This window comes from Acidovorax sp. DW039 (assembly GCF_037101375.1).
Classification (GTDB): domain Bacteria; phylum Pseudomonadota; class Gammaproteobacteria; order Burkholderiales; family Burkholderiaceae_C; genus Acidovorax.
Genome location: NZ_AP029019.1, coordinates 2812337 through 2870007, shown reverse-complemented (window position 1 = coordinate 2870007; position 57671 = coordinate 2812337). Strand labels below are relative to the sequence as shown.

The window sequence follows — 57671 nt, the reverse complement described above, 5'->3', positions numbered from 1 at the left end:
CGCCCAGCGCAGCGAATACGACGACCTCACGGCCAAGCTGCGCGCCAGTGACGAGCGCCGCATGCAACTGGAGCGGGCGCTGGACCCCTTGCGCCAGCGCATCACTGAATTCCAGCTCAAGGAACAGGCCGCGCGCCTGGGCCTGGAGCAGTACACCACGCTGCTGACCGATGCGCAGGCCGACCTGGAGGCCGTGGCGCGCTCCATTACCGAGGGCAATGTGCGTGTGCAGGGGCTGCAGGGTGAAATTGACCGCCTCCACCGCGAGATTGCTGCGCTGGGCGCGGTCAACCTGGCCGCGCTCGACGAGCTGAACCTGGCGCGCGAGCGCAAGGTGTTCCTCGATGCGCAAATGGCTGACCTGACCGAGGCCATGAACACGCTGGAAGACGCCATCCGCAAGATCGATGGCGAAACGCGCCAGTTGCTGTCAGGCACCTTCGAGACGGTGAACAACCATTTTGGTCGCATGTTCCCCGAGTTGTTCGGGGGCGGGCAGGCCAAGCTCATCATCACTGGCGACGAAATCCTGGATTCGGGCGTGCAGGTGATGGCGCAGCCACCGGGCAAGAAGAACCAGACCATTCACCTGCTGTCGGGCGGCGAGAAAGCCCTGACGGCGATTGCGCTGGTGTTCGCCATCTTCCAGCTCAACCCCGCACCGTTTTGCTTGCTGGACGAGGTGGACGCGCCGCTGGACGACGCCAACACCGAGCGTTACGCCAAGCTGGTGGCCAGCATGAGCAAAGAAACCCAGTTCCTGTTCATCAGCCACAACAAGATCGCCATGGAAATGGCCGAACAACTCATTGGCGTGACCATGCAGGAACAAGGCGTCTCGCGCATCGTGGCGGTGGACATGGAGTCCGCGCTGTCGATGGCCGACGCTTGATTGGAACCCATCCACCATGAACTCATCCCTGTTACTGAGTCTGGCAATCACCGGGGGCCTGGTGCTTGCCGCCATCGTGGCCTACAACACCTGGACCCTGCGCCGCAACGAACCCAAGAAAGCTCAGCCGCCAGACCCTTCTGCACCGTCTGCCCCCTCCGCATTCGGCGCTGCAGGCATGGACCCGCTGCTGGACCCGATCCTGCGCCAGGAGCCATCGCTGGACGGTGACCTGGCTGGGTCGGCAGGGGCCTCGCCTTTGGAGGGACTGGACCGCGGCCAAGACCCCCACGACCACGCCATCGACCCCTCCGACGCGCTACGCATGCCTGCGCCCGCGCACATGGCAGAGCGCCGCCCTGGGCTGGACCCGCTGATTGATGTGATTGCCACGCTTACGATGGAAGGTGTGGTGTCGGGCGATGCGGCGCTGGCGGCGTTTCCGCCCACCCGCCGTGCGGGCAGCAAGCCCTTTGCCATTGAAGGGCTGAACGATGCCACCCTGACGTGGGAGACGCCCGCGCCCGGCCAGCGCTACCGCAGCTTTCAAGCCGGGGTGCAACTGGCCAACCGCATGGGCGCGCTCAACGAGATCGAGTTCTCTGAATTCGTGATGAAAACCCAGGCGTTTGCCGATGCCATCAATGCCGCCCCGGACTTTCCGGACATGCTGCAGGAAGTGGCCCGCGCCCGCGAGCTGGACCAGTTTGCGGGCGACCACGACGCGCAGCTCCTGTTCGTGCTGCGTGCCCGCCAGGCCGCCTGGAGCCCGGGCTACCTGCTGCAAAACGCCGCCCGCGTGGGCTTTGTGGCGGGTTCCATGCCCGGGCGGCTGGTGCTGCCCGCCAGCACGCCGGGCATGCCCCCGGTGCTGACGCTGGGCTACGACACCCAAGCTGCGCTGGCCGACGACCCCGAACAATCCGCCATCCGCGACATCAGCCTGAGCCTGGATGTGCCGCAGGTCCACCGCAGCGAGCAGGCCTTTGCCCGCCTGCGCGATGTGGGTGCCGCCCTGGCCCAGGCCATGGACGGCGTGCTGTGCGACCAGAACGGTCAGCCCCTGCCTGCCATGGCCATGGACCCGATTGCCGCTGATCTGGAACTGCTGTACGACCAGCTTGATGCGCGTGATCTGTCGGCGGGCTCGGTGCTGGCGCGGCGGCTGTTTAGTTGACCGGCAACTGCTTCTTTCAACGCATGAGGGTCTGAAGAATGCGCATGCGCTGGTGGCATATCTTTTCTCCACCTGTGGTCGAAACGGCCGAAGGGCTTTATCGTCCTGTGCCTCAGCGGCTGGCGTTGTGTGCTTATATCTTTGCGGTCGCAGCCATAACCGGCATTTACTGGTGGTCTGTTACGCGCGGAAAGCCTAGCTATTTAGCCCTTGGGTACGCAGCCTTCATGGCCATGCGAGGGCTTTATTTCTGGGTAGCCCATCGAAAACTCGGAGCATTAGGGCGCCCCTTGGTCAAAGTGGATGAGTCATCCATTTCGGTATCGTTCACCAACTTCTTATCCCAGCGATTGAAAGTTGTGCGCCTATCTGATGTGAAGACTGTAGTGGTGCACGGTAAGGCGCGAAGTCGATTGATTGCGTTTTATCGGCATGAGGGCTACCCCATTCAAGTACTGCTTCAACAGGGCCGCTTGGAAGAACGAATCGTCTATTTCTTGCAGCGGAATCTACCCGCATCCATCCCTATTCAAATAGAAGAACCTCTTCAACTTTCTGGTGTCCCTCTTGCTGACTGATCCGCAACTCCAAGCAGCCGCGCTGCGCCAACAGCTCAACGCCTGGGCGCACCAGTACTACGTGCTGGACGAACCCACGGTGCCCGATGCCGAATACGACCGCGTGTTCCGCGAGCTGCAGGCGCTCGAAGCCGCACACCCTGATCTGGTGACCCCTGATTCCCCCACGCAGCGCGTGATTGGCGCGGTGATGGAGGGGCTGGCACCCGTGCGCCACGTGGTGCCCATGCTCAGCATCCACACAGAAACCGACACCGAGGCCACCGGAGCCCAGGCGTTTGACGCCCGCGTGCGGCGCGAGCTGGGGCTCGGCGAGGCCGACCCTGCCATCGAATACGTGGCCGAGCCCAAGTTTGACGGCCTGGCCATGAGCCTGCGTTACGAAAACGGCCGCCTGGTTCAGGCCGCCACGCGCGGCGATGGCGAGGTGGGTGAGGACGTGACGCACAACATCCGAACCATCCGCCAGATACCTTTGAGCTTGCCCGAGGGGGTACCCCCGGTGCTGGAGGTGCGTGGCGAGGTCTACATGCGCCGTGCGGACTTCGATGCGCTGAACGAGCGCCAGCGCGAGCAGGGCGGCAAGACCTTTGTAAACCCGCGCAACGCAGCGGCTGGTGCCGTGCGCCAGCTCGATTCCAACATCACCGCCCAGCGGCCTTTGAGCTTTTTTGCCTACGGCCTGGGAGCCATCACGCCGCCTGCAGAAGGGGGGCCGGTCTTTCGCACGCATTACGACATGCTGCAGCAGCTCAAGGCCTGGGGTTTTCCGGTGGCAGCGCAGGTGCAGATTGCGCAGGGTGCTACGGAATTGGTAGCGTTTCACCAGCAGGTGGGCGCCAGCCGCGATGCGCTGCCGTACGACATTGATGGGGTGGTCTACAAAGTCAACTCGCTGCAGTTGCAGCGTGACCTGGGCTTCAAGACCCGCGAGCCGCGCTGGGCTGTGGCGCACAAGTACCCCGCACAGGAAATGGCCACCAAGGTGGAGGGCATTGATGTGCAGGTGGGCCGCACCGGCAAGCTCACGCCCGTGGCGCGGCTGGCCCCGGTGTTTGTGGGCGGGGTCACGGTGACCAATGCCACGTTGCACAACCTGTTTGAAATCCGCAAAAAAGGTGTGCGGGTGGGCGATCAGGTCATCGTGCGGCGTGCGGGCGATGTGATTCCTGAAGTGGTGGGCGTGATGGCGAGCGGGCCGCGTGCCGCCTATGTCCACAACTTCCGCATGCCCCGGCAGTGCCCCATCTGCGGCAGCGAGGTGGTGCGCGAAAAGGGCGAGGCCAACCACCGCTGCACGGGCGGCCTGTTCTGCGCCGCGCAGCGCAAGGAGGCCATCCTGCACTTTGCCGCACGCCGCGCCATGGATATCGAAGGCCTGGGCGACAAGCTGGTGGACCAGCTGGTGGATGCCAACGTGATCCGCACGCTGCCCGATCTGTATCGGCTGGGCCTGACGTCGCTGATCGCGCTGGAGCGTATGGCCGAAAAGTCGGCGCAGAACGTGCTGGCGGCGCTGGAAAAATCCAAGCAGACCACGCTGCCGCGCTTTCTGTTTGCGCTGGGCATCCGCCATGTGGGGGAGTCCACCGCCAAAGACCTGGCCCGCCACTTTGGGCTGCTCGATGCCATCATGGACGCGAGCGTGGAGCAGCTGCTGCAGGTGCCCGATGTAGGCCCGGTGGTGGCGCAAAGCCTTCACACCTTTTTTGCCCAGCCGCACAACCGCGAGGTGGTCGAGCAACTGCGGGCCTGTGGCGTGACCTGGCCCGAAGGCGCGCCCACCGAGCGTGCGCCGCAGGTGCTCAGCGGCATGACCATTGTGCTCACGGGCACCTTGCCCACCCTCAGCCGCGATGCGGCCAAGGAGATGCTGGAGGCCGCCGGAGCCAAGGTGTCGGGCTCGGTCAGCAAGAAAACCAGCTACGTGGTGGCCGGTGAAGAGGCGGGCAGCAAGCTCACCAAGGCGCAGGAACTGGGCGTGCCCGTGCTGGACGAAGCGGGCATGCTGGCCCTGCTGGCGGGCCAGGGGGCAGGGCAGGGCTCTGGCCAAGGCGGGGCAGCGTGACGGTGCGCGGCGTGCTGGCATCGCTCAAGGCGGCGGTGGTTGCCCTGGGGCGCGGCATTTTTCTGGCGCTGCACTGGCTGGGGCAAAGCGTTGCGTCCCTCGTATCGCTTGCAGCCCGCACTGCGGGTGGGGCTGCACGCAATACCTCCCGGCGCACCTGGCTCTGGCTGCTGGTGGCGGGCCCGGCGCTGCTGGTGCTGTACACGTTGCTGCTCATTCCGTTCACCCCCTCCATTGCCGACATCACCAAGGCCAAGACCGAGCGGCCCGCGCAGCTCTTGTCGGTGGATGGCAAGGTGCTGGCCGAATACCGCTGGGCCAACCGCGAGTGGGTGGCGCTCAACCGCATCTCGCCCCATGTCATCAACGCGCTGATTGCGACCGAAGACCATCGCTTTTACGAGCACTCGGGCATGGACTTCCGGCGCACCGCCTCGTCGGTGCTGCACACGCTGCGGGGCGCGCCTCAAGGGGGCTCCACCATCACCCAGCAACTGGCGCGCAATCTGTTTCCCGAAGAGATTGGCCGCTCTCGCACCGTCACGCGCAAACTCAAAGAGGCCATCACGGCCTTCAAGATCGAGTGGAGCTACTCCAAGGACGAGATTCTGGAGACGTACCTGAACACGGTGCCCTTCCTGTACAACGCCTACGGCATCGAAATGGCCGCGCGCACGTACTTTGACAAGTCGGCGGACAAGCTCAACCTGCTGGAGAGTGCCACGCTGATCGGCATGCTCAAGGGCACGGCCTACTACAACCCGGTGACGCAGCCCGAGCGCTCGCAGGCGCGGCGCAACATCGTGCTGGCGCAGATGGTCAAGCGCGGCAAGCTGGAGGAATCCAAACTGGCCGCTCTGCAAAAGCGCCCCTTGCGCATCGACTTTGAACGTCAGACCGAAGCCATGGGCCTGGCTCCGCACTTTGCGCAGCAACTGCGCAAGCAGCTTATTGCCTGGGCAGACGCCAATGGCTACAGCCTGCATGCCGATGGTCTGGTGGTGCGCACCACCATTGATTCACGCCTGCAGGCCATGGCCAACCAGGCGGTAGCGCGGCAGGGCCGCCAGTTGCAGGGCATTGCCGATACGGCCTGGTCTGCCCGCAACGGCTGGAACCCCAAGAACGAACTGGTGCATGCCCTGGTCCGCGAAACCGCCGAATACCGCAATGCCGTGGCAGAGGGCGCAACCGCTGACGAAGCCCTCAAAACCCTGCTGGCGGACACCCGTTTCATGAACACCCTGAAGCAGGAAAAGACCCGGGTGCAAGCCGGGTTCATGGCGATGGACCCGGTCAACGGCCATGTGCTGGCATGGGTGGGCAGCCGTGATTTTGCGGCGGACCCTTTTGACCACGTGCAGGCGGCGCGCCGCCAGCCTGGCTCCACCTTCAAGCCGTTTGTGTACGGTGCGGCCTTCATGCAGGGCGCATTGCCCACGGATGAGCTGATGGACGAAGCGGTGGAGATTCCCCTGGGGGGTAGTCAGGTGTGGCGGCCCACCGATGGAGGCCCGCCCAGCAATGCACCCATGACACTGGCCGATGGGCTGGCGTTCTCGAAGAACACCATCACCGCACAGGTCATGTACAAGGTGGGCCCCAAGCGCGTGGCCGACCTGGCCCGCGCCATGGGGGTGCGCGAGAGCAAGCTGGAAGAAGTGCCATCCCTTGCCCTGGGCACCAGCCCCGTCACCTTGCGCGAGATGGTGACTGCCTACAGCAGCATTGCCAATGCGGGCCGCTACATCGAGCCCATCCTGATCACCAGCATTGAAGACCGCAACGGCAAGGTCTTGCAAACCTTTGCCCCGCCCGCAGCGGAGCAGGCCATGCCCCTGCAGGCCGCGCAAACGCTGCGCAATGCCATGCGCGGCACCATTGACCGTGGCACAGGCGCCGCGTTGCGCAGTCGCTATGGCCTGCGGGCTGATCTGGCAGGCAAGACGGGCACGACCCAAGACAACACCGACGGCTGGTTCATCGCCCTGCACCCCCGCGTGGTGGCGGGTGCCTGGGTGGGTTTCAATGACGGGCGTATCACCCTGCGCAGCGACTACTGGGGCCAGGGCGCGCACAGTGCCTTGCCCATGGTGGGCGACTTCTTGCAACAGGCCTTCCGCAGCAACACGCTGGCGGCCAATGACCGGTTTGTGGACGAGGAAGAGCCCAGCCCCTTGGGCAATGCCATCGATGGCGTGCGCGGCTGGGTGCGCGACCTGTTTGGCCGCGATGTACCTCCCCCGCCGGAGGTAGGCAACGAGCCAGCACCCCAGCAGGTGCCCCCGCAGCCGCTTCCATCAACGCCACCACCCACGCAGTCCACGCTGCCACCGGTGTACAGGGATGGAGAAATGTCCTCGGCGCCACCGCCTGCAGCACCTGCTCCACCTGGAGCGGCTGTGATGGGACCCGTGCCTCTGACGCCCGCAGAGGCTGCGGCCAGCCCGGTACCTGGGGTCGTGGTGCCTTCAACCACCGACAGGCCTGCGCGCGATAGGGAGCAGTAGGGAGTTGAAGTCCGGGGGCGAATATCGTTGGATACCGCTCACTGGATATCGCTCAGTGGCCGGAGTATCGATGTGGTACCCCGAAGGATGTTCAAGCATGCTTGGCGGATCCCGCTACTGCACATCCCTTGCGGTGGTGACCTTCCAGGCAAAGCAGCTTGCGAGCGAAGAGGGAATGCCCGGTGCGTTTTTCCGGACCCATGCGCGAATGCTGGGCCCCTCGTCATCGGTGGCACTGCCAGCCCAGGCGGTGAGATAGGCTGCTGCCTGGTGGGGCGGCTGCGTGTAGAACAAAAAAGGTTCGTCGGAAACGTGGGTGTACACGTAGACGATATGCCACGGTCCCTTCCTGAAGACCTGCCGGACGTCTTGGGGCTTCGTCGTGATTTTCTGTTGTACCTCGGGGCCTAGCTGCTGGTTGAGGTGCTGCTCAATCGCCGCGGCATAGTCACGCCGCTGGGACGCAGAGAGTGATTGGTCTATGCCCGTGCAAGGGGTCGCAGCCTGGGCGAAGCAATGCAATGCCAAGCCACCCAACCACAAGGCCCGCTTCATCACTCAATATCAATGCAATGCAGCCCGAACGCCCCTGCCTTGCGGTCTGCAAAAAAAGCCTCCAGTGTTTCCTTCACGGTTCTGAAGGCGATTTCGTCCCAGGGCACCTCGTGCTCTTCAAACAGCCGGGCCTCGATGGTTTCAAAGCCGGGGTTGAATTCGTCGCTGAGCAGGGTGGCTAGGTAAAACAGGTGCACCTGCCCTACGCGGGGCACGTTCAGCACGCTGAACAGGGGGCCCATCTGGATGCGTGCCCCGGCTTCCTCATCGGTTTCCCGCGCCGCTCCTTGTGCGGTGGTCTCGTCCAGCTCCATGAAGCCTGCGGGCAATGTCCACTTGCCCCAGCGCGGCTCAATGTTGCGCTTGCACAGCAGCACCCGCCCATCGGGCATGCTGGGCACCGTGCCCACCACGTTCAACGGGTTTTCGTAGTGCACGGTATGGCATGCAGGGCACACGGCACGCAGCTTGGTGTCGCCGTCGTCCGGCAGGCGGTACACCACGGCGGTGCCGCAGTTGCGGCAGTGTTTGATGGGGCTGCGATAAGTCATGCCGGGATTTTGAATCAAATATGCCTGCAGCGCCCGTTAATCAAGCGCAGCAAGCTATGAAAATCATAGTGTCTTGCGCATGTGCCAAGGCGGTTTGGCCCGGCACATGCAGGGTGGAGTTTGCCCAGCGTAGCCTTACACCAGCTGCAGCTTGATGCTGCCCAGGCCTTCCACGCCGCCCTCCAGCACATCGCCGGTGACGACAGCGCCCACGCCCTCGGGCGTGCCTGTGTAGATCAGGTCGCCGGGTTGCAGCTCCCAGGCCTTCGAGAGGTGTTCAATGGTTTCGGCAATGTTCCAGATCAGCTGGGCGACGCTGCTGCGTTGCCGGTCTGCACCATTGACCTGCAGCCAGATGGCGGCTTTGGCCACGTCGCCAGCCTGCGCTGCAGGCGTGATGGGGCCGATGGGGGCGCTGTGGTCAAAGCCTTTGCCAATGCACCAGGGGCGGCCCTGCTTTTTCATGTCGTTTTGCAGGTCGCGCCGTGTCATGTCCAGGCCTACGGCGTAGCCATAGATGTGCTCCAGGGCCTGCGCTGCAGGGATGTTCTTGCCGCCTTTGCCAATGGCCACCACCAGCTCAATTTCGTGGTGCAGGTTGGCTGTGAGGCTGGGGTAGGGCAGGGGCGTGGTGCTGCCAGGGGCTGCGTAGACGATGGCGTCAGCCGGTTTCATGAAGAAGAAAGGGGGCTCGCGGCCGGTAAAACCCATTTCCTTGGCGTGCTCTTCGTAATTGCGCCCCACGCAGTAAATGCGGTGCGCTGGAAACTGTGCGCCGCTACCCAGTACCGGAACGCTCACGACCGGTGCGGGTTGAAACACGTAGCTCATGTCTGCCTTTCCTTGTTGTGTCTGAATTTCGAGCTGAGGGAAGCCGAGGCTCCGTATGGCAGTGTGCCATGACGGATACGTGCTTGCAGCGCAAGGCTACACTCGCGCCATGCCCAAGAGCTTCGATTTACACACTGCGCCGGGCCACTTGGTCAGGCGGGCGCACCAGCGTTCCGTGGCGCTGTTCATGGAAGAAGCTGCCGATTTTGATGTCACCCCAGTTCAGTTCGCCATCTTGCACGCGCTGCTGGAGCAGCCGGGTGAAGACCAGGTCACGCTGGCTGCCCGGGTCGCCTTCGATGCGGCCACTTCAGGGTCGGTGATTGGCAGGCTGGAGGCCCGAGGTTGGGTGAGGCGCGAGCCCGACACCCGTGACCGGCGGCGCAAGTTGCTGTGGATTACGCCGGAGGGTGAGGCGGCTGTGCTGAAGATGCGCCCGGCGGCGCAGCGTGTGCAGGAACGCCTTGTTGCGCCGCTGACACCCGAGGAGCAAGCCCAGCTCAACGCCTTGCTGACCAAGCTGGTATTCAGCAACCCGGATGCTGCCTTGCGCTGAATCCAGAACACTGCGCCCGCAGTGCATGCACTGCTTTCAGGGCCGATGCCCATCTTTCCTCTTCTCCGAACCATCCACCCATGAAGCTGTACAGCTACTTCCGTTCCTCCGCCTCATTCCGCGTGCGCATCGCCTTGCAGATCAAGGGCCTGCCCTACGACTATCAGGCCGTGCATCTGCTGCGGGGTGAACACCGCGATCCGGCCTATGCCAGCATGGTGGGCGATGCCTTGGTGCCTGCCCTGGTCACGGACGAAGGGGCGGTACTGCCGCAGTCCATGGCCATCATGGAGTATCTGGAGGAACTGCATCCCACCCCCGCCTTGCTGCCCGCTACACCGCTGGCGCGCGCACGGGTGCGTGGGCTGGCGCAGATGGTGGCGTGCGAGATTCACCCGTTGAACAACCCGCGTGTGCTCAAGTACCTGACGGGCACCCTGGGCGCGGATGAGGAGGCCAAGACCACCTGGTATCGCCATTGGGTGCGCCAGGGGCTGGAGGCCTTCGAGCGCCAACTGGTGCTGCTGGCCGCCGAGCGGCAGGCGGCGGGCGACAGTCCATCGGTGTACTGCTGGGGCGAGTCCCCCACCCTGGCGGACTGTTGCCTGGTGCCGCAAATCTTCAACGCCAGGCGATTTGAGGTACCGCTGGCGGGCCTGCCGCTGACCATGGCGGCCTTTGATGCCTGCATGGCGCTGCCCGCTTTTCAGCAGGCGCAGCCATCAGCCTGCCCTGACCATCAAATTTGAAGTGGTGCGGTGGTGCAACAAGCAAGCTTTCAAGACGTCCCACAGGGTCTGCCTGTTGGTTGGCTGATTCCGGACTGGCCAGCGATTGCCGGAGTGCACGCCCTGTGCACGGCACGTGACGAGGGCGTCAGCCAGGGCCCCTACGCCAGCATGAACTTGGGCTCCCATGTGGGAGATGCGCCGGACGCTGTGCAGGAAAACCGGGCACGTCTGCACGCCGTGGTGGGCCTGCAAACGACTGGAGCCCGCCCTGTTTTCCTGAGCCAGGTACACGGTACCAACGTCGTCGCGCTGGATGCCTGCAGCCCCGATGGCCTGGAGGCCGACGCGTGTCTGACCACTCAGCGCGGACCGGTGTGCACCATCATGGTGGCTGACTGCCTGCCCGTGCTGCTGGCCCACCGCAGCGGGGCTGTGGTGGCTGCCGCCCATGCGGGCTGGCGTGGTTTGGCGGGGCAGGGGGTTGCGGAGGGCGTGGCAGGTCGGGGCGTGCTGGAGTCTGTGGCGGACGCTATTTGCAGGCAAATATCGGCTCTAGCGCTGGCAGATCAAGCGCAAAGCGCTCTTGAAAATGTAGCAAACGAAGGGATTGCCGGGGATATACAGGCATGGCTCGGCCCGTGTATCGGCCCCCGCGCATTTGAGGTGGGGGCGGAGGTACGCGAGGCCTTTCTGGCCTGGTCTGCCCAGACATCGGTGTGCTTTGCTCCTGTGCCCGATAGCCCCGGCAAGTGGTTGGCAAATCTGCCCGCACTGGCCCGCCTTCGGCTGCAGGCGCTGGGCGTCACGCGCATCTACGGAAACGATGGCAGCGATGCCTGGTGCACGTACACGCAGGCATCAAGGTTCTTCTCGCATCGGCGCGACACCGCCTTGCTCGGCGGCAGCGGCAGGCTGGCTGCCTGCATCTGGCTCGGTTGAGGCAGGGGTGTGGCCCGACGCATCAGTGGGTGCAGCAGCGGCTTTACTGGCCGATGCCACCTGGGCCTGGGCAGCCTCGTAAGCCGCTTGTTCCTCTTGCTCGCGGGCTTTGATGGCCCGCTTGCGCGCGGGCGTTCCCAGGATGTAGCCAACGATGCCCATGGGCAGCAGCCCATACAGCACAAACGTCATGATGGCCCCCAGGATGCTTCCGTTGGGGCTGGCGGCTTCGGCCAGCGCCATCATCAGGGTGACGTACAGCCAGGCGATAAGGACGAGGTACATTGGTGTATGTGGGTGAAACGCTGAATGCGGGTTGCCATGCTCCATGCAGTGGGCAACAATGCCTTCAAAGCCCCGTGCGACTGACGAACCTTTGAGGAAGCAGCATGAATTCTGAAGCACTCTGGGCCCAAAGCGCCCAGCAATTCCAGCAGATATTTGGAGACAGCTGGGCCAAGGCACTGCAATCCTTTCAACAAATGGATCTGGGGGGGGCGGCTGGCAAAGCTCCTGTGGTGCAGCTTTCTCCTGCCAAGCTGCAGACCTTGCAAGAGCAGTATCTGAAAGAGGCGCAGGCGTTATGGTCGGCTGGCCTGGAGGGCACGCCTGAAGTCAAAGACCGCCGCTTCAGCGGTGAGGGCTGGGCGGCGAACCCAGTCGCTGCATTCTCTGCCGCGGCCTATTTGCTCAATGCGCGTACCCTGATGGGTTTGGCGGACGCCGTGGAAGGCGACGAAAAAACCCGCGCCCGCATCCGCTTCGGGGTAGAGCAGTGGATGGCGGCCATGGCCCCCAGCAACTTCCTTGCTTTCAATGCCGAGGCGCAAAAGAAAGCCATCGATACCAAGGGCGAGAGCATCGCTAAAGGCATGCAGAACCTGCTGCATGACATTCGTCAAGGCCATGTCTCCATGACGGACGAAAGCCTGTTTGAGGTGGGCCGCAACGTGGCCACCACCGAAGGCGCTGTGGTGTTTGAGAACGAGCTGTTCCAGCTCATCGAATACAAGCCGCTGGGGGCCAAGGTGTACGAGCGCCCGTTCCTGCTGGTGCCGCCCTGCATCAACAAGTTCTACATCCTCGATCTGCAACCCGACAACTCGTTGATCCGCTACGCAGTGGAGCAGGGCCACCGTACGTTTGTCGTGAGCTGGCGCAATCCCCATGAGGATCTGGCGCAGAAGACCTGGGACGACTACGTGGAAGATGGCGCGATGGCTGCCATTGATGTGGTGCAAAGCATCACCGGGGCCGAGCAGATCAATGCGCTGGGTTTTTGCGTGGGCGGCACCATCCTGAGTAACGCGCTGGCTGTGCTGGCGGCACGGGGGCAAGAACCCGTGGCCAGTGCCACCTTCCTCACCACATTGATCGACTTCACGGATACGGGCATTCTGGACGTGTTCATCGATGAGGCATCCGTGCAGTTCCGCGAGTTGCAGATGGGCAAGGGCGGGCTGATGAAGGGGCAGGATCTGGCCTCCACCTTCAGCTTTTTGCGGCCCAACGATCTGGTGTGGAACTACGTGGTGGGCAACTACCTCAAGGGCGAAACGCCGCCACCCTTTGACCTGCTGTACTGGAACAGCGACAGCACCAATCTGCCAGGCCCGTTTTACGCCTGGTACCTGCGCAACTTCTACCTTGAGAACAACCTGGTCAAGCCCGGCAAGCTGACAGTGTGCGGGGAGAAGATGGATCTGAATCAGCTCAAGCTGCCGGTGTATATCTACGGTTCGCGCGAAGACCATATCGTGCCCATCAATGCGGCCTACGCTTCCACGCAAGTCCTGCCGGGCAAAAAGCGCTTTGTGATGGGGGCCTCCGGCCACATCGCTGGGGTCATCAACCCGCCTGCCAAGAACAAGCGCAGCTACTGGATTCGCGCAGATGGCAAGCTGCCCGCAACGCTGGACCAATGGCTGCAAGGAGCCACAGAGCACCCTGGAAGCTGGTGGACTGACTGGTCCCACTGGCTCAAGTCCCACGCAGGCAAGCAGATTGCTGCGCCCAAGACCTACGGCAAGGGCACCAAGTTCAAGGCCATTGAACCTGCTCCCGGCAGCTACGTTAAGCAAAAGTCCTGACCTGAAGGGCTGAGAGAATCATCACCGAGACATCCCGCAACCCAGTCCGCCGCAGCAGCGCGGCATGCTGGAGCCGAGCATTTACCTAGAAAGGACTTTCATGGAAGACATCGTTATCGTTTCTGCTGCCCGTACCGCTGTGGGCAAGTTCGGTGGCTCTTTGGCCAAGACGCCAGCCTCCGACCTGGGCGCTGTAGTGATCCGGGAAGCCATTGCGCGTGCCGGGCTGTCCTCGGACCAGATCGGTGAAGTCATCATGGGGCAGGTGCTGGCCGCTGGCGTGGGGCAGAACCCTGCACGCCAGGCCATGATGAAGGCCGGCGTTGCCAAAGAGACCCCCGCGCTGACCATCAACGCCGTGTGTGGCTCGGGCCTCAAGGCCGTCATGCTGGCTGCCCAGGCCATTGCCTGGGGTGATAGCGAGATCGTGGTGGCGGGTGGCCAGGAAAACATGAGCCTGTCGCCCCACGTGCTCAATGGCTCGCGCGATGGCCAGCGCATGGGCGACTGGAAGATGGTGGACACCATGATCGTGGATGGCCTGTGGGACGTGTACAACCAGTACCACATGGGTATCACTGCCGAAAACGTGGCAAAACAGTACGGCATCACCCGCGACATGCAGGACGAACTGGCACTGGCCAGCCAGCAAAAAGCTGCTGCCGCACAGGACGCAGGCAAGTTTGTCGATGAAATCGTGGGCGTGACGCTGCCTCAGAAGAAGGGCGATCCGATCGTCTTCAATGCCGACGAGTTCATCAACCGCAAATCCAATGCCGAAGCTCTGGCGGGCCTGCGCCCTGCCTTCGACAAGGCTGGCAGCGTGACTGCGGGCAATGCCTCCGGCATCAACGATGGTGCTGCGGCGGTGGTGGTGATGAGCGCCAAGAAAGCTGCAGTTCTGGGGCTCAAGCCCTTGGCGCGTATTGCGGCCTTTGGCACCAGTGGCCTGGACCCCGCCACCATGGGCATGGGCCCAGTGCCTGCATCGCGCAAGGCGCTGCAGCGCGCAGGCTGGAATGCAGCCGACGTGGATCTGTTCGAGCTCAATGAAGCCTTTGCAGCCCAGGCTTGTGCAGTGAACAAAGAGCTGGCCATAGACCCCGCCAAGGTCAACGTCAATGGTGGTGCCATCGCCATTGGCCATCCGATTGGCGCCTCTGGCTGCCGCATCCTGGTCACCCTGTTGCACGAGATGCAACGTCGTGACGCCAAGAAGGGCTTGGCCGCGCTGTGTATCGGTGGCGGTATGGGGGTGTCTCTGGCGATTGAACGCTGAAGCTCCGCCCAGCTCTGCTGGGTTCTTCCTGAAAGGCCGCGCTGTTGCGCGGCCTTTTTTGTGGGTTGCAGCCATGCGACAGCAGCGGAATTTCCTGCGATTTTTTCTGAAAGACCGCACGATCCAGTGTTTACCTGCACAAACAGCCCACAATTCTTGGGTAGAGTGATACGCGGCAGATCACTAAACAAGGAGAAATCGCATGAGCCAAAAAGTAGCGTACGTAACCGGGGGCATGGGTGGGATCGGAACTGCCATCTGCCAGCGTCTGCACAAGGACGGATTCAAGGTCATTGCCGGGTGCGGCCCTACGCGGGACCATGGCAAGTGGCTGGCAGAACAAAAAGCCTTGGGTTTCACGTTCTACGCATCGGTGGGCAACGTGGGGGATTGGGACTCCACCGTGGAGGCTTTTACGAAAGCCAAGGCCGAGCACGGCAGCATCGACGTGCTGGTCAATAATGCCGGCATCACGCGTGACCGCATGTTCCTGAAAATGTCGCGTGAGGATTGGGATGCCGTGATTGAAACCAACCTGAACAGCATGTTCAACGTCACCAAGCAAGTGGTGGCAGACATGGTGGAAAAGGGCTGGGGCCGCATTATCAATATCAGCAGCGTCAACGGTGAAAAAGGCCAGGCAGGCCAGACCAACTACTCCGCCGCCAAAGCTGGGATGCACGGTTTCTCGATGGCCCTGGCACAAGAGCTGGCCACCAAGGGGGTCACCGTGAACACCGTCAGCCCTGGATACATCGGCACGGACATGGTCAAGGCCATTCGCCCTGATGTGCTGGAAAAGATCGTTGCGACCGTACCGGTAAAGCGCCTGGGTGAGCCGAGCGAAATCGCTTCGATCATCGCCTGGCTGGCCTCGGAAGAGGGTGGCTACGCTACCGGTGCAGACTTCTCGGTCAACGGTGGCTTGCACATGGGCTGATTTTTCTGTGGAAATCCCGCCCAGCTTGAAGATGACAAGTTGGGGGAGAACACGAAAGCAATAAAAAACCCCGCTCAGCGGGGTTTTTTATTGGGAGAAGCCAGAACAAAAAAACAGGCAGCGGCTTCTTATGCCTTGTGCATTAAACGGTCAATGGAGCGCGTTTGCGATCGCGTTCGTCATCGGGCCAAGCGTTCAAAAGTGCGGTGTGTTTCATGCTCAAAAAGCTCCTGTGATGCCTATGTAACGCCTTTCGGGTTAACACGGTTGACATCATTTTTAAAAGTTTCCGAACTGTTTCCAGGCAAAACAAAGCCCCGCAGTGCGGGGCTAAAGGACAACACGGAACTTATGTTTTTAGTGTGTCTGGAAATACAAAGCGCTCAACCGCGAGCCGCAGGGGAACGCTTGCGGTCACGTTCATCATCTGGCCAGACTGTGTTCATTGCTTGGGTGTTCATAACCAAAAACTCCTGAGATGTACCTGTAACGCAGTGGGCTGCTTTGCGGTTGACCTTGTTTTGCACGCTGCGCAAAAAAATTTTTAGATCGCCGGGTCAGCCGAGGTATGGAGCGCGCTTGCGGTCACGCTCATCGTTAGGCCAGACTGTGGTGTTTGCGGTGTGGGTCATGGAATTGCTCCTGATATGACTCCACAACGCCCAGCCTCACCGCTTGGTTGACGCCATTTTGAAAAAATTTGCAAGCCCTCTAGATTGCCCGAAAGTTTTCAAAAAAGATAGCAGCTTGCGCAGTATTGGCGTGGCCTGACGGCAAAAATAGCCACCTTTGAATACAAGTGGTTGCAAATTAGTTCACAGTTGTAGATCCCATTTCTTCGAGCGCAGTGGAAATTTCCAGCCAGCGTTCCTCCAGTGCAGCTATCTCATCGCCCCCCTGTTTGAGGCGCTTGCCGCACTCTGCGATCTCTGCGGGAGGGATGGGTTGAGCCAGGCGGTCCTCCAGCTCTGCCCGTTCCGCAGACAACTGAGCCAACCTTTTGTCGATTTGCTCCAGCTCTTTTCTCAAAGGGCGCGTTTTCTCTGCCAGTTGCTGGCGGGCCTGGGCTTCCAGCTTGCGCTGTTCCTTGCTGTCGCGCGAGGCTGCTGAAGGCTGCGGGCTCTTGATGACCAGGGCTGGTTGCTGCGTCAAAGCCATGGAAGCCAAAGGCTTCTCAACGGGGGGGAGTGCACTCTCATTGGCCTTGGCTGCGATTTCGTCCAGCTTCGCTTGCTCGCGCAGGCGCTTGGATTCCTCCAGCAGGTAGCGTTGGTAGTCGTCCAGATCCCCGTCAAAGGGGCCGACCACGCCTCGACCCACCAGCCAGAACTCGTCACACACGGCGCGCAGCAGTGCGCGGTCATGGCTGACCAGCATCACGGTGCCCTCAAACTCATTGAGGGCCATGGACAGGGCTTCACGGGTTGCCAGATCCAGGTGGTTGGTCGGCTCGTCCAGCAGCAGCAGGTTGGGGCGTTGCCACACCATCATGGCCAGCACCAGTCGTGCCTTTTCTCCACCGCTCATGGTGCCCACCGGCTGTTTCACCATATCGCCCGAGAAATTGAAGCTGCCCAGGAAGCTGCGCAGATCCTGCTCGCGGGTGGACTCCCTGGCGGCGGAACCCATGTCGCGTGCCAAGCGGATCATGTGTTCCAAGGGGTTCTCGGCAGGGCGCAGCACGTCCAACTCCTGCTGCGCAAAGTAGCCTATCGACAGGCCCTTGCCTTCGGTCACGCTGCCTGCCAACGGAGCCATTTCGCGGGCAATGGTTTTGACCAGGGTGGACTTACCCTGGCCGTTGGCACCCAGAATACCGATGCGCTGGCCTGCCAGAACGGACCGGTTCACTCCGCGCAGGATGGTTTTGACTTCGTCCTCGCCGACGTAGCCAAACGAGGCCTCGCTGATGGCGAGCATGGGATTGGGCAGGTTGACGGGTTCCTTGAACTCGAATGTGAACTCCGCTTCAGCCAGCAGCGGCGCTACTTTCTCCATACGCTCCAGCGCCTTGACGCGGCTTTGGGCCTGTTTGGCCTTGCTGGCCTTGGCCTTGAAGCGATCAATGAACTTTTGCAGGTGGGCAATCTTGTCCTGCTGCTTGGCGTATGCCGCCTGTTGCAGTTCCATTTGCTGGGCGCGCAGCTCTTCAAACTTGCTGTAGTTGCCGCCGTATCGGGTGAGGCGAGCGCTGTCGATTTGCAGCGTCACGTTGGTCACTGCATCCAGAAACTCCCGGTCATGGCTGATCACGATCATCGTACCGGGGTACTTTTTGAGCCAGGCTTCCAGCCAGACCAGCGCATCCAGGTCCAAGTGGTTGGTGGGTTCGTCGAGCAACAGAAGGTCTGAGGGGCACATCAGCGCGCGCGCGAGCTGCAGCCGCATACGCCACCCGCCTGAGAAGCTGTTGACTGGCCGGTCCAGCTCGTGCGATTGAAAGCCCAGCCCCAGGATCAGGGCCTGGGCCCGCGGCACAGCGTCATGGTCGCCTGCATCGGCCAAGTCTGTGTAGACCTGGGCGATGGCCATGCCGTGCTCGGCATCGTCGTCACTTGCATCACTGCCTTCCAGGCGCGCCAGCTCTGCCTTCAGTTCTGCCAGCCGGGTATCACCGGCCAGCACAAAGGCGGTCGCAGTCTCATCTGTCTCGGGCATGTTCTGCGCCACCTGAGCCATGCGCCACTGACGGGGAATGGAGAAGTCGCCACCGTCCTCGTGCAGGCTGCCGTTCAGCAGGGCAAACAGGGTGGATTTGCCTGCGCCATTGCGCCCCACCAGGCCCACCTTTTCGCCGGGGTTGATGGTGGTGGAGACGTTGTCCAGCAGCACCTTGGTGCCACGGCGCAGGACGATGTTTTTGAGAGTGATCATGAAAATGCAGGCAAGAAGGACGCAAGCGCAGCGGATGCGTGCCTTCGCAGTGGGGCTTCACAGCGGGTCAGCACAGGCTGACTTTGCGGGTCGGGAAGCGCTCGAAATCTACTGATTATCGTTGGTTGCGCTTGGGTAGGCAGGTGGCGTTCCGAGTACGGTGTGCGGAACCTTCCCCCGCAAGGCTGCCTCAGCCCAGGCGCAGCAGGGCGTCCCGGGTCACGAGCAGTACCTGGTCTTCTCCTGCGCTGGTTTCCAGCCAGAACACCGGCAGGGCAGGGAAGGCCGCTTCGAAAAACCCACGCTCGTTGCCGATCTCCAGCACCAACACGGCGTGTTCGCTCATACGGGCGGGCGCATCTGCAAACAGGCGGCGGACGAAATCCATGCCATCTGTGCCCCCGGCCAGCGCCAGTTCGGGTTCAGCCAGGTATTCCGCAGGCAAACGGGCCATGCTGTCTGCGTTGACATAGGGCGGGTTGCACAGAATCAGGTCCCAGGGGCCGGGCAACGCGGCCATACCGTCAGACACCTGCAGTGCAACGCGGTCCGCCAGGCCGTGTTTGTCTACGTTGATGCGGGCCACAGCCAGGGCATCTGTGGAGATATCGGCCCCCGTGACTTCGATCTCTGGGTACGTCAGCGCCGCCAGCACAGCCAAGCTGCCGTTGCCGGTGCATAGGTCCAGCACGCGGCGAGTGTGTTCTCCCAGAAAGTCATCAATGCTGCCGTCAGCCAGCAGTTCGGCGATGAAGCTGCGGGGCACGATGGCCCGCTCGTCCACGTAGAACGGCACGCCTTGCAGCCAGGCTTCGCGGGTCAGGTACGCGGCAGGCTTGCGGGTGTGGATGCGGTCGTGCAGCAGCGCTGCCACTGCGGTCTTTTCTTCTGGAGAAATGCTCCGGCTGGCTGCTGGGTCGGACGCGTCAGACACATCCGTGTCCAGAGGCAGACCGAGTCGCCACAGCACCAGCCAGGAGGCTTCGTCCTGCGCGTTGGTGGTGCCGTGCCCAAACGCTAAGCCTGCGGAGTCCAGCAGCTGGGCGGCTGTGGCAATCAGCGCTGCCAGCGAGGACGCGTCCAGCGCTGCCAGCAGATCTGCGGAGGCTGCCGCGGAGAGGGCGGGCTGCTGGTGTGGGGGCAAAGGCTGCGTCATGCCTGCACCGCCAGGCGTTGCATGGCCTGCTGGTGCAGGTTTTCCAGGGTCTTGCGGTAGATGTTCTTCAGCGGCTCGATGTCAGCGACCACCACATGCTCGTCAATCTTGTGGATGGTGGCGTTGGGCGGGCCCAGCTCGATCACCTGGGGGCAGATTTGCGCGATGAAGCGCCCGTCGCTGGTGCCGCCCGTGGTGGAGAGTTCAGTCGTCAAGCCAGTTTCTGCCTGGATGGCCTGCTGCACCGCAGTAACCAACTCGCCAGGAGTGGTCAAAAAGGGTTGCCCGCCCAGCGTCCAGCGCAGGTCGTATTCCAGTCCGTGGCGGTCCAGCACGGCATGGACGCGCTGTTGCAGGCCCTCAGCCGTGGATTCGGTGGAAAAGCGGAAGTTGAAGTCCACCACCACTTCGCCGGGAATGATGTTGGTGGCACCCGTGCCGCCGTGGATATTGCTCACCTGCCAGCTGGTGGGCGGGAAAAAGGCGTTGCCTTCGTCCCAGCGGGTGGCCGCGAGTTCGGCCAATGCGGGCATGGCCTGGTGGATGGGGTTGCGTGCAAGCTGGGGGTAGGCAATATGCCCCTGGATACCCCGCACGGTGAGCCTGCCGCTGAGTGTGCCGCGGCGGCCATTCTTGATCATGTCGCCCGTGCGCTCGACCGATGTGGGTTCGCCGACGATGCAGTAATCAAGCCCCTCGCCGCGCGCCTTGAGCTGCTCCACCACCACCTTCGTGCCGTCGACCGAGGGGCCTTCCTCGTCGCTGGTCAGAAGAAAAGCGATGTTCAGAGGGCTGTCTGGGGAGCTGGCCAGAAACTCCTCAACCGCCACCACAAAAGCAGCGATGGAGGTCTTCATGTCGCTCGCGCCCCGGCCATACAGCTTGCCGTCTTTGTGCGTAGGCACAAAGGGGTCGCTGCTCCACTGCGCCAGAGGACCGGTGGGCACCACATCGGTATGCCCTGCAAATACTACTGTTTTGATAGCGCCTTGCGCCGGATGGGTATGCGCTGCAGGCCTTTTTGCCCACAGGTTGCTGACCCTGAAGTCAGCCGGTCCGCTGTCCAGTCGCTCACAGTGGAAACCCAGGGGTTGAAGGCGCTCCGCCAGAAGTTCAAGGCAGCCTTCATCCAGTGGGGTGATGGAAGGACGGGAAATCAGCTGTTCAGCCAGTTGCAGGGTACGGGTCATGGGGAGAGTCAAATGGATCAACAGGTGGCTGAGCAGCGTGGCTGGGCTGGAGGCAACAGGGCCTTCACCCAACCAGGTCGTGCATCAGCCCCCTTTGACGTCCAGCACGATCTCGGTGAAGGAGGGCTGGTCGTCGGGTGTTTCGCGGGCTTCTTTTTGTGCCTTGGCTGCATTGGCTGCCAGGGCGAAGTCGTTTTGCAGACGCCACATCAGGTTGGTTGGCGAGTCGGCGTAGGCCATGCCTTCCTTGCGGTCGATCTTCTTTTCCATGATCAGGTGGGCCAGCGCTTCCTCGAAGGTCTGCGAGCCCTCGGCCATGGACTTCTCCATGGCTTCACGCACGCCAGAGAAGTCGCCTTTTTCCACCAGATCGGATACCAGCTTGGTGTTGAGCATGACCTCGACAGCGGGCACGCGCCCGCCATCCAGCGTGCGCACCAGGCGCTGGGAGATGATGGCCTTGAGCGCCGATGCCAGGTCGCCCAGCATGGTGGGGCGCACTTCTACCGGGTAGAAGCTGAGGATACGGTTCAGGGCCTGGTAGCTGTTGTTGCCGTGCAGGGTGGCCAGGCACAGGTGGCCCGACTGGGCGTAGGCAATTGCGGCAGACATGGTCTCGCGATCCCGGATTTCGCCAATCAGGATCACATCCGGGGCCTGGCGCAGCGCGTTCTTCAGCGCTGTCTGCAGCGACTGGGTGTCACTGCCAATCTCGCGCTGGTTCACGATCGACTTCTTGTTGCGGAACTGGTATTCCACCGGGTCTTCGATGGTGAGAATGTGGCCCGACATCGCGTTGTTGCGGGTGTCGATCATGGAGGCCAGCGTGGTGCTCTTGCCTGAACCAGTGGCGCCCACCACCAGAATCAGTCCCCGCTTTTCCATGATCAGGTCCTTGAGCACGGGGGGCAGGTTCAGCGTCTCAAACTCTGGAATCTGCTGCGAGATGAAGCGGATGACGACCGCATAGCTTCCCCGCTGGCGCATTGCGCTGACACGGAAACGCCCCACGCCGCTCAGTGGCACCCCCATGTTCAGCTCGCCCGTCTCTTCCAGCTCCTCGATACGGTCCGGGGGAACGATTTCTGACAGCAGGTTGCGTGGCGCGTCTGCCGGAAGAATCTGGTTGTTGATGGGGATGCACTCCCCGTTGATCTTAATCAGCGCCGGTGCGTTGGCAGACAGGTAGACGTCTGATGCCTTTTTCTCGCTCATCAGGCGAAGAATCCGCTCCATCGTACTCATGGTGTTTCCCTCTCGTTATCGGTCGGCCAACAGCCTCGGCGTGCCTGTTTTCAGGTGCTATGGGTGATCAGTTCATCAACGGGTTCAGATCAACATTGCCACGCGGCTTGCGCCATCAGTCGCGCAGCAGGTCGTTGATGCTGGTCTTGGAACGTGTCTGTGCATCCACCTGCTTGACGATGATCGCGGCGTACATGCTGTAAGGTGCGCCGTTGGCCGCCGTCTTGGGCAGGTTGCCGCTGACCACCACGGAGCCGGCAGGCACGCGGCCGTAGCTGATTTCGCCGGTGGCGCGGTTGAAGATGGGGGTGCTTTGGCCCAGGTACACGCCCATGCCCAGCACCGAGTTTTCTTCCACCACCACGCCTTCGACGACTTCGGAGCGTGCGCCGATGAAGCAGTTGTCTTCAATGATGGTGGGGCCGGCCTGCAGGGGCTCCAGCACGCCGCCAATGCCCACGCCGCCAGACAGGTGCACGCCTGCGCCAATCTGTGCGCAAGAGCCCACGGTGGCCCAGGTGTCCACCATGGTGCCTTCGCCCACGTAGGCGCCGATGTTCACGTAAGAGGGCATCAGGATGGCACCCTTGGCGATGTAGCTGCCGCGGCGCGCCACGGCAGGGGGCACCACGCGCACGCCGGTGGCCTTGAGTTCGTCTGCGCTCAGGTGCGCAAACTTGGTCTGTACCTTGTCATAGAAGGTCAGGTCGCCCGACTGGATGACTTCGTTGTCCTTGAGGCGGAAGGACAGCAGCACGGCCTTCTTGACCCACTGGTGTACGGTCCACTGGCCCACAGCCTCGCGGGTCGCCACGCGCAGGCTGCCGTTGTTCAGTTCAGCAATCACCTGTTCCACCGCATCTGCAACTTCCTTGGGGGCCGAAGCAGGGGAGAGGCTGGCACGGTTCTCCCATGCGGTTTCGATGATGTTTTGCAGTTGTTGGCTCATGGTGTTCAAGCAGTACGGGATTGGATGAATTGGACGATGCGCAGTGCGGCTTCCACGCATTCTTCGGTGTCGGCCACGAGGGCCATGCGCACGCGCTGCGCACCGGGGTTGCTGCCCTGGGCCTCGCGGGCCAGGTAGCTGCCGGGCAGCACGGTGACATTGTATTGAGCCAGCAGGGCCTTCGCGAATTCGGCGTCGGTCATGCCCAGGGCATCGGGAACCTTGGCCCACAGGTAAAAACTGGCGTCTGGCAGGGCCAGTTCCATCACACCGGCCAGCAAAGGGGTGACCTGTGCAAACTTTTTGCGATACAGCGCACGGTTCTGGATGACGTGTTCCTCATCGGCCCAGGCCGCAATGCTCGCCTCCTGAACAATGGGGCTCATGGCGCTGCCGTGGTAGGTGCGATACAGCAGGAAGCTCTTGATGAGGGCTGCATCGCCCGCCACGAAGCCGCTGCGCAGCCCCGGCACGTTGCTGCGCTTGGACAGGCTGGTGAAGGAAATCAGGTTCCTGAAATCATGCCGTCCCAGTTTTTTGGCAGCCTCCAGGCCACCCAGCGGAGGCTCATCGCGGAAGTAGATCTCGCTGTAGCACTCATCGGATGCGATGACGAAACCATAGCGGTCGCTGAGGGCAAACAGCTTGTGCCATTCATTGAGCGGCATCACCGCGCCTGTCGGGTTACCGGGGGAGCACACAAAAATCAGCTGGGTGCGCTTCCAGACCTCCAAGGGCACGCTGTCCCAGTCCACCGCAAAGTTGCGCGCCGGGTCACTGGGCGCGTAGTAGGGCGTGGCCCCGGCCAGCAATGCTGCGCCTTCGTAGATTTGATAGAACGGGTTGGGGCACACCACGACGGGGTCAGGTTGTGCCGCATCGATCACTGTTTGGGCGAAAGCGAACAAGGCTTCGCGCGAGCCATTGATCGGCAGTACCTGAGTGACGGGGTCCAGCTGCAACTGGTAGCGACGCGCGATCCAGTCCGTAAAGGCCGTGCGCAGGCGAATGTCCCCAGCCGTAGCAGGGTAGCTGGCGAGTCCCTCCAGATTGTTGCAAAGTGTGTCTTTGATGAATTGCGGTGTCGGGTGACGAGGCTCTCCCATGCCCAGACTGATCGCAGAGTACTGGGCGGGGGGCGTGACATCGGCAAAGAGCTGCTTTAACCGCTCAAAGGGGTAAGGCTGCAGGAGAGAGAGCAGGGAATTCATGGGGTTGCATTATGGTGGATGCATGCACCATGGCTTCGGCTGCAAGGGTGAGCAGATCGGACATTCTGAACCTATCGTTAACCCGAAGCGTTGCCGATTCGTCAACCCGACGTAAGAGCGACTTCCTAGCATGGGTCAGAGACAAATAGAACAGGAGACAAGATGGCAAAGTTTTCTCTGTGGGAAGTGGGCCCAAGGTGCATGCGGCAGATGCGTCTTGCCAGCAAACTTCTGTGCTGCACTGGGCCCGCATTACTGGCTGTTGCCTTGTGTGCTTTTTCGGCACCCGTCTGGCTCGTTGCCCTGGTTGTGACGCTGTTTCTCTACATGCAGTGGGCACTGTGGGGCAGCCTGGCACAAGACCTGAATGTGCTGTCAGGCTCCATGCTCAAGACGACGCAGGGCGATCTCACCGTGCAAGCCCGCTTGCGGGGCCGTGATGAATTGTCTGAAATGGCTGTCGCTTTGGACCACATGGTTTACAAGCTGTCGGCCATGGTGGCTGACATTCGCAGCAACGCTGCCTTGGTGGCCCATGCGGGCGAGAGTCTGGCACAGGGCAACAGAGCTTTATCCGACCGTACGGAACAGCAGGCGGCCAATCTGGAGCAAACCGCAGCCAGCGTGGAAGAGCTTTCGTCGACCGTGCAAAACAATGCGCAGACCGCATTGGCGGCAGACCAGCGGGCGGGGGCTGTACGCCAGGCTGCAGACAGCGGTGCCCATGCAATGGCCAAGGCTGTGGATTCTGTGCAGGCAATTCAGCAGGGTGCGCGCCGTATGAGCGAAATCATCGGGGTGATTGACGGCATCGCGTTTCAAACCAACATCCTGGCCCTGAATGCAGCCGTGGAAGCTGCCCGGGCTGGTGAGCAAGGGCGCGGATTTGCAGTCGTGGCTTCTGAGGTCCGGATGCTTGCCCAGCGTTCCAGCGAGGCTGCACGGGAGATCAGGGACCTGATCCAGACTTCTGTGGAGCAAGTGGAGTCCAGTGCCGAGCTGATCCGTTCTGCAGGGGAAGGGATTTCGGCCATGGCGAGCGGAATTCACAGCGTGGCTGCCAGCATGAGCGAGATATCCAGCTCCAGCCACGAACAAAGCACAGGCCTCAAGGAAATCAGCGGCGCCGTGCAACAGCTGGACCAGATTACCCAGGACAACGCCCAGATGGTGGGCTTGGCCGTGCAGCAGGCTGAGGCCCTGGAGCACCGCGCCAGCACGCTGAACCAGGCCGTAGCAGCATTCCGCCTTCAGCAAGGTACGGCACATGAGGCGGTCGAACTGGTTCGCAAGGCGGTGGCCCTACGCCGCGCAAGTGGCGGCGGTGACACGTTCCTACGCCGCATTACCGATCCTTCCAGCGGTTTCCACGACCGTGACATGTATGTCTTTGTGCTGGACGAGAATGGCCGTTACCTGGCCTTCGGCGGCAACCCCGCAAAGGTGGGTACGCGGGTGCAGGATATTCCGGGCATTGCGGGAGACAAGCTGGTGCGCGATATCGTGAACCAGGCCCGTCACGGCCCCGGCTGGGTGGAGTACGACATCACCAACCCCGCAACCGGCGTGGTACAGACCAAGATGTCATTCGTCCATGAAATCGACGGCTGGTTTGTTGGTTGCGGTGTCTATAAAGCGCTCGCAGCCCGCTGACGTATTCAGGTTGTGCGTTTGCCATGCCAGAGGTGCGCACACTGATGGCGGAGTCAAGTTTGCTACTTCATTGATAGCTGTTTGCGCACGTATGTAAAGGGATTACGGTGCCTTTGGTGTGGAACCATCCGTTCTGAGGGCCAGTCCATTCCAGAACTCAACCACGCTGGTACCTGCGCCACTCCTCAGGCGCTTGCCATGCCTGGCTCCACTGGATGAAATCCCGCAGCGGCATGGGGCGCCCGATGGCAAAGCCCTGGGCTTGTGTGCACCCCAGCTGCATGAGCATCTGCCCTTGCTCCAGGGTTTCGACTCCCTCAGCAATGACGCGGTAACCAAAGGAGCGGGCCAGTCCTATCACGCCCTGCACGATGGCAAGGTCGCCAGGGTCGTGCATCATGCCGTGCACAAAACTCTGGTCGATCTTGAGCGTGTCCATGGGCAGCCGGCGCAGATAGGTCAAAGATGAATACCCCGTCCCGAAATCATCGAGCGATACGCTCACGCCCAATGCGCGCAGCGCCTGCAGCGTCGTCGTAACCGCATGCAGGTCATACAGAGCTGCGCTCTCGGTGATTTCAATTTCTACAAGGTGACCGGAGACCTGGGGGTGCCGGGTGAGGACCTGCTGCATCCACTCGGCAAAGCCTTCCTGCTGCAGATGCTGCGCCCCCACGTTGACGCTGACGGGCAGCGGGGTCTGGAGCGCCTGCAATTGCTCCAGTGTCGTAAAGGCTGCCTCCATGACCCACTGACCAAACACCACATGCAGCTCGGTGCCCTCGATCAGCGGGAGGAAATCTCCCGGAGTGAGCAGACCTCTTTCGGGATGCTGCCAGCGCACCAAAGCTTCCGCGCCCACAAGTGCGCCGGTCCGCATGTCCACCTTTGGCTGGAGGTACAGGGTGAACTGTGCTTCGTCCAACGCGTTTCGCAGGTGCTTGGCTTGTTCGCGCAGCAGTTGCAGTGCCCGGTCTTGTACCGCATCGAACATGTGAAACCGGTTGCGCCCCGCCTGCTTGGCGGCGTACATGGCCTGGTCTGCGTGGCGAAGCAATGCATCAGCGTCGGCGTCGTCCGAAGGATAAAGCGTGTACCCAATGCTGGCTGTGACCACCACCCGCTCGGAATCCAGCGGATAAGGTGAGGCCACGCTGTCCATCACGCGGTGCAGGCGTCCTTCGCATTCAGCCGGGGATTCCAGGTCTGGGAGGAGGATGACGAACTCGTCGCCACCCAGGCGCGCAACGCAGTCCTGGGGCCGTAAAGCGCGGGAGAGTCGCCCCGCTACGGCCATCAGCAAGCGGTCGCCCGCGCCATGCCCAAAACGGTCGTTGACGGGTTTGAATCCATCCAGGTCCAGGTAAGCGACGCCCAGCAGCTTTTGGTTGGCGCTTGCAAGTGCCATGGCTTCCTGCAGTTTGCGCGCCAGAAGCACGCGGTTGGGCAAGCCTGTCAGCGCGTCGTAGTGGGCGAGTTTTTGCAGCAGCACTTCCTGTTCGCGCTGCGGTGTGACGTCAATGGCCACGCCCAGCATGCGCTGCGGAATCCCGCGCGCATCAAAGCTGACGATCTTGCCCAGATTGCGAACCCAGCGTGGAGAGCTGCCATTGCCCTTCATGCGCCAAGTTGCGTCAAACGGGGTGGCATGGTGGCTGGCGTGCCGTGCGATTTCGGCAGTGATGCGGTCCACGTCGTCCGCACTGACTGTCTGGGTCCATTCAATGGGCTGCGCGTTGCTTTGCGCATCTGGTGCTGCGGCAGGTGCATCTCCCACAGGGCCGCGCAGTGCGCGCCAGCGGCTGTCCCCGGTGATGGTGCCCGTCTTCAAATCCCAGTCCCACAGGCCCAGCGATGCCGCCGAGATCGTGAGCGACAGCAGTTCCTCGCGCTCCCGTATCTTTTCCTCGTTGCGTTTGCGGTCGGTGATGTCCTGCACAGAGAACATCCAGCAAGGCTCACCGTCGAAGTCCGTCATGCGCATGGACTGCAGCACGGTGCGCGGTGGGCTGTTGCGGGGGTAGATGGTGACTTCGTAGCTGTTGAGCTGGCCCGTGGGTTCGGCTGCGCGGATGAGGTTGGCGCGGTCCTCTGCCTTGAAGATACCCATCTCCACAGAGTTGCGCCCCAGCATCTCACTGCGAGAAATGCCAATCATCTCTTCCCACGCAGGGTTGATTTCCATGTACTGCCCATCACGGCAACGGGACAGGCCCATGGGGAAGGGCATGAGCTGGAAGATGCGAGAAAAGCGTTCTTCCGACTGCTTCAACCGCAGGCGCGCCCTGTATGCCTCGTCAATGTCCTGCATCACGCCCCGCACGCGGGTGACCTGCCCGTTCTCCAGCACAGGCTCGGCGCGTGATCGTACCCACAGCCTCCGGCCGTCTGCGCGGACGATCTCTACCTCCATGCTCCACTCCTGCTGGTGGTAAATGGTGGAGCGGAATTTTTCCAACACCTCTTCGCGGTACTCCTCTGCCACGTAGCGCTGTATGTAGTCGTGCGTTGGCAACGGGCTGCCCAGGGCGAGGCCATGTATCTCAAAGCACATGTCTGACCAGTACACCAGCCCGCGATCCACATCGTGTTCCCAGGCGCCCAGGCGGGCGAGACGTCCTGCCTGTTGCAGCAGGCTGTTGCGCGCCTTGAGCTCGTCGCTGGTGCGTTCGGCCTCGGTCATGTCGTGAAAGACGAACACCATGCCTTGCTGCCCGTCCATTTGCACGGGGCGGGCTGACATGAGGCCAGATACCATCGCGCCGTCATGCCGCCGCGCCAGCATGGGCAACTGGTGGGCCTGACCATCACGCAGCACGGTGTTGAGCAGGCGCGCATGCTCGCCTGGGCGAGCCCACAGGTGCAGCTCCTCCGCCGTCCGGCCCAGGATCTGATCGCGTGGTAATCCCACCAGCTCGCAGAATGCCGGATTGGCTTCCAGCATCCGCCCATCCCTCATGGCGGTAATGCCTGCGGGGTCGGGCAGGGTGAGGTAGATGGTGCTGGACTTGGCCTCTGAGGCGCGAAGCGCGTCCTCTACATCGTGGTGTGCGGTGATGTCCACATCCATGCCAGCCAGGCGCACCGGGCGGCCTTCAGCGTCTCGCTCGGCCACGGTGCCGCGAGACATGATCCAGCGCCATTCGCCCGCAGTGTTCTTCACGCGGAATTCCGCTTCGTAAGACTCTTCCAGCCCATTCATGGCACGGGCGAGGTAGGCCGCGGTGCGCTCTACATCCGCAGGGTGGCGTTTTCCGTACCAGAGTTGCCACAGGTCAGGCGCATGAACATTGTCAATACCGAAGGCCTGATAGAACTGGCCTTCACAGTGGAACTTCCTCGATCGGACATCCCATTCCCAGCGGCCACCGTTGAGTGACTCCATCGCCAGCCGGAGTTGCTCTTCGCGTTCGGCCAGGGCGTTGTGGGCGTTGCGTAGCGCCCGCGCGGCTTGCGCTCTGGCAGCGATCAGGTGTCTGCCTGTGCCCAGCAGCACGATGCCTCCCCCGTGATGCCATGGCATGAGCGAGAAAGCGTGCAGCGCATCCTCGGGCAGGGGCCATTCTCCGGTCAGCACCATGCAGGCGTAAGTCAAGACGGGTAGCAAAACAGCCACTGCCGACATGGCAAGCCACGGCACCACAGCCCCCTGCGCACGCCTGGCGTGCCATCGTCCGGCAGCACCCAGCAGCCACGCGGCAGCGAGCACGCTGGCCACTGCTGCCCAGGGGGCCTCCGGAATCCATAGCTGGGCGATCAGTGCAATAGCGGCCGTGAGCGTGGCCGCTACCGGCCCGAAATAAAGGCCGAGAAATGCGGTAGCGGTGGGATGCACCACCACCCCCAGATTGGGCTCACTCGCGCGGAGGGTGACAAGCAACAATGCGGAAACAAAGCCGCCCACCACACCAGCAATGACCTGGCTGCGAAGAGAGGGGTGCAAGACCTGCTCTGGCTCCAGCCACACGAGGGTGACGACGATCAATGCCAGCAAGCCACCGGCGAGGAGTAGCAGGGCTGTCATGCCGCGAGCGCGCCGCTTCGGAACAGGGGGATACTGCGCGGTTCAGGGTGGGGGCCATCGGCAAAGTAGGCACCTGGCTCTGCGGGTTGAATGCCGCCAAAAGAGGCCGCAGGTCCTGATGCCCTCAGGAGTGCCGTCGTGTCTTTTTGTGCTGAAAGGCCTGTTCCCACCATGCCCCGAGTTTAGGCGGGTTCAATGCCTTTGGGATGTGTGCCGGGCCCTCTGAAATGCCCGGTTGACAATTCACTGCTCGCCTCGGGTCTGGCTCCAGAGCCTCAGATAGAGGGCTCAGCGAATAACGGGGCTGAACGCGGTAGGTCCGCCATACTGACCGTAAGCGTTCCTTCCAGCCTGAGCAGTGCCGCCTTGCGCTCCAGCCCGCCTGCATAGCCGGTGAGATCTCCACGAGCACCCAACACGCGGTGGCAGGGCACCAACACGCTGACCGGGTTGCGCCCCACTGCGGCGGCGACGGCCCGCACGGCGCTCGGGGTGCCCAGCCGCTCGCTCAGTGCGCCGTAGCTCGTCGTGGTGCCAAAGGGCAGGTCTAGCAGGGCTTGCCACACAGACTGCTGGAACGCACTGCCGCTCGATAAGTCCAGTGGCACATCGAACACTTGGCGTTGTCCTGCCAGGTACTCCTTGAATTGCCGAGCGGCTAGCTGCAGCACCGGATGGTCATCTGCGTGTTGCCAAGAGGGGCCGATGGCGAGCTGCGCGGGAAGGTGTTTTTGTCCCGCAAACCACAGGCCTGCAAGGCCCTGAGGACTGGCTGCCAGCCATACCGGGCCCTGCGATGTTTCTATGCATGTCTGGAGCAGGATAGATGGAAATTTCATATTGAAAACCTTGCTAAGAGCAATCAGTAAAAGCGCAGAAAGCTATATTTTTGATAGCGGTTTCTGCCCCTCGGGGGAGTGCTTCATATTGTTGTGGGACGTCTCCAGGCTGGCCCAGGCCCGCATCACGGCATAACTGCGCCAGGGCTGCCAGCGCATGGAGGTCTGGGTTGCCGCCTGCGCGGGGTTCTTTTGCCCTTGCACCCCCAGTGCCTTGTGCAGGGCCACATCTCCTGCGACGAAGGCGTCAGGCCAGCGCAGCACGCGCATGGCGATGTACTGGGCAGTCCAGTCGCCAATGCCAGGCAGGGCGCATAGCGCGCGCACGGTGGTGTGCACATCCGCGGTGCTGTCGAGTGTGAGCTGCTGGCTGTCCACCGCCTGGGCCAGAGCCACGATGGCGGCCTGCCGTTGACGAACAATGCCCAGCTGTCCCAGCGCTTCTCCCTCAGCCCTGGCCAACACCTCTGCGGTCGGGAACAGGCGGGTGAGCTGGGGCCACGGGGTCTCCATGGGCTCACCGAAGTGCTCGACCAAACGTTGCCCCAGGGTGCGGGCCGCTGCCACCGTGATTTGCTGACCCAGCACTGCGCGTACCGCCAGTTCCAGACCTTCCCAAGCCCCCGGGACCCGAAGGCCATCTGACGCAGGAAAGTCTGCATGAAGCAGGGTATTGATGGGGCCGGGGTCTGCATCCAGGTCCAGCATCGCGCGCACCCTGCGAATGACGGCAGGCAGCACGGGGTACAACGTGTCGCTTGTCTGCAAAAGGACCTGGTGGCGCTCCAGATCAAACCGCGCGTCTATCCATCCCGTGATCGGCGCCGCAGCAGCATGGGCCACCGTCCAGCGGACGGTGCGGCGAATGCCGGGCATGGCGGCCTCCGGCGCGGCCCATTCCACACCGTGGAACTGGCGTTTGGCAAAAAAGGCCAACAGGCTTTGGGCGTCCAGCGGGGGGCGGTAGGCCAATCTGAGCGTACCTGTTGCCCCTTCCCCCGAGGGGGCTCCAGTGCGTCGCAACGCAGTGGGGCTCAGACCGTAGTGCTGGGCAAAGGCTGCGTTGAAGCGGCGCACACTGCCGAAACCGCTGCTCAAGGCAATCTGGGTGACGGGCAGGTGGGTATCCGTCAGCAACTGCTTGGCAGTCAGCAGCCTGCGGGTCTGAAGGTATTGCAGGGGAGACAGCCCCAGCTGTGCCTCAAAGAGTCTGCGCAGGTGCCGGTCGCTGACCCCCAGGCGTTCCGCGAGGTGGCCAGTGCCCTGTGGAGCATCCGGGGCCTCCAGAAGGCGCAGGGCGTGTTGCACCAGGAGCTGGCTGGCGTCTTGCGTAGACCAGTGCAGCCGGGCGGGCGATACCTCGGGCCTGCAGCGCAGGCAGGGCCTGAATCCTGCGCGTTCGGCCTGCGCAGCCAGTTCAAAAAACTGGCAGTTCTCGCGCTTGGGAGTCCGAACACTGCACACGGGCCGGCAGTAAATTCCGGTAGAGGTCACGCCCGTGAAGAAACGCCCATCAAAACGGGCATCCCGGGTCTGCAGGGCCAGGTAGCGCCCTTCGTCCTGTTCAAGCTGTTCAGGCGTGGCCGGAGATGGCTGGCTGGAGGGGTTCATGTCTGGGGATCATAGGCTGCCCCCGCGTTTTGACTGGTCGTTTTCGGACATGTTCCTCCGATACGGCGGCCACAGTATGAGCAGAGGCCCTGTTGAGCAAACGTGTGACAGCACGGTTCGCCTCGCACCTACAATGCGGCGGTCTTTTTGAGGGCATCCTCTTGAAGCGGTTAACACAACCTGTGGCGTCGCTGTTCCGGCCACGGAATGCCTAGCCAAGGTCGCTTCGTGGGGTCGTGTAGCCGTTTTCGAACAGGTCCCCAATGCCTGATTGCGGCAAGCCCGCAGCCCTTGTGTCCACTTTTCCTATTGCTGAAAGGCTCTACGTGCAAGTAACGCCCGCCATCTTCAAAGCCTATGACATCCGTGGCATCGTGCCTTCCACCCTTCATGAATCTGTTGCACTGGGCCTGGGGCGCGCATTTGGCACGGCGGCCCGTGCACAAGGGCAAACGGTGGTGGCCGTGGGGCGCGATGGCCGCTTATCTGGGCCCGCTTTGGCGGGCGCCTTGATTCAGGGGTTGGTGGAGGCGGGCATCGAGGTGATTGATGTCGGCATGGTCACGACACCCATGCTTTACTTTGCAGCACACACGCTGTGCCAGAGTGGCATTCAAGTCACTGGCAGCCACAACCCCAAGGATTACAACGGCTTCAAGATGGTGCTCAACGGCCGCGCCATTTATGGGGAGGAAATCCAGGACCTGCGCCGCACCATGGAGGCAGAGAGCTGGACCCTTGTACCCGGTGGCAAGGTGCGTCAGGCGGACGTGTTGGCGGCTTACCAGGAGCGCATCGTGAGCGATGTGAAGCTGGCCCGCCCGATGAAAGTGGTGGTGGACTGTGGCAATGGCGTGGCTGGTGCCTCGGCCCCGGCCATCTTCCGTGCACTGGGCTGTGATGTGATCGAGCTGTTTTCCGAAGTGGACGGCAATTTCCCCAACCACCACCCTGACCCGAGCAAGCCCGAAAACCTCAAAGACCTGATGGCTGCGCTGCAGAGTACCGACGCAGAGCTGGGGTTGGCTTTTGACGGAGATGGCGATCGCCTGGGCATTGTGACCAAGGACGGCTCCAACATCTTCCCCGACCGTCAGATGATGCTGTTTGCCCAGGATGTGCTCTCGCGGGTGCCTGGTGGCGAAATCGTGTTTGACGTGAAATGCACCCAGCGCCTCGCCCCGGCCATTACGGCCGCCGGAGGGATGCCAGTGATGTTCAAGACCGGCCACTCCCTGATCAAGGCCCGGATGAAGGAAACGCAGTCACCGCTGGGCGGGGAGATGAGCGGCCACATTTTTTTCAAGGAGCGGTGGTTCGGCTTTGATGATGGCACCTATGCAGGGTGCCGCTTGCTGGAAATCCTCAGCCGCAGTGCGGACCCGAGTGGCGTGCTGAACGCGCTGCCCACCAGCCATTCAACGCCCGAACTCAATGTGAGCTGCGCAGAGGGTGAACCCCACCGCCTGACTGCAGAGTTGCAGACCCTGGCGGCTGGTGCTTTTGATGCTGCTGCACAGATCAATACCATCGACGGCCTGCGCGTGGACTGGCCCGATGGTTTTGGCCTGATTCGTGCCAGTAACACCACACCCGTTCTGGTGCTGCGTTTTGAAGGGCATACTCCAGAGGCTTTGCACCGCATCCAGAAAGCCATGTTGGCACTGTTGGAGCGGGTCAAGCCAGGCGCCACCGTAGGCGCGGCCAGCCACTGAGTTGCGGGGAATAGCCCCGCGGCGGGGAGGCGGCCCTTGCTGAACTTCCCCCCAGATTTCGTCCATGCGCTTTTCCCATTCCGATTCACCATTGGTGGTTGCCGCCGCACAAACCTTGCCCGTGGCAGGTGATCTCGCGGCCAACCTGCGCCAGCACTTGGCATTTGTCCAGGCCGCAGCCCTTCATAAGGTGAACTTGCTGTTGTTTCCTGAGCTGTCTCTGATCGGGTATGAACCGGATCACATGGCAAACCACGTGATGGACATGCACGACATGCAGGACGGGCGCCTTGCCCCCTTGCGTGAGGCGGCCACGTACCATGGCATGGCACTGGTGGTGGGGGCCGCTGTTGTGCCAGACGCCCAGGCCTCAGCAGGGCATTTGCTGCCCTCGATTGGCGCGCTGGTGTTTCATCCCTCGGGCCGCACAGAGGTGTATCGCAAGCACCACCTGCATGGCGGAGAAGAGCGCTTTGCCAGTCCAGGGGCCGCGGCGGCGCATATCACCCCGCTGGCAGGCCAGCCCGTGGGGCTGGCAGTGTGTGCAGACATCACCCATGCCGAGCACGCGCAGGCCGCCAGCAACGCAGGTGCCGCGCTGTATGCATGCAGCATGCTCTTGTCTGAGAAGGGCTATGCCCCAGAAAGCGCCATGCTCCAGTCCTATGCGCGTGAACATGACATGGCTGTTTTGATGGCGAATTTTGGTGCTCCTTCAGGGGGCTACCAATGTGCAGGGCGCAGTGCGTTGTGGGCTGAGGGGGGCTCGCTGGTGGTCGCGGCCGAAGGTGTGGGTAGCTGTTTGGTGGTGGGCCGTCGCCAGGCGGGTTCGTGGGTGGGGGCGGTGGTCCCTGTCGAGGTGCCCTCGCCATGAACTGGGCTCGGGCTTTGTACAGCGCAGTCGTTTGGGGGGCGCAACCTTTGCTGAGGCGCAAATTGCGCCGCCGTGCCCGTGCAGAGCCAGGCTATGCAGTGGCCGTTCATGAGCGATTTGGCCGCTACGACCAGCCCATGGACAGTTTGGTGGCGCACAGCAGCGTGGATTTGATGGGGCGGTTTGTCTGGATTCACGCGGTTTCTTTGGGCGAAACCCGAGCGGCAGACATTCTGCTGCGTGAACTGCGCAACGCCATTCCCGGCATGCGCCTGTTGTTGACGCACGGCACCGCCACGGGCCGGGCAGAAGGAGAAAAGCTGCTGCAGCCGGGCGATGTGCAGGTGTGGCTGCCTTGGGACACTCCGGGCGCTGTTCACCGCTTTTTGCAGCAATTCCGCCCTGCCGTCGGGGTGCTGATGGAGACGGAGGTTTGGCCCAACCTGATTGCCGCCTGCCAGGAGCGTCGCATACCGCTGGTGCTGGCCAACGCCCGGTTGAACGAGAAGTCATGGCGCGGTGCGCGCCGCCTTGCACCGCTGGCTTTGCCCGCATACCAGGGTTTGGCCGCAGTGTGGGCGCAGTCGGCCAGCGATGCTCGGCGGCTGGAAGACCTGGGTGCCCCCGTACAGGGCGTGCTGGGCAATCTGAAATTTGATGTTGTGCCCGATGCCACCCTCATGGAGATGGGGCGCGGTTGGCGGGCTGCCTCGCAGCGACCAGTGGTGATGCTGGCCAGCAGCCGCGAAGGGGAAGAAACGCTGTGGCTGGAATACATACGATCAAAAAGGCTGCCAGCGCAGGAACAGCAAGCGCAAGATGCTATAAAAAGTGAAGCAAGCTCGCTCGGCCCTGATGTGCAGTGGCTGATCGTGCCCAGGCACCCGCACCGGTTTGACGAAGTGCAGCAACTGCTGCAGGGCGCAGGGCTCAGCGTGTCGCGCCGCAGCAGCTGGCAACAGGGCTTTCCGGCGGCAGCCGATGTGTGGCTGGGCGATTCGGTAGGCGAGATGGCTGCCTACTACGCCATGGCCGACGTGGTGTTGCTGGGCGGCAGTTTTGCACCGCTGGGCGGGCAGAACCTGATCGAGGCGGCTGCATGCGGTTGCCCCGTGATGGTGGGCCCGCACACTTTCAACTTTGCCGAGGCCACCGATCTGGCATTGGATGCCAAGGCTGCCTGGCGTGCCCCCAATCTTCATGCGGCTGCCGAAAGGGCTTGCACGTTGGCCTTGAAGCCTGCGGAATTGAAAGAGGCCCGTGCTGCCGCACATGCCTTTGCCAAGGCGCACCGTGGGGCGGCTCGCGCTACGGCCCGGCAGATTGCTCACGTATTGGGCTGGACTTTGTCAGCCCTGGATACGGTCCCCGCTGCGTCAGAGCTTCATTGAGCAGAGGTGCTCACGCCCGTTGCCAAGAGGGCATGGGCCTTCTCCAATGCCAGCCGCAAAAGCAGCTGGGCTCGGGCCAGTGGAGTGCCATCCTTGGGGGCCTGCAGGTGCAGCAACAGCGATGGTTCCTGAGGCAAGAAGAGGTTGAACTGGTAATGCGCCTCCAGTGACGTGACCTTCAGATCGGGCACATTCCGGCTTTGGGCGCCTTGATGAAATTGCATGGCTGTGTCGTCCTGAGTCATGCGCTGCGCGTAGGTCAGTAGCGTCACCGGATCGGGCAGGGCGCCTGCGGTCCCGGACCACTGACCCTTGGATAGGTCCAGCCAGCCGCCCCAGCTGCCTTGCGGAAGGATGGCCACCGCATCCTCCAGAGTCTGTTGCAGTACTGCGGTAGCCCCTGTTGCAGTAGAGGCAGAGGCCATGACGGGGGTTGGAACCTGAACCGATATCTCTGGCTTTGGACTGTATTCCTGCAATGTTGCAGGGCGCCATGGAGCCTTGGAGGGAATCTCCTGGGTGTCCGTCGCCAAGTGCAAGGGAGGGATGGGCTGCTGAGGGTGGGCTTCGAGCATTTTTGCAATGGCAGTCCAGATGGGCTCTCCGGAAAGCACCGAAGAAGCCAGCTCGGTCGTTGGTAACCCCGCAGTCGATGCCATGGCCTGAAAGGATGCCGCCAAATCCTCGTCTTTGCCTGAGGTGACAAACAGGAGTCGAGGGCGGGAGTGCAGCATGGCCGGGTGGCTCAGTGCTTGCTCCACCAGGGCAACGTCTTTGCCCGTTGCATTGTTCCGCGTGAGGAAAACAGCCACTTCTACCTTGCTCAACAGGGGATGGGACAAGGTGGAGCCCAGCAGATCCAGACTGATTCCCACCATGCGTACGGCACCCAGCGGGCCTGCGGACACGTCCACATAGTCGATCGGAAACGTGTCTGCATCGCGTCCCGTGCTGGACGCCTTGAGGGTGTGGGGCGTGCCCCGGTAGCGCATGGCGACGTGGCTGAAGATGGGGTTGAACCACAGCAGCGAACTGCTGAATACGGCCACCTGCCGCACCTGCCCCCTTGGTTGGGTGGGCTTCGCGGGTACCTCTGCTGGTGCGCTCGGCATCAGAAAGTAGCGAAACAGGTCGGGCAACGCGGCCATTGCATCCTGGGCAATGAACTTGCGCATATGAGCGAGCCGTTCCTCCATGCCGCTGACAGCATGCGGCCGTGCGACCAGATTGGCACTCCACTGCGCGTATCGTTGTCGGGGCACAGCCAGAGACAGCAGCACGGTGGGGGGCGTGTTGCCCCAGAAACCATTGATGCGATGCACCAGCCCCTGGACCGCCTCACGCTCGCCTTCGACGAGGTGCAGGTAGTAGCCATCAGCCACCGCCAGCAGGCCGGTGAGGTGGTGTTTGCGAGCAAACTCCTGAGAGGTCTCGATCAGGCTGCTGATGGACTGCGAGCGGTCTGAGGCGCCTGTGGTCTGACCGTAGTAGCACACCAGATAGAACGGGTTCTTCTTCATGAAGTCGCGTAGATTGCGTGGCGCCTGGCAGGGGGCGTTGTGTGGGACAAAGCACTTTCACGACGCGCCCGCCTTTGCCGAAACTTTCGCATGTGCTCGTGCGCGCGCTTTCGCTGCCAGTAGTGCATCTTTGCACTGCCGGCAAACTTTGTGATTGTCCGCGTAAAACCCGGCCCGTACTACGCCCCCAACCCAATGGGGGCTGCCGCTGTGGCGTCCATGCCGCGCAAGGCGGGTGACCGCGCAGGGCTGAGGGGCAGCGCCCCTCAGGGCCTCCTTGGAGTACCAACTGGCGCAGCTACCTGATGCATCAAAGGTTCTGCCTCGGGTGGTTACCCGCGCGCGCAATCAACGCTTCAGGGCTGCTTGGTCTGCGGTGTTTGCAGCAGCGCGTTGATACGGCCGACGTCTTCTACCGTCAGCGTGCCTGCCGCCTGGCGCAGTTTCAGATTGCCCAGCAGCACGTTGTAGCGCGCCTGGGCCAGATCGCGTTTTGTCTGGTAGAGCTGGCTCTGGGCATTGAGCACATCGATGTTGATGCGCACACCCACCTGGTAGCCGAGCTTGTTGGCATCCAGGGCGCTTTGGCTGGAGGCTTCGGCAGCTTCCAGCGCCTGGACCTGGCCCTGTCCGGACTGCACGCCGAAGAAGGCGGCCCGAGTGGCTTGCGCCACGTTGCGGCGGGCCGTTTCGAGGTCGGCTTCTGCCTTGGTCTCCAGCGCCAGGGTTTCCTTCACGCGGTTCTGAACCGAAAAGCCAGCGAACAGGGGCAGGTTGAAAGCAACACCAACGCTTGCCACGTTGGTGCGGCTGTTCACGCCGGGGGTGGTGATGGTGCCTGTAGGGTTGCGGGTGATGTTGTAGCCTGCCTGCAGGTCAACGGTAGGGCGGTGGCCCGTTTCGGCCTTTTTGGTTTCCAGGCGTGCAATGTCCAGCGCGATGGCGGCCTGCCTCACATTGGGCTGCTGGTCACGCGCCAGATCAACCCAGTGGCTCACATTCGCAGGCTCCACGTTGGGCAGCTGCAAAGGTTGCGCCAGCGGGACAGGCTGTGCGTTGGTCACGCCCACCAATTGATCCAGTGCCAGCTTTTTGACGCGCAGGTCATTCTCTGCGGCAATTTCCTGGGCAATCACCAGGTCGTATCGTGCCTGCGCTTCGCGGGAATCTGTCACGGTGGAGGTGCCCACCTCAAAATTGCGCTTGGCCGAGGCCAATTGCTCAGACACCGCAGCCTTTTGCGCCTGCACGAAGGTCAGTGTGTCTTGCGCGGCCAGAACATCAAAATAGGCTTGGCTCACCCGCACCAGCAGATCTTGAGTGGCGGCATCCAGCTGCGCTTGTGCAACGTCCACGTTACGCTGGCTTTGCTCCAGCGTGATGCGGTTGGCGGGGCGGTACAGGGGCTGCGAAGCGTTCACCCCCAGTGTTTGCGTGCTGGCCGTGCGTTCAATGCTGGGTCGGCTCACATCAGTTTGGGCCCTTGTGATGCCTGAGGTGAGGGCAGCGCTGGGTAGCAGGCCTGCTTCTGCCTGATCAGCGCGGCGTGCCGCCGCATCCAACTGGGCGCGGGCCGACTGCCAGGCCGTGTCGTAAGTGCGGGCTGATTCCACCAGCTCCATCAGGCTCTGGGCGTGCGCCGGGGCACTGAGTACGGCGCCGAGCGCCAATGTCAGGGGAAGAAGCCGGAAAACGATCATGGATGTCCTCAGAGTGTCTGCACAAAAGGATGGAAAAACTGCTGACCCGTTGTTGTGAGCGTGCAAGTGCGAATACCGCCCAGGGATTGGCCTCTTTCAGTAGCGGGGAACCTGGGGGTCTACTTCGTGGGACCACGCATCAATGCCGCCTGAGATATTGGCCAGTTGCTCAAAACCATGCTGTTCCAGAAAAGCCGCCACATTCATGCTGCGCATGCCGTGGTGGCAAAGGCAGGCAATCGGCTGGTCCTTGGGCAGTTCTGCCAGGCGGGCGGGAATCTCACCCATGGGAATCGCTTTCAGTTCAAACCCTTGGGCGCGCACGCTGGCCGTCTGCAGTTCCCATGGCTCGCGTACATCCAGCACCAAGGGCTGGGCAGCTGCAGGATGTGTGGCAAACCATTCAGCAAGCTGGGCAGGGCGTACGCGAGTGATCATGCAAAACTCCGAAGGAAGGAGGGGGTCAGAACGAGAAGCTGGAAGGTTCAGGGAAGTTCACCAGGCGGGGGGCAGTGGTGTCCCAGGGGGATGTCGTCACGAATCGGTCTCCTTCGCGGCGCGTGAGCGTAAAGCGCATGACGGGGTCGTTGCCCACCACCGCGCCCAGACGACCACCTTCACGCAGCAAAGACAGCAGGTTTTGCGGAACCTGCGCGACAGAGCCGCTCAGCACGATCACATCAAAGGGGCCATCGGGAATGGCATCGCGTGCGGCATCGGCCTGGCGCACATCGGCGTTCTGCACGCCAGCGTTACGCAGGTTGTCACGGGCCATGCTGGCCAGTGCAGGGTTGACTTCCAGCGACACCACGCGTTCTGCGCGGTGCGCCATCAGCGCCGCCATGTAGCCAGAGCCTGCGCCAATTTCCAGAACCTTGTCGGTAGGCTGGATGCGCAGATCTTGCACCATGCGGGCTTCAATCTTGGGCTGCAGCATGCTCTGGCCCAGGCGAACGGCTTCTTCGGCATCGTCGCCCAGCAGAGGGATTTCAATGTCGGCAAAGGCCAGGTTGCGATAGGCCGCGGGCACGAAGTCTTCGCGCCGCACCACGGAGAGCAGCTCCAGCACGTCGGCATCCAGCACGTTCCAGGGGCGGATCTGTTGCTCGATCATGTTGTAGCGGGCCTGGGCGATCGGGTCGCTGATGTTGGCGGACGTGTTCAGTGGCAAATTCATCGAAGGTCTCCGGTGGAGTGCGGGTCAGGACAAACCCTGAATTTTAGATGGGCTGGAGGCTCCCTGACCACGGCCCATGCGGGCAAGTGCCCACCGGGCCAGATCATCCATGTAGCAATACACCACAGGCACGACCACCAGGGTCAAAAGTGAGGAGGTAATAACGCCACCAATCACCGCCTGGCCCATGGGGGCGCGTTGCTCAGAGCCTTCTGACAGCGCGAAGGCCAGGGGCACCATGCCAAAGATCATGGCCAGCGTGGTCATGAGGATGGGACGCAGGCGAACTCTTGCGGCCAGCAGCAGGGCCTCAGCCCTTGGAAGCCCCGGAACGGTGTTGCCCTGATCGTCCGTGTGTTCCTCGCGGGCGCGAATGGCGAAGTCCACCAGCAAGATGGCGTTCTTGGTCACCAGCCCCATCAGCATCACCACCCCAATGATGGAGAACATGGACAGCGTGGAGCGGAACATGAGCAAGGCCAGCACCACCCCGATCAGGGTGAGTGGCAGCGATGTCATCAGTGCCAGCGGCTGCAGGAAGCTCTTGAACTGGCTGGCAAGAATCATGTAGATGAAGATGATGGCCATGGCCAGCGCCGATATGGCATAGCCAAAAGACTCCGCCATGTTCTTGGTAGAGCCACCAAACTGATAGCGGTAGCCGGGCGGGAAGGGCACGTCATCCAGCGCCTTCTTGATGTCTGCCGATACCTCCCCGGCGGAGCGCTGGGCCACGTTGGCATTGATAGCTACCTCGCGGGTCAGATCGCGCCGGTTGATCTGGTTGGCTCCCGTGGACTCGGTCACTTTCGCCACCTGGTTCAGACGCACGATGCGGCTGGTGCCGTCTGTATTGATCAGGGCAAAGGGCAGGCGCTCCAGGTCCAGCGGGGTGGTGCGTGCCTCGGGGGCCAGCCGCACGTTCACGTCATAAGTCTGGTCGTCGGGTGCCCGCCAGTTGCCTACGGTCGTGCCCGCCACCAGTGTCCTCAAGGATGCGCCCATCTGTGCAACCCCGAGTCCCAGGTCCGATGCCGCATCGCGACGCACTTCCACGGCGATGACGGGCTTGTCGGGTTTGGCGCTGGTGTCCAGATCGACGAGCCCAGGAATGCCCTGGATGCGGGCCGTCACCTGTTGGGTCAGCCGTTCCAGTTCTTTGAGATCCGGCCCCTGCAGGGAGAATTCCACCTGCTTTTGCCCGCCCACTGCGTCGAGCAGACCCACATGGGTGACGGTGATACCCGCGACCTTAGCCAATTGTTCGCGCAGCACATCCGACATCTGATCCACGCTGCGGCTGCGATCCTTGCGGTCTACCAGCCGAACGTAGATGCTGGCGTACATCTTGCCCTGGGCGTTGCCCGTGTTGATGGTGGTAAGGGTGTAGCGCACCTCTGGCATCTGGCGCAGGATGCCTTCCACCTGGCGAGCCTTGGCCTCGGTGGCCTCCAGCGACGAGCCCACGGGGGTGTAGAAGCTGACGGTGGTTTCTGAAAAATCTGCCTTGGGCACAAACTCGGTACCCAGCAGCGGCACCATGAAAATGCTCAGCACAAAGATGGCCAGGGCAATCAGCAGCGTGCTCAGCTTGTGCACTAAAGACCACCGCAGGATATGCTGGTAGCCCTCTGCCAGAGCATCTGTGGCGCGGTCAAACCAGCCGGTGACGCGGCCCAGGGTCTTGTCGTACAGCGTCACAGGCTCCGAGCGCTGGCCGTGGTGGTGGATGCTCGGGTCATGCCACACGCTGGAGAGCATGGGGTCCAGCGTAAAGCTCACGAACATCGAAATCATCACCGCAGCAACGATGGTGATGCCGAATTCATGAAAGAACTTGCCGATGATGCCGCCCATGAACCCGATGGGCATGAACACCGCGACGATGGACAGGGTGGTGGCTAGAACGGCCAGACCGATCTCCTGCGTGCCGTCCATGGCTGCTGCATAAGCATTCTTGCCCATTTGCACATGGCGCACGATGTTCTCGCGCACCACGATGGCGTCGTCAATGAGCAGACCCACGCACAGTGACAGTGCCATCAACGTGATCATGTTGATGGTGAAACCAAACATGTTCATGAACAGGAAGGTGCCGATCAGCGCAATCGGCAGCGTCAGCCCCGTGATCACCGTGGATCGCCATGAGTTCAGGAACAGGAACACGATCAGCACCGTGAGGATGGCACCTTCAATCAGTGTCTGGCGCACATTGTTGACCGCCACGCGGATGGGGCGGGAGCTGTCGCCAATCACTTCCAGCCGCACGCCGGGCGGGAGTTGCTTGCGGATGTCCACGACCGCCGCGTTCAGCCCGTCCACCACTTCAATGGTGTTGTCGCCTTGCGCTTTCTGCACGGACAGCAGCAGCGTGCGCTGGCCGTTGTAGAGGGCCAGGCTCTCCAGTTCCTGCGCACCGTCCTGGATGCGCGCCAGCTGGTCCAGGCGTATGGGCGCTCCAGCGGCCACCTGTCCGTTGGCTGCCGCGCCCCTGCGGGCAACGATGATCCGGCCAAAGTCCTCGGGGCGGTCCATGCGTGCGTCAATTTGAACCACCCGTTCCTGCGCGAGTGAGCGAATGGCGCCCACCGGCAGATCCTGATTTTCATTGCGCACCGCAGCCACCACCTGATCGGGGGTGATGCCGAACGTTTCCAGTGCCTGAGGATTGAGGTAGATGTTGATTTCGCGCTTGGTGGCACCGACCAGGTTCACCGCACCGACGCCGCGCACGTTTTCGAGCCGCTTCTTGAGCACTTGCTCTGCCCACGTTGTCAGCTCCACCGCGGAGGGTTGCGCTGACGGGCGATCCCCTTGCGACGCGCTGGATGGCTTGTCATCAGGTAGCACGGCCAGCGACCAGACGGCCCGGCTGGCCGGATCGAACCGCAGCACGCGGGGCTCCTTCACTTCGGTGCGAAGGTTGGGGCGCACCGTAGCCACTTTCTCGCGCACATCTTCAGCCGCCTTGCGTCCATCGATGTGCAGCTGGAACTCGATGATCACCACCGCAGTGCCCTCGTAACTGCGCGAGGTCAGCGCATTGATGCCTGCAATGGAGTTGACGCCTTCTTCGATCTTCTTGGTGACTTCGCTTTCGACGATTTCAGGGGATGCACCGGGGTAGTCCACTGTGACGACCACTACGGGAAAGTCGATATTGGGAAACTGGTCTACCTTGAGCCGCTGGTACGAGAAAAGGCCCAGCACCACGATAGCCATCATGACCATGGTGGCGAACACCGGGTTTTTGAGGCTGACTTTGGTGAACCACATGGCGGATTACCGGGTCGCTGTGCTGGCTGCGGCTTGGGATGCCTGCTGTGCTGGCACTGCGGAAGGCGCATCTGTAGCTGCTGTGACAGCAGTGCCTTCCCGCAGTGAGCCCAAGCGCCCCGCAAGCACCCGGGTGCCCGCGGGTGCGCCTTCAATGGCAACCAGCGTTTTGCCTTGCACCGTGGCCCGCATGCCAGGCACCACGGTAAGGTGCGCCACGCGGCCGTTTTGCACCGCTTGCACATAGGGCTGTGGCTTGTCGGTGCGCACAGCGTCCAGCTCCACCGCCAACACCTCGGCCTGCCCGGTGCGCAGGGTGCCCTGCACGAAAAGGCCCTGACGCAACGCTGCGTTGGATTCGGCTCCGTCTATGCGCAGATATACAGGCACCGCACGGTTGCCTGCCTGCGCACTGGGGTTGATGCGGACCACTGTGGCAGACACGGAGCGGCTAGACCCCTCCAGATCCAGCTGGGCCTTCTGGCCCAGTTTCACCGCGAGGGAGTCTGCGGGGCTCAGCAGGGCCTCCAGCTCCAGCCGTGTGGGGTCCACGATTTCAAGCACACGGCCATCGATGGCCACACGTTCTCCCGGTTGCGCCAGGCGCTGGGATACCTGCCCGGAAATCGGGGCGCGCAGTACCGTGTCGTCCAGCGCTTTGCGCGCTACATCGGCAGCGGCTCGGGCTGCCTCATAGGTGGCCTGTGCAGATTGCAGGCTGGCCTGTGCATTGACCAGGGCGGTCGCGGAGATGAAGCCTTGTTCCACCAAGGCCTTGTTGTTGTCCAACTGCCGCTGGTTGATGTCTACCTGGGCTTTGGCGGCATCGGCCTGTTGCTGGGCCTGGCGCAGGCGCGCCTGGGATTCCGTGGGGTCAATGCGGGCCACGATCTGCCCGGCGCGCACGCTGTCGCCTTCGCGCAATGTCAAGCCTTGCAGCTCACCCGCTACGCGTGCCTTCACCATGGCCGAGTCCACTGCGCGCAATGCGCCCGATACCGGAACACCCAGATCCAGCATTTGCTTTTGCACGGTCAGGATTTCGTCTGCCCCCAGCTGCAAAGGGGCCTGCTCTCGCTGGCTCGCTGCCGCAGCCAAGGCTTTTTGCTGGGCGTTTCGCGCCGCCATGGAACGCCAGGCGCCCGAGCCCAGCAGCACTACAACCAGGCCAGCGGCCGTCCAGGTGATCCAGCGTTTCATGGGGCGTAGGGAGTCAGGATGAGGTCGACGGAGGGGGGCAACAGGCCACAGGAGGGGGCGTGGCTGCCGGGCCGGGCCTTATGCACAGACCATGCAGCATGTTGTCCACCTGGGTGCGCAAATACTCTTCGGGCGAAAAGTTTTCGTCTGGCAGGGAACAAGGTCCCATCGAGTTGTTCCAGAGCATCAGGAACATCATGGGTGCCAGAACAATGTAGGTACCGTAGTCCAGATCTATCGCCTGGAACTCACCCCGCTCTACGCCGCGCTGCAGAATCCGCCGGACCAGTGCACGCCCGGGCAGGATGACCTCCTGCTGATAGAACTGGGCGATTTCCGGGAAATTCTGGGCCTCGCTGAACATCAGCTTGGTGATGCCCGACGCCTTGGTGGCGCCAATGCGTTCCCACCAGACTTGGTAGCAATAGCGCAGCACATCGCTGGTAGTGCCCACAAAGCTCTCCAGCTCGGTGTTCCACTCTGCAAAGCGACCGGCAATGTTCTCGCGCACCACAGCTTTGAACAGCTCTTCCTTGCTAGGAAAGTAAAGGAAAAGAGTGCCCTTGGAGACCCCGGCCCTCGCAGCCACTTCGTCTACCCGGGTGGCGGCAAAGCCTTTTTCCACGAACAGATCCAGGGCCGCCTCCAGCAACTCGCCGGGGCGGGCCTCCTTGCGGCGACTGCGTTTGGGCGCTGCGGCTTCGGCAGAAAGATCGTTCAAAGTAGTGCGTGGCATTTTTACTGACTGACTGGTTAGTAATGTATCTACCCACTCCCCACCAGTCAATGCGAACTTGTCTGGTGGGGCGCAAGGCGTGTGGGAGGGAGGGCGTGTCGCGAAGGTGATTGCAGCGTTGCGAACCTGCAAGCGGCCAGGGTTTTCACCATCGGGGAATAATGTCTGGCTCTTCCTGCTGATACCCGTCTTTGAGGATTCGTTCCATGACCCTGCAAACCATCACCCTCGGCGGCGGCTGCTTCTGGTGCACCGAAGCTGTGTTCGACCGCGTGCGCGGCATCACCGACGTGGAAAGCGGCTACACCAACGGCCACACCCTCAACCCCACCTACGAGCAGATCTGCCAGGGCGACACCGGCCACGCCGAGGTGGTGCGCCTGACGTTTGATGCCGACGAGATCAGCTTGGAGGAGATTCTGGAAATCTTCTTCCACACCCACGACCCGACCACGCTCAACCGCCAGGGCAACGATGTAGGCACGCAGTACCGCAGCGGCATCTACTACGAGACGCCTGAGCATGGTGAGTTGGCCCGCGAGATGATTCGCCGCCTGACGCAGGACAAGGTTTTTGCCGCCCCCATCACGACCGAGGTGCAGGCGCTGTCCAACTACAGCGTGGCGGAGGCTTACCACCAGGACTATTTCGCAAAGCACCCCAATGCTGGCTACTGCGCCTTTGTGGTGGGCCCCAAGGTGGAAAAGTTTCGCAAGACGTTTGTGCGCTACCTCAAAGACTGATTCAAGGACTGATTCATACACCTGATGGCGGAAAGATTCGCTGGCTCGTGCGGTTATCGCGCCAACCGGCTGTGATGCCCGTGCATAATGCAACCCGATTGCGTTATGCCTCTGGCTCGCCGTGACTGTCCTTTCTCCTTCCGCGACTTCTGAACACCCTGCCAACGTAGCTTGGACGCTTCCCGCCCGGATGCGGGCCACCCGCGCAACCCGGGCTCTGGCCCAGTTGTACCGCTTGCGTCCTGAGGCGGCCTTTTCGGGGGCTGAGGTGGAGGCGGGCTTGGCGGCCCTCGGGGCTCCCGTCAACAAGGTGACGGCCTATCGCATGCTGGACCGCTTTGCCGCAGCCGGCCTGCTGCACAAGGTGGTGGACGCTGCCCGGGTCACCCGTTATGCGCTGGCCCCCTCCGAGGGGGACGGTGCGGCCCCTCGCTTCGAGTGCGATGACTGCCATCGACAGTTTCGTCTGTCTGAGGGGGCAGAGCCCGTGCAGGCTGCCCTGCAACAGGTGCTGGATGCCCTGGCTTCTGCCGGGCATGAAGGGCTTGCCGTGGACATTGCCGTGAGAGGTCGCTGTGCAGGGTGCGCACATCCACAGCCACAACTCCACAGCGGGGCGGCAGCATGATCCGCACCCGAGGCCTTGCCTACCGCTACCCGCAAGGGCCAGAAATCCGTTTTGCCGATGTCGACTTGCCGCAGGGCGGCGTTTTGATGGTGCAGGGCCGCTCTGGCACAGGCAAATCCACCTGGCTGTCTCTGATGGCCGGGCTGCGCGCGGCCTGCGGAGGGGACTTGTTTGTGGCGGGCATTCAGCTTGGCACCCAAAGGGGGGCAGAGCTGGATGCCTGGCGTGCCCGCTGCATTGGCTTCCTGCCCCAAAAGCTGCATTTGAGCCCGGCATTGACCGTGTCAGACAACCTGGCGCTGGCCTACTTTGCAGCGGGTCGCCCGCGCGATGATGCGGCCATTGCCGAGGCGCTGGCCCGGGTGGGCGTGGCGGATCTTGCCCAGCGGCGGCCCCACCAGCTCTCGGGCGGGCAGGCCCAGCGTGTGGCATTGGCCCGCGCCGTGCTGTTGCAGCCTGAATTGCTGCTGGCCGACGAGCCCACGGCCAGCCTGGATGACGACGCCTGTGCCGACGCGCTGGCCCTGCTGCAGGGCAGCGCGGCGGCGTGCGGTGCCAGCCTGGTGATTGCCACGCACGACCAGCGCGTCGTGCAAGCGCTGTCAGGCGTGCCGCGCCTGCAGCGGTTGGACTTGAATGCAGGTCATCCTCCCAAGCCAAATCAGGCTCTAGCGCCTAATGAATAAGCGCAAAAAGCTATGAAAAATATAGCAAAAATCGCTGCCTTGGCATGGCGCTACCTCTGGTCGCGGCCGCTGGCTGCTGCACTCAACCTGCTGCTGCTCACGCTGGGGCTGGCGGCCATGACGCTGGTGATGCTGGTGGCCGCGCAGGTGGACCGCGCCTTCGAGCGCGACCTGAACGGGATTGACCTGGTGGTGGGTGCCAAGGGCAGCCCGCTGCAGCTCATTCTGGCCGGGGTGTTCCACATTGATGCGCCTACCGGCAACATCCCGCTGCAAGAGGTGCAAGCGCTGCAGAAGAACCCGCTGGTGGCGCAGGTGATACCGCTGAGTCTGGGCGACAGCTACCAGGGCTTTCGCATCGTGGGCACCACGCCTGACTATGTGGCGCACTACGGCGCATCCATGGCCCAGGGCGCGCTGTGGAGCCAGCCCATGGACGCGGTGCTGGGCGCTTCGGTGGCCCGCGCCATTGTGCAGCCAGGGCACGAGCAGACAGCCCTTGTGGGGGCGACCTTTATCGGTACCCATGGCCTGGGCGCAGGCGGGCACGCGCATGGGGAGCATCCGTACCGCGTGAGCGGGGTGCTGCAGCCCTGCGGCTGCGTGCTGGACCGACTCATCCTGACCAGCAGCGAATCCGTCTGGCTGGTGCATGAAACCGCCACGGCTGACGATCCGGAAGACCTGGAAATCCTGAAGCAGGAGCGTGAGGTGACCGTAGCCCTGGTGCGCTACCGCACCCCGCTGGCCGCTGTGTCTTTGCCGCGCAGCGTCAACGCCAACACCTCCATGCAGGCAGCAGCGCCTGCGATGGAAATCTCTCGCCTGCTGCGGCTGCTGGGCGTGGGGGCCGATGTGCTGCGCGCCTTCGGTGGCGTGCTGCTGGCGGTGGCGGCGCTCAGCGTATTCATTGCCTTGTGGAATGCCGTGCGCGAGCGTCGCTTTGACCTGGCCATGCTGCGCATGCTGGGCGCTCCACCGGGGCGCGTGGCAGGGCTGGTGCTGTGCGAGGCGCTGTGGCTCGCCGTGTTGGCCAGCGGTTTGGGGCTGTTGCTGGGGCACGGCTTGGCGCATGCCATGGGCTGGGCCCTGCAGGCACAGGGGCTGCTGCCCGTGACGGGTGCCCTGTGGCTGCCCGAGGAAGCGGGCGTGCCTTTGCTGGCTGGGCTGGTGGCTGCGGCGGCTGCCTTGCTGCCAGCCATGCAGGCCTACCGCACCGATGTGGCTGATTTGCTGGTGCAGCCCTGAGCACCGGTCTCTTCTGAAATTTGTGTTTTGTTCAACCCGAAAGGAATCACCATGAAAAAGCTCTGGACGGCCCTGTGCCTTGCCCCTCTGTTACTGGCGGGGGCCCAGGCCTTGGCCCAGTCCCACTCGGACAAGGAAACCAAGGAAGACATCCAGCGCCACCGCGCCATGGCTGCTGCACATGAGGCTGCTGCCAAGTGCCTCGAATCGGGCAAGGGCGAAGACCAGTGCATGAAGGAGCTGCAGGCCGCCTGCAAAAATCTGGCCATCGGCAAGTACTGCGGCATGAAGCACGCGCACTGATTTTTGCCGGTGCGCGCCTTGCGTTGCGGTGAACCATTGCCCTCGAACCCGCTCCAAGCCGCTCCAAGCCCCCGTCGTTTTGCCTTTCGCCGCCAGGAGAAGCTCTCATGCACTTTGATGTGACAACCGCACCGTCGCATACCACCCTGTGGCTGCGCAGGCTGTGCCTTGCTGCCAGTGTGGGCGCTTTGGTGGCGTTGTCGGGTGTGGCAGGTGCGCAAGGGGCGGCCACTCCCGCGTTGAGTTCCCCCTTGCCGCAGGGCGCGGGCGGTGCCGCCTTGCCCTCGGGGTCGGGCCCGGGCTACCACAGCCCCAACAGCCCGATTGCCCCCTTGCCCCAGCGCAACGATGTGGTGCCTTGGTCGGTGCTGAGCGACCTGACCAAGAAGACTACCAAGACGGCGGTGGTGCCGGTGTTCAGCGCCCAGCAACAGGCCATGCACCAGACGGTGCAGCGCATTCAGGGCTTTATGGTGCCCATGGATGCCAAGCCCACCCAACGGCACTTTTTGCTGACATCCGTGCCTCTGACCTGCGCCTTCTGCATTCCGGGCGGGCCGGAGAGCATGGTCGAGGTCAAGACCAAGACCCCTGTGCGCTACTCGCTTGAGCCCGTGGTGGTCGAGGGTAAGTTCAGCGTGCTCACCAACGATCCCTATGGCCTGTTCTACCGCATGGTGGATGCCGAGGCGGTAAAGTGACGGCGTTTCGCACCTCGCTGCACTGATTTCAGATTGCTCCCCAACTTCATGTCCCGCGTCCCGCACAACGTGCCCTTTCTGGGGTTGCGCTTGCCCTCAGGCAGCGGGGCGGTGCGTCGGCCGCGTGCGGTTGCCAGGCCGGGCAGGGCCACGCTGGCCTGGTGGTTGCCCGCCCTGGTGTGGGCTTTGGTGTTGGTTCCCATGTTGGGCCGCATGCACCATTCGGTGCACTGGTCTGCACACGGGGCCGGGCATGTGGCGGCCTACCGTGCCGGTGGGAGCCCTTTGGCAACTCTACCGGGCAGGGCGGATTTCGGGGAGGTGGCGCAAAAGTCTGCGGGGCAGGGGGGCGCCGCGCCAGACGGCTTCATGCCTGCCCACGCTGCAGGCGTGGACTGCCTTCTGCTGGACCAGCTGGCGCTGGCAGATGTTCTTCTTCCACCCTCGTTGGGTTTGCCCCTGCAGCAGGCGGCTCACGCAACCCCCTCTCTCTGGGCTGAGCCGCGGCATGCGCTGCACGCGGCGGTGTTCCAAGCCCGTGCGCCCCCGCTGCAGCGGGCGTAACCCTCTCTACGCAAATTCCTGCCCTTCGTCCCGGTGCTGCTCTGGCTCGCCGGTGATGCGCGCATGTGCGCGCTGAGGGTTCGTGGCGGATGGCTGATGGCAGCGCCTGTACTGCGCCGCTCCCCATTACTTTTCTTTTTGCTACTTATTTAATAGCTGTCTGCGCTTGTTGGTAAAGCGCTGCAGGCAGTTTTGTTATGTACCGCTGCGGGCTGGTCGGGCTGCGCAGCGGTGTTGCTGATTTTTCAATTCAAGGCCCTTCATGATGACTTCCTCCCTCTCTCCTTTCCGCCCGGCCTTGCGACCTGTGGCGATGGCCGTGGCCATGCTGGCCGTTGCGGGTACCGGGCTGGCGCAAGCGCAGTCTGCAGCGTCTGCCGATGCCAGTGCTGCCGCAGCCGCCCCCAGCCTGCCTTCCGTCACGGTGTCTGCCAGCGGACTGCAACTGGGTGCCAGCGAAATGACCACCCCCGTGACCGTGCTGGAGGGCGATGAGCTGGTGCGCCGCCGCGAGGCCACCTTGGGCGAGACGCTGAACAGCGAGCCGGGCATCCACAGCAGCCATTTCGGCGCTGGTGCCAGCCGCCCCATCATCCGCGGCATGGATGGCCCCCGCGTGCGTGTGCTCAGCGATGGTGCCGAGCTGCACGATGCCTCCACCATCAGCCCCGACCACGCCGTGGTCTCTGAGCCCTTGCTCGCCACGCAGGTCGAAGTGCTGCGCGGGCCCTCGGCCTTGGTCTATGGCAGCGGTGCCGTGGGTGGTGTGGTCAATGTGCTGGACGGCAAGATTCCCACCGCCATCCCTGAAAAAGGATACGAAGGCAGCGCAGAGCTGCGCGCCAACACCGGCGCACGTGAGGGGGCGGGCGCGGTATCGCTGACCGGCGGCGCGGGCAACCTGGCTGTGCATGTGGAGGGCGTAACCCGCGATGCCAATGACTACCGCGTAGGCAAGGGCTGGTCGGGCGGCAGCAAGGTGCCCGGCAGCTTCAACCGCACCGACACGGGCAGCGTGGGCTTGTCGTGGGTGGGTGATCGGGGCTATCTGGGCGCGGCCTACACCCGCCAGACAGCCAAGTACGGCCTGCCAGGCCACAACCACGGCTTTGAAGGCTGCGGTGCGGTGGGTAACCGGTTGGGCTGCCCGCCCGCCGATGGCCCTGCCGAGGTGCATGACCCTGCGGATGTGCCTGTGGTGGACCTGCGCAGCGAACGCCTGGATGTGCGCGGCGAACTGCGCAACCCCTTTGTCGGCTTCTCAGCCCTGCGCCTGCGTGCCGGGGTGACTGACTACGTGCACGACGAGGTGGAAGACGGTGCCATCAGCACCACCTTCAAGAACAAGGCCTACGACACGCGCATCGAACTGCAGCATGAGCCCATCGCCGGGTTCAAGGGCCTGGTGGGCGTGCAGACCTCGCAGCGCAAGTTCAGCGCCGATGGGGAAGAGGCCTACGTGGAACCCACCATCACCCGCAAGACGGGCCTGTTCGTGCTGGAGGAATACCGCCTGGGTGACTGGCGCTTTGAAGGCGCGCTGCGCCATGACCGCCAGACGGCAGAGGCGCAGACCACGGGCATTGAGCGCAGCCACAACGGCACATCGGCGTCCATCGGGGCGGTGTGGCGCTTCATGCCCGGGTATTCTGCCGGGGCGTCGTTCACCCGCGCCAGCCGCGCCCCCACGGCAGAAGAGCTGTACGCCCGTGGCCTGCACATGGCCACCAGCACTTACGAGCGGGGCAATGCCGACCTGCGCTCGGAAACCTCGCAGAACGTGGACCTGAGCCTGAAAAAGACCAGCGGCGACACCACCTTTGGCGTGAGCGTGTTCCACAACAAGATCAACAACTACATCTACGGCCGCACGCTCGATGCGCTGGATGGCCTGCAACTGCTGCAGTACAGCCAGGCTGATGCCACCTTCACCGGCATCGAGGGGCAGGTGCGCCAGGCCATCACCCGCAACCTGGGCATCACACTGTTTGGCGACACGGTGCGCGCCAAGCTGGACGGCGGCGGCAACCTGCCGCGCATTCCAGCCACCCGCGCCGGTTTGCGCCTTGACGCCAACTGGGCTGCGTGGGAGGGGCAGGTGGAATGGGTGCAGGTGGCCCGCCAGAACCGCGTGGCCGAGTTTGAAACTGCAACCCCTGGCTACGGCATGCTGAACCTGGGCGCGGCTTACAACGGCAAGCTGGCCAACGGATCGCCCTGGCAGCTTTACATCAAGGGCTACAACCTGACGGATCGCCTTGCTTACGCGCACACCTCGTTCATCAAGTCGGCTGCGCCGCTGATGGGGCGCAACATCAGCGTGGGGGTGAAGGTGGCGTTCTGATGTTTTGGCGCCTGACGCTCTTTGGGGGGCGTCAGGCTCTGAAACGTTTGACAGGGCCAAAGTGCTCTAACGGGTCTCGGGCTCTCAAACTGAGTTTTGAAGCCCAATAGCCCTCCAGCGCTTATTCAATAAGCGCTGGCAGCTTCAAAAAATGTAGCAAAAGATTCCGTGTCGGGCAGTACATAGGCCACCCCATGCATCTGGCCCAGGTAAGGGGCTACGTGCTGGTTGTAAAACGCGTCTGGCGCGTTGATGCAGCCGTAGCTGATGCGCCGGTCGCGCACACGCGGGCTGGCCAGGCGCTGCAGGCGCCGCTCCACCGCCGTGGCGCTGCGCACCCGGTGCAGCGAGACGGCCGCGTCGTAGTCGATCCACACCACGTCTTCGCCTTGCAGGTTGTGTCCGGGCTCGGTCACAAAGCGGCCTGCGGGCGTGGTGCGCTCGTGGGGGCGTACCTGCGCCAGCGGGCGTTGGCCAATGCCGGGCACGGTGCGGTCGCCCAGTGCCAGCCCCAGCAGCACCGGGGCGCTGCCCAGCCATTGGGCCTGGGCAGAAAACACATGGGCCCGGGCTTCGGGCTTGTCGATCACCACGAAAGGCATGCGCTGGTTGTCGGCTGTCGCGGCCACCCAGCGCAGCAGTTGCCGTGCCTGGGGCGATGCGTCCCAGTCGCCGTTACCCCTGTCTTGCGCGTGCGCTGGCTGAATCCACGGTGCCAGTCCACCGCCCAAAGCCAGCGCGCTCGCCGCCCGGCTGGCCCATTGGCGGCGGGTCATGGTGGACGCGTTGGCGGAGTAGGGCAGATTAGTCACTTCAAGGCTGGGGCAAGGCGGGAATGCGCCATTGTGCCGCGCCCGGTTGCTGCCTTTTGTGGGCGGGGGAAAGCCCAGATGCAAAAAAGCCCGTGGCGTCCGGGGACGCCACGGGCTGTGCGTTGCGCGCACCCACCAGCGGGGTGCATCGGCGGCAATTGAATCAGGAGCCGCGTGTGATGGGCACGGATGCATCGCGCCCGTAGCTGCCGTACTTGCCCAGCTCCCACTTGGCAATGGCGTTGCGGTGCACTTCGTCCGGGCCGTCGGCAAATCGGAGTGTGCGTGCGTTGGCGTAGGCGTAGGCCAGCGGGAAGTCATCGCACATGCCGCCGCCCCCGTGGGCCTGCATGGCCCAGTCGATCACCTGGCAGGCCATGCTGGGGGCCACCACCTTGATCATGGCGATTTCGGTCTTGGCCACCTTGTTGCCTGCCACGTCCATCAGCCAGGCGGCCTTCAGGGTCAGCAGGCGGGCCATGTCGATCTTGCAGCGTGCCTCGGCAATGCGCTCCTGCGTCACGGTCTGCTGGGCCACCGTCTTGCCAAAGGCCACGCGGCTGCTGGCGCGCTTGCACATCAGCTCCAGCGCGCGCTCTGCCAGGCCAATGAGGCGCATGCAGTGGTGAATGCGCCCAGGCCCCAGGCGGCCTTGGGCAATTTCAAAGCCCCGGCCTTCGCCCAGCAGGATGTTGGATGCAGGCACGCGCACGTGGGTGAATGTCATCTCCACATGGCCGTGCGGCGCGTCGTCATAGCCCAGCACATTCAGCGGGCGGATGATATTGATACCGGGGGTATCCGCAGGCACCAGCACCATGCTTTGCTGCGAGTGCTTGGGGGCGTCCGGGTCGCTTTTGCCCATGGTGATGAACACGGCGCAGCGCGGGTCTGCCGCGCCCGAAATCCACCATTTGCGCCCGTTGATGACGTATTCGTCGCCCTGGCGTTCGATGCGGGTTTCGATGTTGGTCGCATCGCTGGAGGCCACATCGGGCTCGGTCATGGCAAAGGCCGAGCGGATCTTGCCTTCGAGCAGCGGCTTGAGCCAGCGGGCCTTGTTCTCTTCGCTGCCGTAGCGGGCAATGGTTTCCATGTTGCCGGTGTCTGGGGCCGAGCAGTTGAACACCTCGCTTGACCACTGCACGCGCCCCATGATTTCTGCCAGCGGCGCGTACTCCTGGTTGGTGAGGCCTGCGCCGTCGTAGCCTGAGGCGGCGGCACTGTCTACCGGCAGGAACAGGTTCCACAGCCCCGCAGCCTGGGCCTTGGGCTTGAGGTTTTCAATGGTGCTCAGGGGAGTCCACCGCTTTCCTGCTGCGGTGTTGGCCAGCAGTTCGGCTTTGTAGTCGGCTTCTGCTGGGTAGATGTAGTCGTCCATGAACTGGAGCAGTTTGGCCTGCAGTTCCTTGGTTTTGGGGGAGTATTCAAAGTCCATGGGGTCTTCTCCGTTGGTGATTCTTGGTGTGCGGTGGGGTGCTGCCCGGCAGGTGTTGTGCGGCTGTTGAGCTGGTGTGGAGCGTTATTTGCGCTGGGCAAATGACCAGGCGAGCTGGGCCATGGGCCGGGCGGTTTCGCCTGATGCCTTGGCCTGTGCGCTGGAGGCCGTGCCAGCCTCCACCCGTTTGGCAATGCCTTGCAGGATGGCTGCGATGCGGAACATGTTGTAGGCCATGTAGAAGTTCCAGTCGGCCCGCAGTGCGTCTGGCGTGGCAATGCCGGTGCGCTCGCAGTAGCTGCGGATGTAGCTGTCCTCGTCAGGAATGCCAAGCGCAGCCAGGTCCTGCCCCGCGATGCCACGGCCCAGCGATGCGGGGATGTGCCAGCTCATGCAGTGGTAGCTGAAATCGGCCAGGGGGTGGCCCAGCGTGGACAGTTCCCAGTCCAGCACGGCGATCACGCGGGCTTCGGTGGGGTGGAACATGAGGTTGTCCAGCCGGAAGTCTCCATGCACGATGGATACCTGGGTTTCATCCCGTGCGCTAGCGGGCATGTGGGCGGGCAGCCATTCCATCAGCCGGTCCATCTCCTCGATGGGTTGGGTGATGGAGGCCACATACTGCTTGCTCCAGCGGCCAATCTGGCGCTCGAAGTAATTGCCGGGCTTGCCGTAGCTTGCCAGGCCGCGCTCTGCAAACTTGACGGTGTGCAGCGCGGCAATCACGCGGTTCATCTCTGCATAAATCGCCGTGCGCTCGCTGGGCGTCATGCCCGGCAAGGTCTGGTCCCACAGCACGCGGCCTTGCATGCACTCCATGACATAAAACGCACGGCCGATGACGGATTCATCCTCGCACAGCACATGCATCCGGGGCACGGGGACATCGGTGCCATACAGCCCGCTCATCACGGCAAACTCGCGCTCGATGGCGTGCGCGGACGGCAGCAGCTTGGCCACCGGCCCGGGTTTGGCACGCATCACATAGCTGGCCGCCGGAGTGATGAGTTTGTATGTGGGGTTGGACTGGCCACCCTTGAACATCTCTACCGTGAGCGGGCCTGCAAACCCGGGCATGTGGCGGGTGAGCCATTCGGTCAGCGCGGCCACGTCAAACGCGTGCTGTTCGGAAACCGGGCGTGTGCCTACGAAGTGGTCAAAGTTGCTCATGGGGAGAAGGGGATGTGAACAAGCCTTCCCTGCGGACAGGCTTTGGCGTGCGGTGGGTGCAAGGATCGGAGGGGCGCCCGGTGTGCGCTACTGCATCCTGTGCTGTGAACGCGTGCGCGGGCAAGGCAACCTGTCCGCTGCTCGCTGCGGACTGGCCTGTGGGGAGGGAGACAAAAAAGGTGGAAGAGCCACCCGCCGACTGATCCAGACCGGCGGTCAGACGGGTGGCTGGGGCGATCAGGCGTCTGCTTCGGCAATGCGCATCAGCGCTTCGCGGTCCCGCACCACCAAGCCGCCCGGTTCGATGCGGATGGCTTCCTCGCGCTCCATGGCTTTGAGCTCCTGGTTGACGCGCTGGCGTGAGGCTCCCAGCAATTGGGCCAGTTCCTCCTGCGCCAGCTGCAGGCCGATGCGCATCTCGCTGCCATCCGACAGGCTGGGGATGCCATAGCTGCGCACCAAGTGCACCAGCTGCTTGGCCAGACGCGCGCGAAGGGGCAGGGTGTTGAGGTCTTCCACCAGACCGTAGAGCTGGCGAATGCGCCGTGCATGCAACCGCAGCATGGCTTCGTAGAACTCCACATGCGAGGCCAGAATCTTCTTGAAATCGGGCTTGGACACACACAGGATGGTGGTGTCGCCATGCGCATAGGCATCGTGCGTGCGCCGGTCCCCGTCGAAGATCGCTACGTCGCCAAACCAGATGCCCGGCTCCACGTAGGTGAGCGTGATCTGTTTGCCGGAAATGGATGTGGAGCTCACCCGCACGGCACCGCGGGCGCAGGCGATCCACTCCTCTGGCGGATCGCCGCGTGCGCAAATCAGGGCGCCGTCCTTGTAGCGTTTGACGTAGGCGCATCGGAGGATGTCGTGGCGTAGCGAAGGTGAAAGGGATGAAAACCAGCGACCGGAATTGATCGCTTCACGTTCTTCGATGGTAAGAATCGGGTCGTCCATGGTCTGTCTTTTGCGTGACTGGAAACAGCTTCATTGTCG

General features: G+C 62.7%; 47 protein-coding genes (1 of these 47 cut by a window edge). 23 read left to right on the top strand and 24 right to left on the bottom strand.

Going from position 1 to position 57671, the window contains the following annotated elements; translation table 11 throughout:
* The 5 genes from smc to AACH87_RS12760 all read left to right on the top strand — a co-directional run.
* Window positions 1-892 carry the final stretch of a chromosome segregation protein SMC gene (smc, locus tag AACH87_RS12780; protein WP_338794839.1) on the top strand. The gene continues 2633 nt to the left of window position 1, outside the view, so the window shows 892 of its 3525 coding nt (coding positions 2634-3525); its start codon lies beyond the left edge, outside the window; its stop codon occupies window positions 890-892.
* A 16-nt stretch (window positions 893-908) separates the two neighbouring features.
* Window positions 909-2069: a cell division protein ZipA C-terminal FtsZ-binding domain-containing protein gene (locus tag AACH87_RS12775; protein WP_338794838.1), complete on the top strand. Its 1161-nt coding sequence runs from the start codon at window positions 909-911 to the stop codon at window positions 2067-2069.
* A gap of 38 nt (window positions 2070-2107) precedes the next feature.
* On the top strand, window positions 2108-2647 hold the full coding sequence (locus AACH87_RS12770) for a hypothetical protein (protein ID WP_338794837.1): 540 nt from the start codon (window positions 2108-2110) through the stop codon (window positions 2645-2647).
* Window positions 2628-4715 carry an NAD-dependent DNA ligase LigA gene (gene ligA / locus AACH87_RS12765; protein ID WP_338794836.1) on the top strand — a complete coding sequence of 696 codons (2088 nt, stop codon included), beginning with the start codon at window positions 2628-2630 and terminating at the stop codon, window positions 4713-4715. The genes AACH87_RS12770 and ligA overlap by 20 nt, the downstream gene beginning before the upstream one ends.
* Before the next feature lie 173 nt (window positions 4716-4888).
* Window positions 4889-7225, top strand: a complete 2337-nt coding sequence (locus AACH87_RS12760; RefSeq protein WP_338798944.1) for a transglycosylase domain-containing protein — start codon at window positions 4889-4891, stop codon at window positions 7223-7225.
* 114 nt (window positions 7226-7339) lie between these two features.
* Here the strand turns inward: AACH87_RS12760 and AACH87_RS12755 are convergent, their stop codons facing one another.
* The 3 genes from AACH87_RS12755 to AACH87_RS12745 form a co-directional block, all read right to left on the bottom strand.
* Window positions 7340-7780 (bottom strand): hypothetical protein, encoded by a 441-nt coding sequence (locus AACH87_RS12755; protein WP_338794834.1) that lies wholly within the window; start codon window positions 7778-7780, stop codon window positions 7340-7342.
* Window positions 7780-8331, bottom strand: coding sequence for an NUDIX hydrolase (locus tag AACH87_RS12750; protein WP_338794833.1), 552 nt, complete (start codon window positions 8329-8331; stop codon window positions 7780-7782). The genes AACH87_RS12755 and AACH87_RS12750 overlap by 1 nt, the downstream gene beginning before the upstream one ends.
* A gap of 135 nt (window positions 8332-8466) precedes the next feature.
* Window positions 8467-9162 (bottom strand): fumarylacetoacetate hydrolase family protein, encoded by a 696-nt coding sequence (locus tag AACH87_RS12745; protein WP_338794832.1) that lies wholly within the window; start codon window positions 9160-9162, stop codon window positions 8467-8469.
* A 109-nt stretch (window positions 9163-9271) separates the two neighbouring features.
* Between AACH87_RS12745 and AACH87_RS12740 the strand changes: the two genes are divergently transcribed.
* The 3 genes from AACH87_RS12740 to AACH87_RS12730 all read left to right on the top strand — a co-directional run bounded on the left by AACH87_RS12740 (window position 9272) and on the right by AACH87_RS12730 (window position 11388).
* Entirely contained in the window at window positions 9272-9718 is a 447-nt protein-coding gene (locus tag AACH87_RS12740) for a MarR family transcriptional regulator (RefSeq protein WP_338794831.1), read from the top strand.
* 80 nt (window positions 9719-9798) lie between these two features.
* On the top strand, window positions 9799-10467 hold the full coding sequence (gene maiA, locus AACH87_RS12735) for a maleylacetoacetate isomerase (protein WP_338794830.1): 669 nt from the start codon (window positions 9799-9801) through the stop codon (window positions 10465-10467).
* A gap of 150 nt (window positions 10468-10617) precedes the next feature.
* Complete coding sequence (locus tag AACH87_RS12730; protein ID WP_338794829.1) at window positions 10618-11388, top strand: polyphenol oxidase family protein; 771 nt, start codon at window positions 10618-10620, stop codon at window positions 11386-11388.
* On the opposite strand, the gene AACH87_RS12725 is transcribed toward AACH87_RS12730, so the two are convergent.
* A complete protein-coding gene (locus AACH87_RS12725; RefSeq protein ID WP_338794828.1) occupies window positions 11308-11673 on the bottom strand; it encodes a hypothetical protein in 366 nt (121 codons plus the stop codon). The two genes, AACH87_RS12730 and AACH87_RS12725, sit on opposite strands and share 81 nt — an antisense overlap.
* A 104-nt stretch (window positions 11674-11777) precedes the next feature.
* On the opposite strand from AACH87_RS12725, the gene phaC reads away from it, so the two are divergent.
* From phaC to phbB, 3 genes are all read left to right on the top strand, one after another.
* The gene (phaC, locus tag AACH87_RS12720) at window positions 11778-13478 is read left to right on the top strand and encodes a class I poly(R)-hydroxyalkanoic acid synthase (protein WP_338794827.1); all 1701 of its coding nucleotides are present in this window, start codon (window positions 11778-11780) and stop codon (window positions 13476-13478) included.
* A 100-nt stretch (window positions 13479-13578) separates the two neighbouring features.
* Window positions 13579-14757, top strand: a complete 1179-nt coding sequence (locus AACH87_RS12715) for an acetyl-CoA C-acetyltransferase (protein WP_338794826.1) — start codon at window positions 13579-13581, stop codon at window positions 14755-14757.
* Window positions 14758-14959: 202 nt separating this feature from the next.
* Window positions 14960-15697: an acetoacetyl-CoA reductase gene (gene phbB / locus AACH87_RS12710; RefSeq protein WP_338794825.1), complete on the top strand. Its 738-nt coding sequence runs from the start codon at window positions 14960-14962 to the stop codon at window positions 15695-15697.
* 810 nt (window positions 15698-16507) lie between these two features.
* On the opposite strand, the gene AACH87_RS12705 is transcribed toward phbB, so the two are convergent.
* From AACH87_RS12705 to dapC, 6 genes are all read right to left on the bottom strand, one after another.
* Window positions 16508-18571 carry an ATP-binding cassette domain-containing protein gene (locus AACH87_RS12705; RefSeq protein ID WP_338794824.1) on the bottom strand — a complete coding sequence of 688 codons (2064 nt, stop codon included), beginning with the start codon at window positions 18569-18571 and terminating at the stop codon, window positions 16508-16510.
* A gap of 190 nt (window positions 18572-18761) precedes the next feature.
* Window positions 18762-19727: a 50S ribosomal protein L3 N(5)-glutamine methyltransferase gene (prmB, locus tag AACH87_RS12700; protein WP_338794823.1), complete on the bottom strand. Its 966-nt coding sequence runs from the start codon at window positions 19725-19727 to the stop codon at window positions 18762-18764.
* Window positions 19724-20917 (bottom strand): succinyl-diaminopimelate desuccinylase, encoded by a 1194-nt coding sequence (gene dapE / locus AACH87_RS12695; protein ID WP_338794822.1) that lies wholly within the window; start codon window positions 20915-20917, stop codon window positions 19724-19726. Before dapE ends, prmB begins: the two co-directional genes overlap by 4 nt.
* 84 nt (window positions 20918-21001) lie before the next feature.
* Window positions 21002-22162 carry a PilT/PilU family type 4a pilus ATPase gene (locus AACH87_RS12690; protein WP_338794821.1) on the bottom strand — a complete coding sequence of 387 codons (1161 nt, stop codon included), beginning with the start codon at window positions 22160-22162 and terminating at the stop codon, window positions 21002-21004.
* Between the two features lie 115 nt (window positions 22163-22277).
* A complete protein-coding gene (gene dapD / locus AACH87_RS12685; protein ID WP_338794820.1) occupies window positions 22278-23111 on the bottom strand; it encodes a 2,3,4,5-tetrahydropyridine-2,6-dicarboxylate N-succinyltransferase in 834 nt (277 codons plus the stop codon).
* Between the two features lie 5 nt (window positions 23112-23116).
* Window positions 23117-24322, bottom strand: a complete 1206-nt coding sequence (gene dapC / locus AACH87_RS12680) for a succinyldiaminopimelate transaminase (RefSeq protein ID WP_338794819.1) — start codon at window positions 24320-24322, stop codon at window positions 23117-23119.
* Window positions 24323-24523: 201 nt separating this feature from the next.
* Between dapC and AACH87_RS12675 the strand changes: the two genes are divergently transcribed.
* Window positions 24524-25975, top strand: coding sequence for a methyl-accepting chemotaxis protein (locus AACH87_RS12675; RefSeq protein WP_338798943.1), 1452 nt, complete (start codon window positions 24524-24526; stop codon window positions 25973-25975).
* Between the two features lie 157 nt (window positions 25976-26132).
* Here AACH87_RS12675 and AACH87_RS12670 read toward each other — a convergent pair whose 3' ends face one another.
* The 3 genes from AACH87_RS12670 to AACH87_RS12660 all read right to left on the bottom strand — a co-directional run bounded on the left by AACH87_RS12670 (window position 26133) and on the right by AACH87_RS12660 (window position 32449).
* On the bottom strand, window positions 26133-29999 hold the full coding sequence (locus AACH87_RS12670; RefSeq protein WP_338794818.1) for an EAL domain-containing protein: 3867 nt from the start codon (window positions 29997-29999) through the stop codon (window positions 26133-26135).
* A 275-nt stretch (window positions 30000-30274) separates the two neighbouring features.
* Window positions 30275-30838, bottom strand: a complete 564-nt coding sequence (locus AACH87_RS12665) for a methylated-DNA--[protein]-cysteine S-methyltransferase (RefSeq protein WP_338794817.1) — start codon at window positions 30836-30838, stop codon at window positions 30275-30277.
* A gap of 42 nt (window positions 30839-30880) precedes the next feature.
* Window positions 30881-32449 carry an Ada metal-binding domain-containing protein gene (locus tag AACH87_RS12660; protein WP_338794816.1) on the bottom strand — a complete coding sequence of 523 codons (1569 nt, stop codon included), beginning with the start codon at window positions 32447-32449 and terminating at the stop codon, window positions 30881-30883.
* Between the two features lie 326 nt (window positions 32450-32775).
* Between AACH87_RS12660 and AACH87_RS12655 the strand changes: the two genes are divergently transcribed.
* The 3 genes from AACH87_RS12655 (at window position 32776) to AACH87_RS12645 (ending at window position 36429) form a co-directional block, all read left to right on the top strand.
* Entirely contained in the window at window positions 32776-34164 is a 1389-nt protein-coding gene (locus AACH87_RS12655) for a phosphomannomutase/phosphoglucomutase (RefSeq protein ID WP_338798942.1), read from the top strand.
* Window positions 34165-34228: 64 nt separating this feature from the next.
* Window positions 34229-35038 (top strand): carbon-nitrogen hydrolase family protein, encoded by an 810-nt coding sequence (locus AACH87_RS12650; protein ID WP_338794815.1) that lies wholly within the window; start codon window positions 34229-34231, stop codon window positions 35036-35038.
* Window positions 35035-36429: a 3-deoxy-D-manno-octulosonic acid transferase gene (locus AACH87_RS12645; RefSeq protein WP_338794814.1), complete on the top strand. Its 1395-nt coding sequence runs from the start codon at window positions 35035-35037 to the stop codon at window positions 36427-36429. Before AACH87_RS12650 ends, AACH87_RS12645 begins: the two co-directional genes overlap by 4 nt.
* On the opposite strand, the gene AACH87_RS12640 is transcribed toward AACH87_RS12645, so the two are convergent.
* From AACH87_RS12640 to AACH87_RS12610, 7 genes are all read right to left on the bottom strand, one after another.
* Complete coding sequence (locus AACH87_RS12640; protein WP_338794813.1) at window positions 36423-37949, bottom strand: BLUF domain-containing protein; 1527 nt, start codon at window positions 37947-37949, stop codon at window positions 36423-36425. The two genes, AACH87_RS12645 and AACH87_RS12640, sit on opposite strands and share 7 nt — an antisense overlap.
* A gap of 356 nt (window positions 37950-38305) precedes the next feature.
* A complete protein-coding gene (locus AACH87_RS12635; RefSeq protein WP_338794812.1) occupies window positions 38306-39649 on the bottom strand; it encodes a TolC family outer membrane protein in 1344 nt (447 codons plus the stop codon).
* A gap of 96 nt (window positions 39650-39745) precedes the next feature.
* Window positions 39746-40087, bottom strand: a complete 342-nt coding sequence (locus tag AACH87_RS12630) for a rhodanese-like domain-containing protein (protein ID WP_338794811.1) — start codon at window positions 40085-40087, stop codon at window positions 39746-39748.
* A gap of 25 nt (window positions 40088-40112) precedes the next feature.
* Window positions 40113-40826 (bottom strand): protein-L-isoaspartate O-methyltransferase, encoded by a 714-nt coding sequence (locus AACH87_RS12625; protein WP_338794810.1) that lies wholly within the window; start codon window positions 40824-40826, stop codon window positions 40113-40115.
* A gap of 24 nt (window positions 40827-40850) precedes the next feature.
* Complete coding sequence (locus tag AACH87_RS12620) at window positions 40851-44102, bottom strand: efflux RND transporter permease subunit (protein ID WP_338794809.1); 3252 nt, start codon at window positions 44100-44102, stop codon at window positions 40851-40853.
* A 6-nt stretch (window positions 44103-44108) separates the two neighbouring features.
* Window positions 44109-45302, bottom strand: a complete 1194-nt coding sequence (locus AACH87_RS12615) for an efflux RND transporter periplasmic adaptor subunit (RefSeq protein WP_338794808.1) — start codon at window positions 45300-45302, stop codon at window positions 44109-44111.
* A gap of 13 nt (window positions 45303-45315) precedes the next feature.
* Complete coding sequence (locus tag AACH87_RS12610) at window positions 45316-46038, bottom strand: TetR/AcrR family transcriptional regulator (protein ID WP_338794807.1); 723 nt, start codon at window positions 46036-46038, stop codon at window positions 45316-45318.
* Between the two features lie 206 nt (window positions 46039-46244).
* Here AACH87_RS12610 and msrA point away from each other — a divergent pair, with 206 nt between their 5' ends.
* The 8 genes from msrA to AACH87_RS12570 all read left to right on the top strand — a co-directional run bounded on the left by msrA (window position 46245) and on the right by AACH87_RS12570 (window position 53255).
* Window positions 46245-46781: a peptide-methionine (S)-S-oxide reductase MsrA gene (gene msrA, locus AACH87_RS12605; RefSeq protein WP_338794806.1), complete on the top strand. Its 537-nt coding sequence runs from the start codon at window positions 46245-46247 to the stop codon at window positions 46779-46781.
* A 190-nt stretch (window positions 46782-46971) separates the two neighbouring features.
* The gene (locus AACH87_RS12600) at window positions 46972-47409 is read left to right on the top strand and encodes a Fur family transcriptional regulator (RefSeq protein ID WP_338794805.1); all 438 of its coding nucleotides are present in this window, start codon (window positions 46972-46974) and stop codon (window positions 47407-47409) included.
* Window positions 47406-48095 carry an ATP-binding cassette domain-containing protein gene (locus AACH87_RS12595; RefSeq protein ID WP_338794804.1) on the top strand — a complete coding sequence of 230 codons (690 nt, stop codon included), beginning with the start codon at window positions 47406-47408 and terminating at the stop codon, window positions 48093-48095. The genes AACH87_RS12600 and AACH87_RS12595 overlap by 4 nt, the downstream gene beginning before the upstream one ends.
* 12 nt (window positions 48096-48107) lie before the next feature.
* Entirely contained in the window at window positions 48108-49343 is a 1236-nt protein-coding gene (locus tag AACH87_RS12590) for an FtsX-like permease family protein (RefSeq protein WP_338794803.1), read from the top strand.
* A gap of 51 nt (window positions 49344-49394) precedes the next feature.
* On the top strand, window positions 49395-49646 hold the full coding sequence (locus AACH87_RS12585; protein ID WP_338794802.1) for a hypothetical protein: 252 nt from the start codon (window positions 49395-49397) through the stop codon (window positions 49644-49646).
* 107 nt (window positions 49647-49753) lie between these two features.
* On the top strand, window positions 49754-50347 hold the full coding sequence (locus tag AACH87_RS12580; protein ID WP_338794801.1) for a DUF3299 domain-containing protein: 594 nt from the start codon (window positions 49754-49756) through the stop codon (window positions 50345-50347).
* A 48-nt stretch (window positions 50348-50395) separates the two neighbouring features.
* The gene (locus AACH87_RS12575; protein ID WP_338794800.1) at window positions 50396-50911 is read left to right on the top strand and encodes a hypothetical protein; all 516 of its coding nucleotides are present in this window, start codon (window positions 50396-50398) and stop codon (window positions 50909-50911) included.
* A 262-nt stretch (window positions 50912-51173) separates the two neighbouring features.
* Window positions 51174-53255, top strand: a complete 2082-nt coding sequence (locus AACH87_RS12570) for a TonB-dependent receptor (protein ID WP_338794799.1) — start codon at window positions 51174-51176, stop codon at window positions 53253-53255.
* A gap of 125 nt (window positions 53256-53380) precedes the next feature.
* Here the strand turns inward: AACH87_RS12570 and AACH87_RS12565 are convergent, their stop codons facing one another.
* The 4 genes from AACH87_RS12565 to AACH87_RS12550 form a co-directional block, all read right to left on the bottom strand.
* Complete coding sequence (locus AACH87_RS12565) at window positions 53381-54031, bottom strand: hypothetical protein (RefSeq protein WP_338794798.1); 651 nt, start codon at window positions 54029-54031, stop codon at window positions 53381-53383.
* A gap of 199 nt (window positions 54032-54230) precedes the next feature.
* On the bottom strand, window positions 54231-55505 hold the full coding sequence (locus tag AACH87_RS12560) for an acyl-CoA dehydrogenase family protein (RefSeq protein ID WP_338794797.1): 1275 nt from the start codon (window positions 55503-55505) through the stop codon (window positions 54231-54233).
* Between the two features lie 84 nt (window positions 55506-55589).
* Complete coding sequence (locus tag AACH87_RS12555) at window positions 55590-56675, bottom strand: phosphotransferase (RefSeq protein WP_338794796.1); 1086 nt, start codon at window positions 56673-56675, stop codon at window positions 55590-55592.
* Between the two features lie 237 nt (window positions 56676-56912).
* The gene (locus tag AACH87_RS12550) at window positions 56913-57632 is read right to left on the bottom strand and encodes a Crp/Fnr family transcriptional regulator (RefSeq protein WP_338794795.1); all 720 of its coding nucleotides are present in this window, start codon (window positions 57630-57632) and stop codon (window positions 56913-56915) included.
* Between the last annotated feature and the right edge of the window lie 39 nt (window positions 57633-57671).

Coding starts and splice junctions, on each gene's coding strand:
- AACH87_RS12775 (WP_338794838.1), top strand. CDS start 909: ATGAACTCATCCCTGTTACTGAGTCTGGCAATCACCGGGGGCCTGGTG.
- AACH87_RS12770 (WP_338794837.1), top strand. CDS start 2,108: ATGCGCATGCGCTGGTGGCATATCTTTTCTCCACCTGTGGTCGAAACG.
- AACH87_RS12755 (WP_338794834.1), bottom strand. CDS start 7,780: ATGAAGCGGGCCTTGTGGTTGGGTGGCTTGGCATTGCATTGCTTCGCC.
- AACH87_RS12750 (WP_338794833.1), bottom strand. CDS start 8,331: ATGACTTATCGCAGCCCCATCAAACACTGCCGCAACTGCGGCACCGCC.
- AACH87_RS12745 (WP_338794832.1), bottom strand. CDS start 9,162: ATGAGCTACGTGTTTCAACCCGCACCGGTCGTGAGCGTTCCGGTACTG.
- AACH87_RS12740 (WP_338794831.1), top strand. CDS start 9,272: ATGCCCAAGAGCTTCGATTTACACACTGCGCCGGGCCACTTGGTCAGG.
- maiA (WP_338794830.1), top strand. CDS start 9,799: ATGAAGCTGTACAGCTACTTCCGTTCCTCCGCCTCATTCCGCGTGCGC.
- AACH87_RS12730 (WP_338794829.1), top strand. CDS start 10,618: ATGAACTTGGGCTCCCATGTGGGAGATGCGCCGGACGCTGTGCAGGAA.
- AACH87_RS12725 (WP_338794828.1), bottom strand. CDS start 11,673: ATGTACCTCGTCCTTATCGCCTGGCTGTACGTCACCCTGATGATGGCG.
- phaC (WP_338794827.1), top strand. CDS start 11,778: ATGAATTCTGAAGCACTCTGGGCCCAAAGCGCCCAGCAATTCCAGCAG.
- AACH87_RS12715 (WP_338794826.1), top strand. CDS start 13,579: ATGGAAGACATCGTTATCGTTTCTGCTGCCCGTACCGCTGTGGGCAAG.
- phbB (WP_338794825.1), top strand. CDS start 14,960: ATGAGCCAAAAAGTAGCGTACGTAACCGGGGGCATGGGTGGGATCGGA.
- AACH87_RS12705 (WP_338794824.1), bottom strand. CDS start 18,571: ATGATCACTCTCAAAAACATCGTCCTGCGCCGTGGCACCAAGGTGCTG.
- prmB (WP_338794823.1), bottom strand. CDS start 19,727: ATGACGCAGCCTTTGCCCCCACACCAGCAGCCCGCCCTCTCCGCGGCA.
- dapE (WP_338794822.1), bottom strand. CDS start 20,917: ATGACCCGTACCCTGCAACTGGCTGAACAGCTGATTTCCCGTCCTTCC.
- AACH87_RS12690 (WP_338794821.1), bottom strand. CDS start 22,162: ATGAGTACGATGGAGCGGATTCTTCGCCTGATGAGCGAGAAAAAGGCA.
- dapD (WP_338794820.1), bottom strand. CDS start 23,111: ATGAGCCAACAACTGCAAAACATCATCGAAACCGCATGGGAGAACCGT.
- dapC (WP_338794819.1), bottom strand. CDS start 24,322: ATGAATTCCCTGCTCTCTCTCCTGCAGCCTTACCCCTTTGAGCGGTTA.
- AACH87_RS12675 (WP_338798943.1), top strand. CDS start 24,524: ATGCGGCAGATGCGTCTTGCCAGCAAACTTCTGTGCTGCACTGGGCCC.
- AACH87_RS12670 (WP_338794818.1), bottom strand. CDS start 29,999: ATGACAGCCCTGCTACTCCTCGCCGGTGGCTTGCTGGCATTGATCGTC.
- AACH87_RS12665 (WP_338794817.1), bottom strand. CDS start 30,838: ATGAAATTTCCATCTATCCTGCTCCAGACATGCATAGAAACATCGCAG.
- AACH87_RS12660 (WP_338794816.1), bottom strand. CDS start 32,449: ATGAACCCCTCCAGCCAGCCATCTCCGGCCACGCCTGAACAGCTTGAA.
- AACH87_RS12650 (WP_338794815.1), top strand. CDS start 34,229: ATGCGCTTTTCCCATTCCGATTCACCATTGGTGGTTGCCGCCGCACAA.
- AACH87_RS12645 (WP_338794814.1), top strand. CDS start 35,035: ATGAACTGGGCTCGGGCTTTGTACAGCGCAGTCGTTTGGGGGGCGCAA.
- AACH87_RS12640 (WP_338794813.1), bottom strand. CDS start 37,949: ATGAAGAAGAACCCGTTCTATCTGGTGTGCTACTACGGTCAGACCACA.
- AACH87_RS12635 (WP_338794812.1), bottom strand. CDS start 39,649: ATGATCGTTTTCCGGCTTCTTCCCCTGACATTGGCGCTCGGCGCCGTA.
- AACH87_RS12630 (WP_338794811.1), bottom strand. CDS start 40,087: ATGATCACTCGCGTACGCCCTGCCCAGCTTGCTGAATGGTTTGCCACA.
- AACH87_RS12625 (WP_338794810.1), bottom strand. CDS start 40,826: ATGAATTTGCCACTGAACACGTCCGCCAACATCAGCGACCCGATCGCC.
- AACH87_RS12620 (WP_338794809.1), bottom strand. CDS start 44,102: ATGTGGTTCACCAAAGTCAGCCTCAAAAACCCGGTGTTCGCCACCATG.
- AACH87_RS12615 (WP_338794808.1), bottom strand. CDS start 45,302: ATGAAACGCTGGATCACCTGGACGGCCGCTGGCCTGGTTGTAGTGCTG.
- AACH87_RS12610 (WP_338794807.1), bottom strand. CDS start 46,038: ATGCCACGCACTACTTTGAACGATCTTTCTGCCGAAGCCGCAGCGCCC.
- msrA (WP_338794806.1), top strand. CDS start 46,245: ATGACCCTGCAAACCATCACCCTCGGCGGCGGCTGCTTCTGGTGCACC.
- AACH87_RS12600 (WP_338794805.1), top strand. CDS start 46,972: ATGCGGGCCACCCGCGCAACCCGGGCTCTGGCCCAGTTGTACCGCTTG.
- AACH87_RS12595 (WP_338794804.1), top strand. CDS start 47,406: ATGATCCGCACCCGAGGCCTTGCCTACCGCTACCCGCAAGGGCCAGAA.
- AACH87_RS12590 (WP_338794803.1), top strand. CDS start 48,108: ATGAAAAATATAGCAAAAATCGCTGCCTTGGCATGGCGCTACCTCTGG.
- AACH87_RS12585 (WP_338794802.1), top strand. CDS start 49,395: ATGAAAAAGCTCTGGACGGCCCTGTGCCTTGCCCCTCTGTTACTGGCG.
- AACH87_RS12580 (WP_338794801.1), top strand. CDS start 49,754: ATGCACTTTGATGTGACAACCGCACCGTCGCATACCACCCTGTGGCTG.
- AACH87_RS12575 (WP_338794800.1), top strand. CDS start 50,396: ATGTCCCGCGTCCCGCACAACGTGCCCTTTCTGGGGTTGCGCTTGCCC.
- AACH87_RS12570 (WP_338794799.1), top strand. CDS start 51,174: ATGATGACTTCCTCCCTCTCTCCTTTCCGCCCGGCCTTGCGACCTGTG.
- AACH87_RS12565 (WP_338794798.1), bottom strand. CDS start 54,031: ATGACCCGCCGCCAATGGGCCAGCCGGGCGGCGAGCGCGCTGGCTTTG.
- AACH87_RS12560 (WP_338794797.1), bottom strand. CDS start 55,505: ATGGACTTTGAATACTCCCCCAAAACCAAGGAACTGCAGGCCAAACTG.
- AACH87_RS12555 (WP_338794796.1), bottom strand. CDS start 56,675: ATGAGCAACTTTGACCACTTCGTAGGCACACGCCCGGTTTCCGAACAG.
- AACH87_RS12550 (WP_338794795.1), bottom strand. CDS start 57,632: ATGGACGACCCGATTCTTACCATCGAAGAACGTGAAGCGATCAATTCC.